This window comes from Calidithermus chliarophilus DSM 9957, from assembly GCF_000430045.1.
Taxonomy (GTDB): domain Bacteria; phylum Deinococcota; class Deinococci; order Deinococcales; family Thermaceae; genus Calidithermus; species Calidithermus chliarophilus.
This window is the reverse complement of sequence record NZ_KE387027.1, coordinates 622,526-666,949: the sequence shown is the minus strand read 5'-3', so window position 1 is coordinate 666,949 and position 44,424 is coordinate 622,526. Positions and strand designations below refer to the sequence as shown.

Below are 44,424 nucleotides of genomic sequence, written 5' to 3'. Positions count from 1 at the left end.
GATAGTCGATGGTCGATAGCCCATAGCTGATAGCCGATAGCTGAACGCCCTATTGGGATAAATCATCCACTGGGGTTGTGCCCGGCCTGTAAGCCAACTACAGCCCCACTTCCCCGTGGACGGGCGCTCGGTGGTCGCTGCCGTGCCCCAGTCGTGACTATGCGGCTCACGGGGGAGGGGGTGGGCGGGGTGGCGCAGACGGGCAGGCCGCCGGGTCAAGGTGCGGCCCGCACCCCCGCACACGCGGGCACTGAGGCCCGGCGGCACGTCCGCGAGGGGGTGGCCGTAGGCCCTACCGGCTCTGCCGGTAACCTGGAGTCCCTCGGAGGGTGCGAGGGGGAGCAGGTTTCCGGCGTATGCCGGGTCGCGTACCGCGATGCCCTCGCCACGTGGAATGGCCTCCCCCTCGCTCCCCTGACGGCGGAGCGGGGGTCGCCAAACCAAAGCACCACACCATCACCCGCTTTCCCGCCCACAGACAACGTCATCAGCCGATCAAAGCACTGTTCCAGCCGAAAATCCGGCGCCTTTCCCGCGAATACCCGCTCTTTCCCCAGTTCGGGCCCGATCTCAGCCTAGGTTCACAAAAACATGAGAGGGGTTGATAGCATAGAACCCTGATGTCGCCGAAGTCGCCTATCAAGGCCCAACTCCAACAAAGCGTCGCCCAGGCCCTAGATGCCCTGGGCGTTAGCGAAGCCCCCGAGATCGTCATCCAGGAAACCCCCAGCGGCAAGGAGGGCGATTACGGCACGCCCGTGGCCTTCAGCCTGGCTCGAGCGCTGCGCAAGGCCCCGGCCCAGATCGCCGCCGACATCGCCGAAAAGTTGCAGCAGCCCCCGTTCGTGCGGCGCGTGTTCGCGGTGGGCGGCTACCTCAACTTCGAGCTCGAGCCCGGCCACGTGGTGCACTCGGCGCTCGAGCCCGTGCGCCCCTTCCCCAAGCAGCCCGGCAAGGTGCTCGTCGAGCACACGGCGGTCAACCCGAACAAGGAACTGCACGTCGGGCACCTGCGCAACGTGTGCCTGGGCGACTCCGTAGCCCGCATCCTCGACTTCGCGGGCCGTGAGGTGGAGGTGCTCAACTACATCGACGACACCGGCCGCCAGGCCGCCGACTCGCTGTTCGCGCTGCGCCACTTCGGCCTGCAGTACGACGGCAGCCGGAAGTACGACCACTGGGTGGGCGAGGCCTACGTGCGGCTGCACAAGGAGCTCGCCGACGAGGCCAGGAAGGCCGAGCTCGAGCCCCAGATCGCCGAGGTGCTGCACCGGCTCGAGGAGGGCAAGCTGCGCGAGGAGGTGGACAAGATCCTGCGCAGCCAGCTCCAGACCATGCACCGGCTGGGCGCCCGCTACGACGTGCTGGTGTGGGAGTCGGACATCGTGCACGAGGGGCTTTTGAAGAAGGCGCTCGAGATCCTGGAGAAAAGCCCCTACGTCTTTAGGCCCGCCGAGGGCAAGTACGCCGGGGCGCTGGTGATCGACGCCTCGCAGATCATCCCGGGGCTCGAGGACCCCTACTTCGTGCTGGTGCGCTCCAACGGGGCCAGCACCTATTACGCCAAGGACATCGCCTTCCAGATGTGGAAGATGGGCCTGTTGCAGGGGCTGAAGTTCGACCCCTACCCCGGCGACTACCCCGCCTTCACGCCCGGCCGCCCGATGTACACCAGCACGCCCGCAGGGTCGGTGCCCGAGCACGTGGGGGCCACGGAGACCATCAACGTCATCGACGCCCGGCAGTCGCACCCGCAGATGATCGTGCGGGCCGGGCTCGAGGTGGCCGGGCGGCACGACCTGGCCGAGGGGGCCTATCACCTGGCCTACGAGACGGTGCTCCTGGAGGGCCAGCAGATGTCCGGGCGCAAGGGCATCACCGTGAGCGTGGACGAGGTGCTCGACGAGGCGGTGAGGCGGGCGCGGGCGGTGATCGCACAGAAGAACCCCGAGCACCCCGAGCCCGAGGCCGCCGCCGAGGCCATCGGGGTGGGGGCGGTGCGCTTCGCCATGATCAAGACCGAGGCCAAGAAGCAGATCGACTTCCGCTACGACCAGGCCCTGGCCTTCGAGGGCGACACCGGCCCCTACCTGCAGTACGCGCACGCGCGGGCCGCCTCCATCCTGCGCAAGGCCGAGGAACAGGGGCTCGCCGGCGAGGCCCCCGACTTCGGCCAGGTCACGCCCTACGAGCTCGAGCTCGCCAAGGCCCTGCTGCGCTTCGCCGAGACCGTCGCGGAAGCCGCCAAGAACAAGGCCCCCAACCTGCTCGCGCAGTACCTGCTCGACCTGGGCGCGGCCTGGAACGGCTACTACAACGCCAAGACCCCCGACGGCAAGTCGGCGACCGCGGTGCTCACGGCGCCACAGGGCCTGCGGGGGGTGCGGCTCGAGCTCGTGCGCAGCGTCAAGCGCACCCTGGCGCAGGGGTTGGGGCTGTTGGGACTCCAGGCCCCCGAAGTAATGTAGCTATGATGCGATCGGTCGTCGGACTGGCACTCATCCTGCTGCTGGCGCTGGCGCTGGCCCAGGCACCTCGGCTCACCACCCCCGAGGAGGTGGCCCGGAGCACCGTGATCCAGCGCTCCCTGCCCGCGGTGGTCAAGGTCGAGGGCATCCCGGAGGAGAGCTTCGGCCCCGGGGGCAGCGAGCCCGTGGGCGGCTCGGGCTTCTTCTACAGCCCCACCCGCATCGTCACCAACTACCACGTCGTGCAGGGCCTCAAAGACCTGCGGGTGATCCTCCACGACGGCCAGCCCTACCCCGCGCAGGTCTTCGCGGTGGACCGCGGCATCGACATCGCCATCCTCACCGTGCAGGGGGTGCGGGCCCCGGCCACGCTCAGCTTCGGCAGCTCGCAGAACCTGCCCATCGGCATGGGCGTGGTGGTCATCGGCAGCCCCTTCCTCCAGCGCCACGTCGTCACCTACGGCATTCTCTCCAAGGTGGGCCCGGTCGAGCTCGTGCAGGACGTGCCCCAGACCGACATCGGCACCGAGGTGGGTGAGGTGCTCTTCACCGACGCCCGCACCGAGGAGGGCAACTCCGGCGGGCCGATGATCAACCTCCAGGGCCAGGTGATCGGGGTGATGAGCATGGTGGTGGGCCCGCCCAGCGGGCTTGCCGGGCTCGGGCTCGCCATCCCCGGCGACCTCGTGCGGCAAAGCGTGCAGGACCTCGAGCGCTTCGGCCGCGTGCAGCGCGGCTGGCTGGGCGCCACCCTCGTCGACCTCACCGACCTCGACCCCATCCTGCTGCGCAGCGTGGGCCTCATCAGCAGCCAGGGCGCCATGATCGACCAGATCGAGCCCAGCTCCCCCGCCCGTAGCGCCGGCCTGCGCGGCGCAGGGCGCAACCCCAACGGCAAGCTCACCAGCCTCGGCGACGTGATCCTCGCCGTCAACGGCAAAGCCGTCAAGAACCGCGCCGAGGTCATCCAACAGATCGCCCGCTTCCGCGTAGGCGACAAGGTCCGCCTCACGCTGTGGCGCCAGGGGCGGCGCGTCGAGGTGACGCTGACGATGGTGGCAAGGTCGTGAGCGGTGAGCCGGCAGCGGTCAGCAAAAGGCTCGTAGCGTGTGGTCAACCCCGTCCTAACCTTCCCGGCCGGCAGGGAGGGTTTATCCCCCCCGGCCCCCCTTGTTAAGGGGGTGAAGAAAGGGGATTTGGCGTTGGGCTATGGGCTATCAGCTATCGGCTATGGGCTATCGACCACCGGCGTCCAGCTATCGGCCACCGCCCACCCCTGTCAAGTCTTGACCCTTCCCCCCAATCCGGGTAGCCTCACTCCGTCATGTACGTCGCTATCGAGGGGGTCATCGGGGTGGGCAAGACGACCCTCACCCGTCTATTGGCCGAGCGCCTGGGGGTGCAGCCGCTGCTCGAGGTCGTGGAGGAGAACCCCTTCCTCCCCGTCTTCTACGAGGACCCGGTGCGCTACGGCTTCAAGGTGCAGGTCTTCTTCCTGCTCTCGCGCTACAAGCAATTGCTGCCCCTGGCCCAGCCCGACCTGTTCAGCCGGGGCGTGGTGGCCGACTACCTCTTCGATAAGGACGCGATCTTCGCCGCCATGAACCTCTCGGGCGACGAGTGGGCGCTGTACTCCGACCTCTACAGCCACCTCTCCCCGCGCATCCCGGCCCCCGACCTCACCATCTACCTGCGGGCGCCGCTGGGCGTGATCCTGGAGCGCATCCGGCAGCGGGGCCGCAGCTTCGAGGCCAACATCGACCCGGGCTACCTCGAGCGCCTGGGCCAGGCCTACGACCACCACTTCGCCACCTACGCCAGCCCGCTGTGGGTCGTCGAGGCCGACCAGCTCGACTACGCCAACGACCCCGCCGACCAGGACTGGATCACCCAGGAGGTGCAGAAGCGCCTGGGGCTGGTCGCGGCGGAGCAAAGCCGCCACTGAGCCGCTGAGCGTTACGCGCACCGGGAATTGCCCGCTGGATCACGCCTATGTACGTCGCCATCGCCGGAAACATCGGGGCAGGAAAGTCCACGCTGACCACCCTGCTCGCCAACCGCTACGGGCTGCGCCCCGTCTACGAGGCCGTGGACGAGAACCCCTACCTGGCCGACTTCTACCAGGACATGGGGAGCTGGGCCTTCCACTCGCAGGTCTTCTTCCTCGCCAAGCGGCTCAAGCAGCACCTGGCCGAGATCAACGGCGCGACCTACGTGGTGCAGGACCGCACCGTCTTCGAGGACGCGCACATCTTCGCGCAGAACCTCTACCTCGAGGGCCACCTCTCCGAGCGCGACTGGCAGACCTACATGGCCCTCTACCACGGCATCGCCCCGGCTCTGCGCAAGCCCGACCTCCTGATCTACCTCGAGGCCGACCTCCCCACCCTCCAGGCCCACATCGCCCGCCGGGGCCGCGCCTACGAGCAGTCCATCCCCGCGAGCTACCTCGAGGCCCTCAACCGCCTCTACGCCGCCTGGATCGCCACCTACGACCTCTCCCCCGTCCTCGTCCTCCCCACCCAGCGCCTCAACTTCGCCGACGACCCCGCCGCCCAGCAGGAAGTCTTCACCCTGCTCGACAGCTACGGCCTGGCACTGCCGTTCATTTGAACGCTGGCTCGCGGCCAGTGGTTTGTCGAGAGTCAAGGGTCTAGGGCCGAGGGCCAAGGCGTCTCGCATCTCGCGTTGGGCGTTCGACGTTAGGCGTATTGCGTACGACGTACGACGTACGACGTACGACCTAAAACGTACGACCCGCACCCGGCATTCAGCGTACCCCCTTATGCTTTCTCACCCAATACCCATTAGGCTTTGAGGGATGAAAACGACACCTCTGAAGCTAGCGTTTACCGGCCTACTGCTCGTGCTCACCGCCTGCCCGGGTCCGGCGGCGGGCTTCACCGGCGAGAAGGGGGCTGTGCGGATGCAGAATTGGCCCGGCGGCACCGCTGCTGCCGTGAGCTTCGTCAACCTCAACAACCTCGAGGCCGTCGCCAACGTCGAGGTTTCGAACCGGGGCGAGTTCGATTACCGCCTGCCCACCCCCGACGCCTCCGACCTCGTCCCGGTCGGCGACCTGCTGTACAGCGGCTGCAGCGCCAACCCCGCCACGGCCAACCTGGCCCCGGTGACTGCCATCGGGCAGACGGAGGACAAGCAGTCCTTCTACCCCTTCGCCATCGACTTCCCCTTCGAAGCACCCAGCCTGCGCGAGGGGGACCGGCTCTTCAACTACCTCGACGGCTTCGACGTCGGCTGGTACTACAGCGACCGCGACGTGGAGATCACCTGCAGCGGCTCGAGCGACAAGCTCAAGTTCCGCAAGGGCTGGAACCTCTCGGTCGTCGAGATCACCGAGGTCCAGGACGGGACCATCACCGACGCGCGGCAGATCAGCCCCGACTCGCTCGACAGCAGCTTCGTCTTCTACCCCGAGTTCGGCGCCGCCCGCTCGCTGAGGCTCGAGGCCGAAGGCTTCACGGGCATCCTGAACCCGGAGTACCGGGCCCGGGCGGCGCGGCTGCTCGAGCGCTAGGCATCTTCCGAACCTGCGGAGCCGCCTTCCGGGCGGCTCCTTTTCGCGCGCCGGAGGGCTTTGACCAGCTCGATGGCGACCCTGCGCCGCAGCTCAGGGGGCTCGAGCACCTCCACCCGGTCGCCCAGGCTCAGCGCCCAGGCCACGGCGTCCTCCTCGACCTCGAAGCGGACGCGGGCCCGGAGCCAGCCCTCCCCGTCGGGCTCGGCGTGCTCGAGCCGGGCCCAGCGGCCCACGAGCCCGAAGCGCTCGAAGGCGTGCTGCTCGAGGCGGGCCAGCACGGGGTAGACCGGGAGGTTGGCCTGGAATTCGCTGCGGGCCTGGCGCCAGTAGCGCTCGAGGTCGAAGCCGGGCGGGCGGGTGAAGCGCTCGGGGAGCAGCTCGGCGTGGACGACGCGGGAGACCCGGTAGGTGCGCAGCTCGCCCGCGCGCCGCGCGACCAGATACCACGCCTGCCCCCGCACCACCAGCCCGAGCGCGTCCACCACCCGCTCCCCGGGCGGGCCGCCGCCGCTGGGGTAGTGCAGGCGCACCCGGCGGTCCTCCCACACCGCGGCCTGGAGCAGCGGGAGCCAGGGCACGGGCTCGTCGCGCCTCGAGCCGTCGACGAGCAGGCGCTGGCGGGCGTGCTCGGCCTCCCTGCGGCGCGGGGCGGGCAGGGCGGCCAGCAGCTTGAGCAGGGCGTTCTCGGCGGCGCGGCCCAGGCCGAGGTCGGCCAGCAGTTGCGGGGGCTTGAGCGCGAAGAGCGCCAGGACCTCGTCCTCGTTGAGCCCGGTGAGCTGGGTGCGGTACTCCTCGAGCAGCCGCCAACCCCCGGCCGGGCCCCGCTCGGCGTACACCGGCACCCCGGCGGCGGTGAGGGCCTCCATGTCGCGGTGGACGGTGCGCTCGGAGACCTCGAGCCGCCGTGCTAGCTCGCGGCTGGTGGCCCGCCCCTGCGTCTGCAGGATCAGGAGGATGGACAGCAGCCGGGCGGCCCGCATGAGCCCATTGTGCCCCCGAATCATGACAGGAGGTGTCATATATGGCGGCTAGGCTCGAGGAGGAGGTAAACATGAGTCTCGAAGGCAAGGTAGCGGTGGTGGCCGGGGCGACCCGGGGGTGCGGGCGCGGGATCGCGGTGGAGCTGGGCGCGGCCGGGGCGACGGTGTACTGCACCGGGCGCAGCACCCGGGGCAACCCCTCCGACCTCAACCGTCCGGAAACCATCGAGGAGACCGCCGAGCGGGTGACGCAGGCGGGCGGGGTGGGGATCGCGGTGCGGGTGGACCACACCCGGGAGGAGGAGGTGAAGGCGCTGTTCGAGCGCGTCCGGGCCGAGCAGAACGGGCGGCTCGACGTCCTCGTCAACGACGTGTGGGGCGGGGATTCGATGATCGAGTGGGGGAAGCCCTTCTGGGAGATGGACGCGGCGCAGGGGTGGAGGCTGCTCGAGCGCTCCGTCTACAGCCACCTCCTCACCAGCCGCTACGCGGTGCCGCTGATGCTGGGGCGCAACTCGGGCCTCATCGTCGAGGTCACCGACGGCGACAGCCTCAGCTACCGGGGGAATTTCTTCTATGACCTCGTCAAGACCACCGTGATCCGGCTGGCCTACGCCATGGCCGAAGAATTCAAGTCCAACCGCTACGTCGGCGAGGGCGGCGCGAAGTCGGCGGAGGCGCCCAAGGGCATTACCGCCGTCGCCCTCACGCCGGGCTTCCTGCGCTCGGAGGCGATGTTGGATCACTTCGGCGTGACCGAGGCCAACTGGCGCGACGCCATCGCCAAGGACCCCTACTACGCCGAGTCGGAGACCCCGCACTACATCGGGCGGGCGGTGGTGGCCCTGGCCTCCGACCCCAACGTGCACCAGAAGGCGGGCAAAGCCCTGGCAACCTGGCACCTCTCCCGCGAGTACGGCTTCACCGACGTCGACGGCCGGGCGCCGCACTGGCAGGAGTTCTTCGACCGGATGCAGGCGCGGAAGGGGTTGGATAGTGTCGATGGTCGATAGCCGATAGCTGATAGCTGATAGCCGGGCGCGGGTCGCGGGTCGTACGTCCTGCGCCCGGCGTCGTACGTCCTACGTCGTACGCCAAACGCCAAACGCAAGACGCAAGACGCAAAACGCCCCTTTTTACCCCCCTTAGCAAGGGGGGCTGGGGGGATACCCCCTCCCCGCACGCGGGGAGGGAAGGGGTGGGGTAAGCACGAGCCACGGGCCCCCGCCTCCCGCTGACGGCTGACTACTGTCCCCTCGAGCCCCCACGAACACGGGCCATGCGGCTATGAGCAACGCCGGGCATGGCTTAGAATCCCCGTAGTGCAGGGGGCCACATGGTGCGCTATCTGTTGCTCGCAGTGAACTTCGTCGTCGTGTTGCTCATGGCGCTAGCGCCATGGGCCGTGCTCAAGCGCGAGTTCGGCGGGGTCGGGGTGCTGCTCACGCCCTTCGACCTCGTGAACCCGCAAAACCTCCAGCTTCCCGCCATGAACACCGGCTGGGCGGCGCCGTTCTTCTGGGTGTGGGTGTTGCTGGTGCTCGTCGCCAGCGCGGCGCTGTTCCTGCCCGACGCCCGCACCCGCGCGCGGCTGCTGTACGGGGTCGGGGCGGTGGGGCTGCTGCTGTTCGTGGCCGAAGCCGTGGTGTTCTACCAGACCGTCAACGCCATCAACGGGCCCGCGCTCGAGGCCGGCACCTCCCCGCGCCGGCTGCCCTTGCGGCGCTTCAGCCTGTCGCTAGGGGCCTACATGGGCGTGTTCTTCAGCCTGGGCATGCTGATCCTGGCGCGGCTGCAACTGGCCGGCGGCAAGGCCTTCCTGGTGCGCTACCGGGGCGTGGTGGTGCCTTTGGTCTCGCTGCTGCTGGCCTCGCTGATCGGCGCGCTGGTGGTGGGCTTCATCCGGCCCGGCCTGGGCGCCGAGGGCAAGGTGCTGCCGCTGCTGGACGCCATCGCCACCAAACTCGACCTGGTGACCTACACCTTCCAGTTGCTCTTCAGCCCCGTCATCAGCGTGACCGGCTGGTTCCAGAGCCTGCTGCTGGCCACGCCCCTCATCTTCACCGGGCTGGCGGTGGCCTTCGGCTTCCGCTCGGGCCTGTTCAACATCGGGGCACCGGGGCAGCTCACGGTGGGGGCCATCGCCGCGATGCTGGTGGGGGTGTACCTGCCCGGGCCCGGCTGGGTCACGCTGCCCCTCTCCATCGCCGCGGCAGCGGCGGGCGGCGCCCTGTGGGGGGCCATCCCGGGCTGGCTCAAGGCTCGCTTCGGGGCGCACGAGGTCATCAACACCATCATGCTCAACTACGTCGCCGCCTCGCTCTTCCTCTTCCTCATCGCCGCCAACGAGTACAAGTTCTTCGGGACCACCGTGCGGCTGCCCTTCAAGGCTGAAGGCTTCGAGGCCCGCAGCAACGAGGTGCAGGAGGGCTCGCGCATCCCGCTCATGCTCGACCTGCTGGTGCGCGACGGCCACCTCTCGTGGGCCATCCCGCTCGCGCTGGTGCTGGGGCTGGTGGCCTACTACACCCAGCGCCGCATGGACCTCGGCCGCCGCCTGCTGATCTCAGGGGGGGCGGTGCTGGCGGGGTACGTGGTGGGCGGCTTCCTGCCGGGGCCGTCGGTCGAGCTCACGAGCGCCCTCACCTCCTCGCGCTTCAACGGGGCCTTCCTGCTGGCGGTGCTGGCGCTGCTGTTCTACAACTTCTACCTCTTCCGCACGCCCGGCGGCTATGAGCTGCGGGCGGTGGGGCTAGCACCCAAGGCGGCCGAGTACGGCGGGGTCAACCTGCGCTCCAAGACGGTCCTGGCCATGGCCATCTCCGGCGCGCTGGCCGGGCTGGCGGCCACCCACTACGTCCTGGGCGGGGGCATCGACGAGTACCGCCTCAAGCAGTCGCTGCCCACCAGCGTCGGCTTCGACGGGATCGCGGTGGCTTTGATGGGGCAGAACACCCCCATCGGCATCAGCCTCTCGGCCTTGCTGTTCGGCGTGCTGCTGACGGGCGGGCTCGACCTCAACCAGCAGCTCGCGGTGAGCCGCGAGCTGGTGACGGTGCTGCAGGCCCTGATCGTGCTGTTCATCGCCGCGGGCGGCTTCTTGCCGCGCTACTTCATCGACCCGCTGCAGGCCGCGCAGGTCGAGACCGAGGCCCGTGCCGAGCTCGAGGCCCGTGAAAAAGCGTTGGTCGGGAGGGCTTGATGAAACGCTTGTCGCCATTCATGATCGGATTCCTCGTGGTCGCGGCGATCGCCGTGGTGTTTCTGGGGATGCGGGTCGAGTCGGCCATCCTGATCGCGCTGTTCTTCTCGACCCTGCGCCAAACCACCCCTTTGCTGTTCACCGCCTTGGGGGGCATGTTCTCCGAGCGCTCGGGGGTGACCAACATCGCCCTCGAGGGCATGATCCTCTTCGGCGCGGCCGCGGCCGCCATCACGGTGGAGCGGCTCGAGGCCCCCATGCTCGCCGCCGACCCCCTGTCCCGGGCGGCCTGGATCCCCTGGGCGGGCGTGGTGGCCGGGGTGCTGATGGGCGGCCTGGTGGCCACCGTCTACGCCATCGCCGTCATCCGCTACAAGGCCGAGCAGATCGTGACCGGCACCGCCATCAACCTGCTGGCCGCCGGGGCCCCGCCGGTGCTGATGCAGGCCTTGTACAACACCACCACCAACTCCAAGGAGGTCGAGAACCGCCTCCCGGTGATCGGGGTGGCCGGGGAGAGCCTCTCCCCGCTGGTGTTCCTGGCCTTCTTGCTGGTTCCCCTGTGCTGGTGGGTGATGTTCAAAACCCCCTGGGGCCTGCGCCTGCGCGCGGTGGGCGAGCAGCCTGAGGCCGCCGACACCATGGGGGTCAACGTCTACCGCCTGCGCTACACTGCGGTGATCCTCTCGGGCCTGCTGGCCGGGCTGGCCGGGGCCTACCTCTCCATCGGCTTCCTCAACCAGTTCGTCAAGAACATGTCGGCCGGGCAGGGCTTCATCGCCCTGGCCGCCCTGATCTTCGGCAAGTGGCACCCGCTGGGCGTGCTGGGCGCGACGCTGCTGTTCGGCTTCTTCCGGGCGCTGGCGATCCAGCTCGGCGGCGGCGAGGTGATGCCCTCGGTGGTGGTGGAGGCGCTGCCCTACGTCCTGACCATCCTGGTGCTGGCTGGGTTCATCGGGCGCAGCCGGCCGCCGGCGGCGATCGGTAAGCCGTATGAGAAGTAGTCGATAGCCGATAGCCGGGCGCGGGTCGTACGTCGTACGACGTACGACGTACGCAAAACGCCAAACGCAAGACGCAAGACGCCCTTTCTTGGCCCCCCTTAACAAGGGGGGCTAGGGGGGATATCCCCTCCCCGCTGGCGGGGAGGGTTGGGGAGGGGTCCACCACGGGCCACCAGCCTCCCGCTGACGGCTGAAAGCTGACCGCTGACGGCCCCCCTACCCTCACCCGCCGCGCGTTTTGCCGGGGCAGGCCCTCAGGCCTGTGGCTCCGGGTTGAGCTGGGCGTAGGCCACTACCCCGATCAGGCCGCTGAGGCCTACCAGCAGCACGAGTACGAACAGGTCGAGCACGGGGACGGAGGACCCGGTGGGGACGTAGTTGATGAGCTGGATCAGCAGCACCAGCAGCACGTGGCGCGGCACCCCGGCCCGCAGGATGAGGTGCCAGCCCTCCCGCACGGCCTCGGTCCAGGGCATGTGGCGCTCGGCGAGGTACTGGAAGGGGTAGAACCACAAGAGCGCCAACACCGCGTTGGCCGCGAAGCCCAGCAGCACAGCCACCGCCGGGGAGAAGCGCTCGAGCGGCAGCGGCACCACCAGCCCCACCAGCAGCAACGCCAGGTACACCCACCCCGCGAGGAAAGCCTCGCGGCGGAACTGCTGCCACAGCAGTTCAGGAGCCCACTCGCCGCGGCGTAGGTAGCGCAGCATCACCGCGTTGAAGCCCACCTGCATGGGCCCGATCAGGATCCCGAAGCTTACGAAGCTGAAGAGCAGGGCCACGAAGGTGACCCACAGCACCCCCAGCGGGTGGTGGGCGAAGATCCCCAAGGTCACCGAGAGCACGCGGGCGAGGCTGAGCATCAGGCCCATTGTATAGAGCGGTTTGCGGAATGACTGAGCCAAAGCTGGAAGCTGGATCGGCGGCTCGATAGCCGGTTTTGCCGCTCCTCCCAGCGGCAAAATGCCCGCAAACCGCGATAAACCCCTTGATACCAGATTCGGTCAGTTCGTCCCCATTCGGGGACGGACTGACCCGACCGAAGGGATACGCTTTCTTCGCCGACCGTCAGGGAGGGGTGTGCTCTAGGATTCAAAAAGATAGCCTCTGAAGGTCTTTGGTTTGGGTGATTATCTTTTTGAATCCGGTATGAAAGGGTTCCATTCGCATGACTTGACACGTATATATGTGGCTCATAACATATATACGTGAAAGCTACTAGAGAGGATGTCATATGACCGGAGCTACTACGCTCGACCGCGAGAGCTTTTATCAAACCCTGACGAACTGGAAGGAGGACGGCCCTATCTCGGTGGCGGTGGCCGACATCGACGAGTTCATGCCGGTCAACCAGAACTACGGGCGCGAGGTGGGCGACGCGGTGATCGCGCTGGTGATGAAGGCGCTGGCCGGGAGCCTCCCCCCCGGCAGCCTGCTCACCCGCATTGGCGGGGACGAGTTCGCCTGCGCCCTGCCGGGGGCCAGCCCCGAGGAGGCGCTGATCCAGCTCGAGGAGATCCGGCAGTACCTCGCGGGTCGCAAGCACAACGTGGGGGAGGTCTCGCTGGCGGTGCGGCTGTCCATCGGCATCGCCAGCTTCCCCCGCCACGTCTCCGACCCCCAGCAACTGCTCCAGGCCGCCGACGAGGCGCTGTTGCGGGCCAAGCGCGAGGGGCGCAGCCGGGTGGCGATCTACGTGGAGGACAAGATGGTGCTGAAGTCGAACTACTACCCCAAGAACCAGCTCGCCCGCCTCGCCACGCTGTCCGAGCGCCTGGGCCGCACCGAGGCCGCCCTGCTGCGCGAGGCCCTCGCCGACCTGCTCGACAAGTACCGGGAGTTCCTGTGATCGAGCGGCGCTGGATGGAGCGGGCCGTGGAGCTCGCCCTGCGGAGCCTCGAGGAAGGCACTTACCCCATCGGGGCGGTGCTCACCGACGCGGAGGGCCGCCCGGTCGCGGAGGGGCGCAACCGGGTGCTGCCCACCGGCGACCCCACGGCCCACGCCGAGGTCGAGGCGTTGCGCAACGCGGCGGCGTGGTTCAGGGCCCAGGGCGACGACCGGCGCAGGCGGCCGGGCGAGGCCCTGACCCTCTACACCACGCTCGAGCCCTGCCTGATGTGCGGCAGGGCCATCCTCTTCGCGCAGGTGGGGGCGGTGGCCTGGGGCGCCAACGACCCCTACGGCGGGGGCCACCGCATCCTGCAGGCCCAGTCGCACTACGACGGGCACCGGGGCCGCTGGAGCCGCCTGCGCACCTGGGCCGAGCCCTTCCCCGACCTCGCCCGCGAGATCCGCGCCCTGATGCGGCGCTGGGAGGGGCTGCGGGGGCGCCTGGGGGAGTTCCCCTGGCCCGAGCCCGAGGAGGCCCGGTGACCAACCTCTCCCCCAGCCTGGGGCGCGCGGGCCGGGTCTGCCCGCAAGAGCTAGCTTCCCAACCCCTGGAGTAACGCCATGCCCTGGAACCCCGAACAGTACGAGAAATTCAAAGCCGAGCGCACCGCCCCCTTCGACGACCTGCTCGCGCTGGTCAAGGTCAGGCCCGGCCTGCGGGCCGTGGACCTGGGCTGCGGGACCGGCGAGCTCACCCGCCGCCTGGCCGACCGCCTGCCCGGCAGCACCGTAACCGGGCTCGACAGCTCCCCCGAGATGCTCGCCAGGAGCCAGAACTTCGCCCGCGAGGGGCTCAGCTTTGTACAGGGCGACTTCCGGGAGCTCGAGGGGCAGTACGACCTGATCTTCTCCAACGCCGCGCTGCAGTGGGCCGACGACCACCCCACCCTTTTCGCCCGGCTCTGGGGCTGCCTGAACCCCGGCGGGCAGATGGTGGTGCAGATGCCCGCCAACGGCGACCACCCCTCCCACCGCCTGGCCCGCGAGGTCACCGAGGAGCCGGAGTTCAGGGCGTACTTCCCCAACAGCGGCCGCCGCCACCCGGTCCTGCCGGTCGAGGACTACGCCCAGTTGTTCTTCGACCTCGGCGGGCAGGACATCACCGCCGTGCTCAAGGTGTACCCCCACGTCCTCCCCGACGCCGACGCGATCGTGGAGTGGGTGAAGGGGACGCTGCTCACCGCCTACCTGGGCGTGCTGCCGGAGGAGTTGCAGGGGGCTTTCCTCGAGCGCTACCGCTCGAGGCTGAACGAATTGATGCCGCAGAAGCCGGTGTTCTACGGCTTCAAACGGGTGCTGCTGGCGGCGAGCAAGCCCGCCGTGTAACGCCCGATACGCAATCCAGGGCGGGAGCGGGCCGCGTAGGGCTTGGGAGGAGGTTCGGAGATGGAGTGGGTGGGAGGTTTGTTGCTGGGCGCATTGATCGCTAGCGCCGGGTGGAGGGTGGCGTACCTGCGGGTGCTGGAACAGTCCTGCACCGACTCCCTCACCGGCCTCCCCAACCGGCGGGGCCTCGAGCGGGCGCTCGCGCGCGAACTCGCCCTGGCCGAGCGCTCCGGCGAGCCCCTGTGCCTCGTCCTCTTTGACCTCGACGCCTTCAAACGGGTCAACGACACCTTCGGGCACGCGGCAGGCGACAAGGCCCTGCGCCTGGTGGCGCGCGTGGCACGGGAGAAGCTCCGGCACTCCGACTGGGTGGGGCGCTGGGGCGGGGAGGAGTTCGTGGCGGTGCTGCCGAACACCTCCCTCATGGCCGCCGAGGCCATCGCCCAGCGGCTGCGCAAGGGGGTGAGCGCCCTCGAGCCCGTCCCCGGCTGCCGCCTGAGCATCAGCCTGGGGGTGGCGGCGTACCGCCCGGGCGAGGGCGCGGCGGAACTGCTCGAGCGCGCCGACGCCCTGCACTACCAGGCCAAGCGGGCCGGGGGCGACCGGGCCTGCGCCGAGGGGTCAGAGCTCGAGCTCGACCACGTGGCGCGGGTGATCGGGTAGCCGCGTGAGGCCCTCGCGCAGGAAACGGGGCTGCACCGGCAGGCGCGGCATCTGGTCCTGGGGGAACCAGCGATACAGCAACTGGGTGTGCCCCTCGCTCCCGCGCCGCTCCCCCTCCCAGAAGTCCGGCAGGCTCATCGCGAAGTAGAGCCCCACCTCGTGATGGGCGCGTCCCTGATGGCCGAACAGGTTCTCGACCACGAAGAGCAGCGGGCCGGTCTGGGCCTCGAGCCCCAACTCCTCGCGCATCTCGCGCCGCAGGGCCTGCTGGGCGGTCTCGAGGGCCTCCACCCGCCCGCCGGGCAGTGCCCAGAAGTCGTCCTCCAACCCCCGGTGCAGCAAAATTTGGCCGTGCTGGAGGGCGATCCCGGCCACCCGGTAGATGAAGCGCACCCCCTGCGCGGCGAAGTGGGTAGGGGCTACCCCCTGCTCGGGAATCTCGGCCATAGGCCCTAAAGCCTACGCCAGCCCGGCGGCTCGGGCAAGGCTCAGCCCACCGACAGCGCCAACAGGTACTGGCCCACGTAGTACAGCGGCAGCCCCAGCAGCGGGTTGAGCACCTCCGAGCGCACGAAGCGCTCGCGGGCCACGAAGAGGTCGGAGAGGTAGAACAGCAGCGCCCCCAGCCGGGCCTCCGGGCGGCCTGTCGCCAGGGCGAAGAGCAGCATCAGGCTGATGACGGCGGCGTAGGCCAGCACCGGGACGCGCCAGCCCTCGAGGTGCGGCCACAGCCAGCGGACGACCCCCAGCCCCACGCCCAGCACCAGCGCGAAGGCCCACGGGCCGGGGCTTCCCTCGGCGGCGAAGGCCCCCACGTAGGCCAGGTGCGCCAGCAAAAAGGCGACCAGCCCCGCTAGGAAGGCCCGCCCCGAGGGGAAAATCAGGAAGACGTCGCCCAAAGCCGAGAGCACCAGCCCGGCGAACACCCACTGGGCGAAGCGGCCCTCGAGGCCCTGCGCCAGGGCCAGCAACAAAAAGCCCAGCGAGCAGGCCACCTTGAAGGCCGCCCGCGCCAGGGGCCGCCGGCGCACCTCCGCCGCCAGCAGGCCCAGCAGGGACAAGCCCCCCAGCCCGATCCAGAGCCACGACGCCGCCGGCACCCGCCCACACCCGCTTCAGCGCCGCAGCTCGTCCTTGTGGGCCGTGACCATGCTGCCCTCCTCGGTGATCATGTCCACGGTCTGGGCCAGCGGGTTGAGCTTGACCACCTTGCCGCACACGTCGTGGATGGTGCACACCTTGGCGTTCTTCTTGGGCAGGCCCGCCAGGAGCTCCTGGTAGAGCTCGTGCTCGTACTGCAAGCAGCACAGCAAGCGCCCGCAGGGGCCGGAGATCTTCTCGGGCGACAGCGGGAGCTGCTGGTCCCTGGCCATCTTGATGGAGACCTGGGCGAAGTCTTGCAGGTGGGTCGAGCAGCACGACTCCATGCCGCAGGCCCCCAGCGTGCCCAGGTAGGCGGTCTGGTCGCGCGGGCCCAGCGCCAGGAACTCCACGCGGGCGCCCGCCAGCCGGGAGATCTCCCCCACCCAGCGGCGCAGGTCCACGCGCTCCTCGGCGGAGTAGTGCACCGAGAGGTGGTTGCCGTCGAGGGTGAACTCGCAGCCCAGCAGCTTGGCCGGGACGCTCTCCCGGCGGAACTTGGCCTTGAGCCACCACTTGAGGTCCTCGGCGCGCTCGCGCAGCTTGCTGGCGGCCTCGAGGTCCTGGGGGGTGGCCTGCCGCACCACCTCGCCCTGGGGCCGCCCCGCCCGGGGCGCGGTGCGCACCTTGCCGAGCTCGAGGCCCCTGGGGGTGCTGACCACCACCCAGCTCTCGAGCGCGGGGGGCTCCCCGCTGAAGCTGTAGTCGTAGAGTTTGGGGCCGTGATTGAAACGGACGCCTACGCAGTCCATCGATCCTCCTCGCTTTAGACCCCGGGGCCGAGCCAGCGGCCCCCGGCGGGTTCACAGACCGGAGTCTGATGCCCCCACTCTACAATTTCAGTGACCTGATAGGGTTTCGCGCCCCTGCGCCGCCGCCCACAGCCGCAGGCCCAGCCAGTTGAGCACCAGGTCCTCGCTCACGTAGGCGCTCAGGGCCTCCTGGGCCTGGTGGAGGCTCAGCAGGGCCTCGGCGCGGCGCGGGTCCTCGGGGGGGAGGGACTGCCCGAGCTTGCGGGCCAGGTAGCTCAGGCCGCCTTCGGTCTCGAGCAGCGGTCCCAGGGCCTCGAGGGTCTGGGCGGGGCCTTTCCCCAGGCTCTGGAGCACCCCCTGCACCCGCCCCACGAGCTGGTTGAAGAGGGCGGGGTTGTCGAGCGCCCAGCGCACCCGTCCCACGCTGCCCTCGGCGTAGGCCAGGACCTCGGGGTCGCGGGTGAGGCCGTGCAGCGTCTCCTCGGGCAGGGGGCCGAAGGCGAGCTCGAGCGAGCGCGAGGCCAGGGTGGGCAGCACCATCTCGCGGCTGGGCGCGACGAGGATGAGCCGGGCGTAGGCCGGGGGCTCCTCGAGCACCTTCAGCAGCGCGTTGGCGGCGGGCTCGTTGAGCAGGTGGGCCCCGTCGATCACCGCCACCTTGGCCCGGAAGCGCGGGTAGGTCGAGAGCCAGTCCAGGAGGTTCTCCCCGCCGTCCTCGCGGGGGGCGATCTGCTCGAGCCGGATCTGCAGGTTGCGGGCCTTGCGCCCGGTCTTGGTCTCGGCCTCGGGCACGATCTCGAGGTAGTCGGTGGGCTCCTCGAGGCGGCACGAAGGGCACTGCCCGCAGCCCGGGAAGCCGTGGGCGCAGTTGAGGCCGTAGGCGTACCAGCGCGCCACCGCCCGCCGCCCCACCCCCTCGGGCCCGGTGAAGAGCAGGCTCTGGCTGCTCAGGCTCGGCAGCAGCTTCAGGATGCGCTCGTGTCCCAGGATCGAAGGTTTCAACCGTATTCTCCGTAAAGTGCCCGCAACTTGCCCTGAACCATCGCGCCTAAGGTAGCTACCGGCTATTGGCTATCAGCTATCGACGACCTCCGAAGGAGGTCTATTTCCCATGCAGCAGGCGCTCGTAGAGCCAGTTGGGGAAGCCCGCCTCCTCGATGCGCCGCAGAACCTGCTTGAGGTCGTAGCTGGCGCGGTGGAACTCGACCAGGTCCTCGCCGCTGTCCCAGATGGCGTAGGCGGCCCCCGGCGTGCCGTCGCGGGGCTGCCCCACCGAGCCGGGGTTGACGATGGCCCGCACCTTGGGCGCCAGGATCAGCTCGCCGCCGTTGGTGTAGCGCTGGTAGCGCACCCACTGGCCGTTGGGGCCGTCGAGGGAGAGGTAGGCCCCGGCCAGGTGGGTGTGGCCGTGGAAGATCCAGCGTGCCGCGGTGCAGTCGAAGCCCTGTCGGGCGAGCTCGAGGTCGTCGAGGTACTGCATGGGGTCGCAGGGGCTGCCGTGCACCACCAAGGCCCCCTCGACGGTGACGGCCATGGGCAGCTTGGAGAGGTAGGCGTGGCTGGCCGCGCTCATGCGCTCGGCCTGCCAGGCGATGATCTCGAGGATCGGCCCCTCCACGTCCAAGGAGCCCAGCGAGAGCATCCAGGCGTCGTGGTTGCCCAACACCCCGACCGCGTCGTGCGAAGCCAGCCAGGACACCACCCGCTCGGCGTCGGGGTAGTACCCTACCGCGTCCCCTAGAAACAAGACCCGCTCCCAGTCCCTGGCCTCGCGCAATATCGCCTCGAGGGCATTCCAGTTACCGTGCAGGTCGGAGAGGATCAGGTAACGCACAGTGACACATCATACGGCACGTGACCCGGGGACCAAGGGCCCCTTCAAGCCCACCTAAAGGGGGAGGCAGGGAGCTCGTGGCGCGTGATCTGTGGCTCGTGGTTTACCCCTCCCCGCCAGCGTCGAGGGTCAAGGGCGTTTGACGTTCGGCGTTCGGCGTTTGGCGTTCGGCGTTTGACGTTCGGCGTTTGGCGTTTGGCGTTCGGCTGTCGGCGTTTGGCGTTTGGCGTTCGGCTGTCGGCTATGGGCTATCGGCGTTCAGCGTCCGGCCACCCACCCCTCCCAAGCCCTTATGTCCCCCTCACCTTTGTTATGCTGTACCTGTGCTCGAGGCCGACCCCCGCGACCCGGCCGCGACGGAGACCGACGTGGTGAAAGAACCCCTGCCTTCCGACGAATCCCCCGGCACCGACGGCTCGGCGTGGCTGGAGGAGGTTTTGGCGCGGCACGTCCGCACCGGATGTGACGAATTCGGCAGCTTTTACGCCTGGCTCGAGGGCCATTACGGCGGGGAAACCGTGCTGCTGTGGGCCCCGCGGAGTGGAGGCGAGGCGGTGATCCGCGCGCTGCGCGACCTGGGGTGCGGCTACAAGGGCCGCATCGTGCTGGGGCTCGACGCCTCGCCCGGGCACGGCACGCCCTTTCTGCGGGCGCTCGAGTGGGTCCGCCCGCGCCGCGCGCTCGTCCTGACCGAGGGGGAGGGGGTGGGCGTGAGCTTTACCCCCCAGGCGGCCGAAGCCCCGGACGCCGAGGCGCTCGAGGCCGTCGCGCCCACCGGCCTGGCCTACCGGGAAACGCCCGTCCTGCGGGCCTGGGAGGGCGAGCTCGAGGCCGACCTCCCCCAGATCCCCGGCCCGGCCGTCGGCGTCTATGGTTGGGAGCGGGGAATACCCACCTACGGGGTCGGCCTGGTAGGATTGGAAAAGACCCTCCAGGCCCTGCTGCGGGCCTGGCGTTTGAACGTCGAGGAGGCTTGATGCTTGGCGCGGTTTTCACCCTGATCTTCGTCATCGGTTCGATTTTGGTCACCAGCTTGATCTACCTGGCCCTCAACCCCAAGAGCGTTAACGTCGAGGGTGAAGGCGCCGACCTGCGCTACATCGGCTACGCCCTGGTCCTGATCATCCTCTCCGCCGCCACCATCGGGGCCATGCTGCTGCTGGGCAAGGCCCATAACGCCATCGGCTAGGATCTAGCGCCGGGAAACCGCCCCGCTACGGCGGGGTTTTTTGCTTGCTCGAGGCGGGACGTAACGTAATTAACGCCGTTATGTGGACGTTTCGCCAGACCTTCTCCGACTCACACCGCTAAATCACCGAGCACGGATGCCGTTCCTAAGGCTCATCCCAGGGTTACTGCCCCTTCACGCCCCGGCCGCTAGCCTCTAACTCACGGAGGCTTCTGGATGAACGTTCAAAGGCATCACTTTGGATTCTTGGTACTGCTCCTTCTCATCTTAGCAGCTTGCACTCCCGCCCCGGGCAGCCTCAAGGTAACCATCGCAGGCCTGCCCTCGGGCGCCGACGCCAGGGTGACCGTCAGCAAGCAGGGCGGAGGATTCAGCAAGGAAGTCAAAAAGAGCGAGACCCTCAGCAACCTTGCCAGCGGCACCTACCAGATCAGCGTGTCGGCGGTAACCGCCGGGGGCTACACCTACTCCGGCTCCCCCAGCAGCACCTCCGTAAAGGTCGAGGGGGGCAAGCAGGCCGAGGTCACGGTGACCTACCAGGCCAGCACCGGCGGCCTGAGCGTGAGCGTCGCCGGCCTGCCCGACGGCGCCAGCCCCGAGATCACGGTGACCGGCCCCAGCGGGTTCAGCCAGAAGGTCGCCACCAGCACGACGCTCACCGGGCTGGTCCCCGGCCAGTACAGCATCAGCGCTGCCGACGTGAGCGTGGGCGGCTACACCTACGTGGCCTCGGTCGATCCCGCAACAGTCACGGTGACCGCGGGGGTCACGGCGACCAGCCAGGTCACCTACGGGGCCGGTGACGGCAAGCTCACCGTCCGCGTGAGCGGCATCCCCGGCGGGGCCAGTGCCACCGTAGCCGTGTCCAAGGTGGGGGGCGGCTTCAGCCAGAACCTCACCTTCAGCGGCAACGGCAGCCAGAGCCTCGTGGTCCCCGTCGGGCAGTACAACATCGCCGCCAACCCCTTCACCGTGGGCGCAGACACCTACGCGGGCACGGTGAGCGAGTCGCCGGTGACGGTGACGGGCGCGAGCACCAAGGAAGTCACCGTGAGCTACGGGACCAACAGCGGGAGCCTGCAGGTCAACATCAGCGGGCTGCCCTCCGGTTCGGGCGAGCCGGTCACCGTGAGCGGCCCTAGCGGCACCTTCACCCTGGGCTCGAGCCAGACCCTCACCGGCCTGGCCGTGGGCAGCTACACGGTCACCGCCGCCAACGTCTCCAAGGACGGCAGCACCTACGCCGGCACGGTCACGACCTCGCCGGTCACGGTTTCCGCGGGGGCCACGGCGTCGGTGAGCATCAGCTACGCCGCCATCTCCGGGCGCCTCGTCGTGACCATCGCCGGCCTGCCCGGCGGGGCCAACGCGAACGTCACGGTGACCGGCCCCGGCGGCTTCAGCCAAACCCTCACCGCCAGCGCCACCCTCGACAACCTCCAGCCCGGCACCTACACCATCACCCCGGCCAACGTCTCGTTCGACGGCTTCACCTACCAGGCTTCGGGAAGCTCGGCCACCGTGGCCTCCGGGGCCACCGCTAACGCCCAGGTCAACTACGCTGCCGTAGACGGCAAGCTCACCGTTACCATCAGCGGCCTGCCCGCGGGCACCAACGCCAACGTCACCGTGAGCGGCCCGGGAGGCTTCAGCCAGAACCTCACGGCCAGCACCACCCTCACCAACCTGACGCCGGGCACCTACACCATCACCGCCGGCGGCGTAGTGGTCACCAAGACCACCGTGGACGAGCACTACCAGGCCAGCGGCGGCAGCGCGAGCGTGAGCGCCGGGGCCACCGCCAGCGCCAGCGTGACCTACAGCAAGCACGGCTCGGGCAAGCTCTGGGTCATCGAGTACGGCGACGACAACGGCACCCCGGCCGACCTCAGCGACGACCGCCCCAGCCGCCTCCTGGGCTACGACCAGGCCGCCGGAACGGCCGTCGCGGTGGACCTGGGCTTGCAGAACGCGACGAGGAAGGCGCGCGGCCTGGCGCTCGACAAGGCGGGCAACGTCTGGGTGGGCATCGGGACCGAGGTCTCCAGCAGCTCCGGCGAAATCCGGATGTACCGCGCGGCCGACCTCGCCAGCCCCTCGCCCAGCCCGGCGGTGACCATCACCGGCCCCGACCTGGGGACGCCCCGGTCGCTGGCCTTCGACGCCAGCGGCAACCTGTGGGTCGCCGACCAGTTCAACCACACCATCCTGCGCTTCGACGCCTCGAGGCTGGGCGCCAACTACACCGGCGCCGCCGACTACAAGATCGAGGGCTTCGGGGGCCACATGACCACCCCCACCGGCCTGGCCTTCGACGCCGACGGCAACTTGTGGGTGGTGTCCTTCCACGGCACCAACGCCTCCGACGCCCCCTCCGACTCCCCCGGCCAGATCCTCAAGTTCAAGGCGAGCCAGCTCAGCGGCAGCGGCGGGTACAACGGCCGTGCGGCCATGATCATCTACGACAACAGCGCCAACGCCAACGACAAGAACTCGCTCTACGGGCCCATCAGCCTGGCCTTCGACGCCAGCGGGCGCCTGTGGGTCAGCAGCAAGCTCGGCGACTTCATCGCGCGCTTCGACGTGAACTCCCCCAGCTTCCCCGCCGACTGCGACTACCCCGGCGGCGTGATCACCACCTGCAGCCCCGGCACCGGCGAGTACAGCGGCGCCCCCGCCGTGAAGATCACCGCCAACGGCACCTGGAAGCAGCCCATCAGCCTGGCTTTCGACAACGTGGGCAACCTCTGGGTGAGCGACGACCTGCCGCCCGCCGGCACCAGCCCGCAAACCCTGCGGCAGTGGAACCCGCGGATGCCCTACTTCTCCTCGGGCGACGCCACCGGGCAGATCATCCGCTTCAACGCCGCCGACCTGGGGGCCTCGGGCTCGCCAGCTCCTGCCGCCGGCGCGACGCTCGGGGGGCTGCGCGGGCCGCTGGACATGCTCTTCAACCTCCCCGCCTCGAACCTGCCCATCTCCGGGCGCCCCTGACGGTTCCGAAGCCTCGAGTTCCCGACCCCCGCCACCTGGCGGGGGTTCAAACATGTACCCGAACCACAGCTACCGCCGTCAGCTTCCGGCGAGGGGCTTATACCAGATTCGGTCAGTTCGTCCCCGAATGGGGACGAACTGACCCGACCGAAGGGTGTGCTCTAGGATTCAAAAAGATAGCCTCTGAAGGTCTTTGGTTTGGGTGATTATCTTTTTGAAGCCGGTATTATTGTAAGCTATTCGTATGTTTGAACCTGGTTTACTTCAAGACAAGGTCGTGCTGGTCACGGGGGGCGGCACCGGGCTCGGGCGCTCGATGAGCACCCGCTTTCTCGAGCTGGGGGCCAAGGTGGCCATCGCCGGGCGGCGGCAGGAGGTGCTCGAGCAGGCCGCGAAGGAGATGGGCGAGCAGACGGGGGGCGAGGTACTCCCCGTGCCCTGCGACGTGCGCGACCCCGAGGCGGTGAAGGTCATGATCGACGCCGTCGAGGGGCACTTCGGCCGCGTGGACGTGCTGCTCAACAACGCCGCCGGCAACTTCATCTCCCCCACCGAACGCCTCTCCCACCGCGCGGTGGACGCGGTGCTGGGGATCGTGCTGCACGGGACGTTTTACTGCACCCTCGAGCTCGGCAAGCGCTGGATCGCCCGCGGCCACAAGGGGACCGTGCTCAACATCGCCACCACCTACGCCGAGGGCGGCTCGGGCTACGTGGTGCCTTCGGCGGTCGCCAAGGCCGGGGTGGTGGCCCTGACCCGCTCGCTGGCCGCCGAGTGGGGCAAGTACGGCATCCGGCTCAACGCCATCGCCCCCGGCCCCTTCCCCACCGAGGGCGCCTGGAGCCGCCTGATGCCCACCCCCGAGATCGAGAAGCTGTTCATGGACCGCATCCCCCTGCGCCGCCTGGGCGACCACAAGGAACTCGCCAACCTCGCCGCCTACCTCATCTCCGACCACGCCGGCTTCATCACCGGCGACCTCGTCTACATCGACGGCGGCGAAAAAGCGTGGGGCTCCGGCGAGTTCAACGTGCTCGACGCAGTGACCAAGGAGCAGTGGGACGCCCTCGAGGCGATGCGGAAAAAGCAAAGGGAATAGAGAGCCGTCAGCTATCCGCCGTCAGCCGTCAGCAAATGGCGCGTGGTCCGTGGTTCGTGGCGTGTGGTTACCCCTCCCCACTGGTGTCAAGGTCGAGGGCCAGGGCGTCTGGCGTTTAGCGTTCAGCGTTTAGCGTTCAGCGTTTAGCGTTTGGCGTTTAGCGTCTGGCGTTTAGCGTTTGGCGTCTGGCGTTTGGCGTTTGGCGTACGACGTAGGACGTACGACGCACGACCCGCCCCCGGCATCCGGCGTTTAGCGTTCGGCTATCAGCTATGGGCTATCGGCTAGCGGTGTTCCCTCCTAAAAATCAATCCCCAACTTGTACCGCCCGCTGCGCCCCTCCTGGTCGAGCTCGAGCTTGAAGCTCGTGTTGTTGCGCTGGTAGCGGGCCTCGAGCTTGGTGGCCGCGCCCTTGCGCTCGAGGGTCCAGCGGCTCCAGCCGGCTTTGGAGAGGTAGTCGTGGAAGTGGGCGTAGACCCGGTCGAGGTCGGCGCTGGTCTCGAACTGCACCTCGCTCGAGCCGTCGCCCTTCTCTTCGCGCTTGAGGATGCGGCTGCCGGGATAGGCCGGCAGGCCCAGGCGGCTGTTGACGAGGGCCGGGGTGGAGGGGGCGACAGGTTCGGCCGGCGGCAAGGGCTGTACCGTCAATACGCACGAGGAAAGCAGGGCCGTCAAGGCCACGAACAGGATTCTCACAAATTTGAGTTTATCCAGCGAAGATAAACGCTAGCTGAGTCGGAGGCGGGGAATGCGCGTCCCCATCGGCCGGGGGAGCGTTTTCCGGGCGGGGGCGCGGTCCGCCGTTCTCGAGCGCGCTTCGCCGCGAAGCACGTTAGACTTGGGGGCATGGATTTGGCGATGATCGGCCTGGGGCGGATGGGCGGCAACATGGCCCGCCGCCTGCTGCGTGCCGGGTTCGGCGTGGTGGGCTACGACCACTCCCCCGAGGCGGTGCGGGCCCTGGCGGCTGAGGGGCTGGCTCCCGCCCCCTCCCTGGAGGCTCTGCGCGGCCTGCTCCCCGCGCCGCGCACGGTGTGGGTGATGCTCCCGGCGGGGGACGTCACCGAGGCGACGCTGGAGGAGCTGGCGGGGGTGCTCGAGCCCAGGGATCTGGTGATCGACGGCGGCAACGCCTACTACAAGGACTCGCAGCGGCGCGCGGCCTGGCTGGGCGAGCGGGGCCTCCTCTTCGCCGACGTGGGGGTCTCGGGCGGGGTGTGGGGCCTGGAGAACGGCTACGGGCTGATGTTCGGCGGCTCGCCGGAGGTGGCGGCGCGGCTGGAGCCCGTGCTCCGGGCGCTGGCCCCCTCCCCCGGCCTCGGCTGGGTCCACGCCGGGCCGGTGGGGGCGGGGCACTTCGCCAAGATGGTCCACAACGGCATCGAGTACGGCATGATGCAGGCGCTGGCCGAGGGGCTCAACCTGCTGCGCAAGAAGCGGGAGTTCGGCTTCGACCTCGCCCGCCTCACCGAGGCCTGGCGGCACGGGACGGTGATAAGGAGCTGGCTCCTCGACCTCACCGCGCAGTACCTCGCCAGCGACCAGGACCTGGGGGATATCGCCCCGGTGGTGGCCGACTCGGGCGAGGGGCGCTGGACGGTGCTCGAGGCCGTCGAGCTCGGGGTGCCCATCCCGGTGATCACCCAGTCGCTCTACACCCGCTTCGAGAGCCAGGACGAGGAAGACTACGACGAGCGCCTGCTGGCGGTGATGCGCAAGATGTTCGGCGGGCACGGGGTGAAAAAGGCCCGAGACTGAAGGGGAGCACGGACAATGGTGAGACTTATGGCGTTTGACGTTCGGCGTTCGGCGTTCGGCGCGCCCGGGAGGCGCCCATGATCGACCTGGTGATCTTCGGCGCGACCGGCGACCTGGCCGCGCGCAAGCTGTTCCCGGCTATCTACGAGCTCGAGGCCGGGGGCTACCTGCCCGACGAGTTGCGCATCGTGGGGGTGGGCCGCAAGCCCTGGAGCGAGCAGGACTTCGACAAGAACGTGCGGGCCGCGCTCGAGGAGTTCCAGGGCAACCTCGACGGCACGGTGGTGGAGCGCCTCCTCAAGCGGGCCACCTACCGCCAGATGGACTTCTCGCCCGAGAGCTTCGAGGCCCTCGCCAAGGACAGCGCCCCCTCGAGCATCTTCTACCTCTCCCTCCCCCCCGACGCCTTCCCGGTGGTGGGCACCGGGCTGGGCGAGGCCGGGCTGGCCCGCGAGAGGGGCAACCACTTCCGCCGCCTGGTCATCGAGAAGCCCTTCGGCCACGACCTCCAGAGCGCCCTGGGGCTCCAGGCCACCCTCACCAAGTACTGGGACGAGAGCCAGATCCTGCGCATCGACCACTTCCTGGGCAAGGAGACGGTGCAGAACATCCTGGTCTTCCGCTTCGCCAACTCCTGGCTCGAGCCCTTGTGGAACGCCCAGCACATCGCGCAGGTGCAGATCACGGCCGCCGAGGGCATCGGCATCGAGGGGCGCGGGGCCTTCTACGACAAGGTGGGGGCGGTGCGCGACATGATGCAAAACCACATGATGCAGCTGCTCACCCTCTCCGCCCTCGAGCCCCCGCCCCGCCTCGAGGCCGACCTGCTGCGCAACGAGAAGAACAAGGTGCTGCGCTCGGCGCGGCCGCTCTCCTCCGGCGATGTCGTGCGCGGGCAGTACGCGGGCTACCTCGAGGAGGCCGAGGTCGAGAGCTCCAACACCGAGACCTTCGCGGCGCTGCGGCTGTACCTCGACAACTGGCGCTGGAAGGGGGTGCCCTTCTACCTGCGCACCGGCAAGGCCCTCAGCAAGAAGCGCACCACCATCGCCGTGCAGTTCCGCGAGCCGCCCGCGCAGCTCTTCACCGACACCCACTGCGACCCCGGCTCGAGCTGGGTGGTGCTGGAGCTGCAGCCCAACGAGTCGCTGCACCTGGAGATGCAGGTCAAGACCCCCGGCCTGCAGTTCGGCTCGAGGCCCGTGGTGCTCTCGACCCCCTACAACAACGGCGACGCCCACGAGCTCTCGGCCTACGCCACGCTGATCCTGGACGCGCTCGAGGGCGACGCGAGCCTGTTCATCCGCTTCGACGAGGTGGAGTGGGCCTGGCGCCTCATCGAGCCGGTGCTCGAGGCCAACCACCCCGCCGAGCTCTACGCCGTGGGCTCCGACGGCCCCGCCGGGCAGCACTACCTGATGGAAGACCCGCACCGCTGGCGCAGCCTTTAATACCGGATTCAAAAAGATAATCGCCCAAACCAAAGACTCCCGGAGGCTATCTTTTTGAATCCTAGAGCACACCCCTCCCTGACGGCCGGCGAAGAAAGCGCATCCCTTCGGTCGGGTCAGTTCGTCCCCATTCGGGAACGAACTGACCGAATCGGGTATAAGGTGGGGTTGCTACAATACGGGCGATGAAATACACGGTTGTTTTGCACCCTTCCGAGGAGGGCTACGCGGTCTCGGTCCCAGGATTGCCGGGCTGCTGGAGCCAGGGACGCGACGAAGCCGAAGCCCTCGAGAACATCCGAGAGGCCATCCACGAGTACCTCGAGGCAATCGCCGAGTTGACCCAGGACGCGATGACCCGTGAGGTCGAGGTCGCGGCTTAATGCCGAAACTGCCGGGCATCAATCACCTCGAGGCCATCCGGGCTTTTGAGAAAGCGGGCTTCAGGATCATCCGCCAGGGCAAACATACCGTCATGAGCGATGGCGTACGGGTCTTGACCATTCCCCGCCACAACCCGATCAACGCCATCACCATGGGTGGGTTGGTCCGGGATGCCGGCTTGAGCATCGAGGAATTCAAGAACCTCTTATGAGCTACCAGATTCAGCGTTTTTCCACCCCCCAGGCCGCCTCCGAAGCGCTCGCCCGCCTGCTGGCCGAGCGCCTGTCGGCCGGGGGCCGCGCGGTGCTGGGCGGGGGCAACACCCCGCTGGCCGCCTACCAGGCCTTCGGCCGGGCCGACATCCTGTGGAACCGCGTGCAGCTCATCGCCTCCGACGAGCGCTGCCTGAGCGCGGGCCACCTCGAGCGCAACGACGTGCAGATCGCGAAGGCCATCGGCACGACCGTACTGCCCTACACGCTGCACTCCTTCCAGGCCGAGCTCGGGCCCGAGCGCTCCGCCGAGGTGAGCGAGGGGCTGGTGCAATCCCTGCTGCCCTTCGACGTGGTGACGCTGGGGCTGGGCGAGGACGCCCACACCGCCAGCCTCTGGCCGCACGTGGACCTGGGCAGCGAGCGCCTGGTGCTGCCGGTCCACGGCGCCCCCAAGCCCCCGCCCGAGCGGGTCTCGCTGAGCCCCAAGGCGCTTTCGCAGACGCAACTGGTGGTGTACCTGGTGACCGGGGCGAGCAAGCGCGAGGCCCTGGCCCGCTTCCTGCGCGGCGAGGAGGTGCCCCCGAGCCGGATCCGAGCGCCCGAAGTGCTGGTCTTCGCCGACGAGGCCGCGTATCCTGGCAGGGTATGAACCTGGTGGTGCTGTGTACCGTCCCCGACGAGGACTCCGCCCGGCGCATCGCGCAGGTGCTGGTGGCGGAGGGGCTCGCGGCCTGCGTGAACGTGCTGCCCCGCCTGACCTCGGTCTACCGCTGGGAGGGCGAGGTGACGAGCGGCGAGGAGCTGCTGCTGATCATCAAGACCCGCGAGGAGCGCTACGCCGCCCTCGAGGCCCGGGTCAAGGAGCTCCACCCCTACGCCGTGCCCGAGGTCATCGCCCTGCCCATCCGGCACGGCTCCAAGGATTACCTCGACTGGCTGGCCGAGAGCACCCGGTGAGCGCCCGCCGGCGGGTATGCTGCCCTCGCGCCCTGCGACTGACCGAGAGATGATCCGCGCCAAGCAGCTCACCGACGGCATGACCTCCGGGCCCCTGCAGGCGCGGGTGTGGGTGGACGTCGAGACCCCCACGCCCGAGGAGGTCGCGCTGCTCAAGAGCCAGTACCCCATCAACCCCCTCGCCCTCGAGGACGCCCAGGAGATCGGGCACTGGAGCCGCTTCGAGCAGTACCCCAACCACCTCTTCCTCATCTTCCGCACCCTCGAGACCCCCCACACCCACAGGAGCCGCACCGAGCGGGTGAGCTACTTCTACTTCCCGCAGAGCCAGGTGCTCCTGACCTACCGCAACGAGCCCGTCGAGTACGTCGAGAAAGCGTGGGAGGGCTTCCGGGGCGGGAGCTGCATCTGGCTGTGGCAGCAGCTCGTCGACCGGGGGGTGGAGACCTTCTTCGAGTACGTCGAAACCCTCACCGACCGGCTCGAAGACCTCGAGGAGCTCGCCCTCGACGGCGACGACACCAACCAGGTCCCCCGCCAGGTGTTCGCCCAGCGGCGCGAAGTGCTGCGCATCCGGCGGCTCGTCTCGCAGGCCCGCGAGGCCCTGCTGCACCTCGAGCGCCTGCCCGAGCTCGGCAGCGACGCCTACATGTTCCGCGACCTCACCGACCGCATGGGCCGGGTCTACGAGGGCCTCGACGCGGCGCGCGACGAGCTCTCCAACGTGCTCGAGGTCTACCTCTCCGCCCAGAGCAACCGCCTGAACAAGGTGGTGCAGGCGCTCACGGTGATCTCGGTGCTCTTCCTGCCCATGACGCTGTGGGCCGGGATCTACGGCACCAACTTCGACAGCTTCAGCGAGTACCGCTGGCCCTACGGCCGGCTGTTCTTCTGGGGCGGGCTGGTGGTGATCGCGGGCCTGCTGGCCTGGTGGATGAAGCGCCGGGGCTGGTGGTAAGGGAAGCGCTCATCCCGCAGCCCTCCCATGCCCCGGCTCGCCATAAACCGGAATTTATTCAATAATTCAATCCTGTTCATCCCGCCCAGTTCAGCCGGCACGGCCAGGGGCGCGGTCAGGACTGGGATCGTTACATCCAGCTTATAGTATAGAACGAAATATAGGCGCAATGACCATCGGCCGCGGGTCGTGGGCCAAAGTTGTGCAAAACCCGCGACATTTGTACGGGGCGGGGGTCATAATCTAGTCAGGTATGGTCGGCCTAGAGGGGTTTCTGGATTCACCCCAGATTATCGTATGGCTGAACTCTCAAGGCCGTATCGGCTGGGCCAACCGGCTGGCCCAGGAAGGGGCGTCGCGGCTGGGGATCGAGGAGCGCCACATCCCTTCCCTGCTGGCCCGCCGGGAGAGCCCGTTGCGGCTGGTGGGGGCGGAGCCGCCCGTCACCCGCCTGCCTTACCAGGGCTACTGCACGCTGCTCATCGAGGGCAAGCCCCGCCGCTGGCACCGCTTCTTCTGCCAGCCCTACGCGGACGGGACGCTGTGCTTCGGGATGGACGTCAGCGACCTCTACAGCAAGGCCCTGGCCTACCAAACCACCCTCGAGGTGCTCTCGAGCCTCTTCACCCGGGAGGCCCGCTTCGAGGACCTGCTGCAGCACGTGCTGGAGACCGCCGTAGAGGTGGTGCCGGGGGCTCAGGCGGGGAGCATCTGGTACTACACCGGCGAGCAATTCCGCCTGGCGGCGCAGGTGGGCTTCAGCCCGGAGTTGCTGGGCATCTCCATCTCTTACGAGGAGGAGCTGAAGTGGTACGGGGCGGGGGTGGAGGCCTGGCGGCAGGGCCAGCCGCGGCTGCTACGGGGCACCGAGGCCATCCTGCGCTCGGTACAGGCGCTGCGCGAGGAGCACAACCTCGAGGTCGGGCGCATCCGCGAGCTGAAAGTCACCCTCTGCGTGCCGGTGGTGATGGGCGGGGAGGCCCTAGCTACGCTCAACCTCGACAACCTCGAGCAGCCCGACGCCTTCACCCCGGAGGCCGTCGCCATCGCCTCGCACTTCGGCCTCCAGACCGCGGTGCTGCTGTACGGCGTGCTCAACCGGCGCAGCCTCGCCGAGCTCGCCCACACCGACCCCCTCACCGGGCTGGGCAACCGCCGCGCCCTGAGCGAGGGCTTTGCCCGGATGCGGGCCCAGGCCCAGCGCCTCGACAAGCCCGTGACCGTGATCTTCTGGGACCTCGACGGGCTCAAGCGGGTCAACGACCAGCACGGCCACGCCGCCGGGGACCAGGTGCTGCGCGAGGTGGCTTCGGCGCTGCAGACGCTGCTGCGGCACGGCGACCGGGCCTACCGCATCGGCGGCGACGAGTTCGTGAGCCTGCACCTCGACCTCGAGGGCGAGGAACACCCCCTCATCGAGCGGGTGCGGGCGGCGCTGCCGCTGCGGATCAGCGCGGGCGCGACCCGGGTCTTCGCGCCGATGAGCCTCGAGGAGGTGCTCGACCAGGCCGACGCCCAGATGTACCGCGACAAGCCGCCGAAGCGGTAGCCGGAGGCAGGGTTTTACCCCGACCCCACCCCAAGACGTGAGGGGCGGCCGTGGGAACCGCTCTCAGGGCCGGCGCAGGGAGCGGGTGGCAGGGGAGCGGGCGTCGGGGCGGTCCGCAGCCAGCTCCTCCGGCAGCGCGCCGGGGCGGTAGAAGACCAGGTTGACGGGCAGGAAGGAACCCGAGGCGGGGACGAACTCGAGCTCGAGGGTCTGGCTCAGGCCGGGCCCGTCGAGGTTGCGGTAGAAGATCAGGGGCAGGTCGTTGCGCAGCAGCACCCCGCTCTGCGGGAGTTGCACGTAGCGCCCGCCCACCGCGATCACCCCGCTGTAGGGGCCACCCCGCGGGGAGAAAGCCCCCACCGTGCCCGCGGCGTTGTCGAGGGTGATGCGGTAGGTAAGGCCGTAGTTGCCCGCCAGCCGCACCGCCACCCGGCTCATCGCGTCGAAGCCCTCGGCGCTGGGGTCGAGGCGCCCGTCGCCGATGACGAGCCGCAGGGCCCCGCCGGGCTCGAGGCCGCCCAAGTCGAGGCGCAGGCGGCGCAGGGCGCTGGGGAAGGTGCCCCGCACGTGGTTGCTGTCGGGCTCGAGGGCGGGCAGCGAGCGCAGCAGCCCCAGGAAGTCGGGGGAGGCGAAGTCGGGGGCGTCGCCCATCAGGCGGGTCTCGAGCAGGTACACGCTCAGCAGCACGGGCTCGGGGGCGCGGCCCAGCGGGGCCACGATCTCCAGGTCGGCCTTGAGCGAGACGCCCTCCCCGGGCGCCAGCGGCGGCGAGAGGTAGAGCGGCAGGGCCTGGCGGGGCTCGAGGGCCAGGCTCTGCGGGACGCGGGAGGCGAGGAACTCGAGCAGGCTGACCTGCCCCAGCACCGACTCGATGCGGGTGTTGGCCACGCTGCCCAGGCGCTGCACGCGCAGGGTCTGGGGTTCGCCGGAGAGGCTGCTCGCGAGCACCAGCACCCGCGCGGGGCCCGGCGTGCCGTTGACGTGGTAGAGCAGCAGGCGCCCGGCGCCCTGGACCGAGTCCTCGTAGAGCAGGCCCGAGGAGGGCACTTTCTCGGGCGAGTCGCTGAAGAGCAGGGTGTAGGGCTCGTCCCGGCGCTCGGGGGCGGCGACGGGGTAGGAAAGGATCTGCCCGTCGGGGAAGGTGCGGCCCACGCCCAGGTAGCGCAGGGCGTAGTCCTTGGGGCTGAGGTAGGGCTGGTCGAGCACCCGGATCTGCACGGTGTAGGGCTCGCTGACCCGGCCGAGCGCGTTGGTGGCGGTGAGGCCGATGGTGTAGACCCCCGGCGCGAAGTAGGCCTCCTCCCGCCCGGTCCACTTCAGCGCCAGGGGCAGGCCGTCGGGGTCGTAGGAGAACTCGCTGACGAGCACCGGCTCGCCCAGGCGGTACTCGAGCTTGTCGGTGGTGAAGCGCGCGACCGGCAGGCGCGAACCGCCGGGCACGACGGGCGCCAGCCGCATCAGCACCACGCGCTGGGCGGGGTCGTAGCTCACCTGGGCGCCGAGGCTGCCGCCCAAAGCCCGGGCCGCCACGTAGAGCGTGCCGTCCAGCACGCACCCGACCTCCTTCAGGGAGACCTGCCGGCCGTCGAGGCGCGCCAGCCGCAGGCCGGGGTACACCTCGAGCCCCCCCAGCCGCAGGCCGTCGGGCGTGCCCGGGACGGGCTCGAGGCCCACCCCCAACAGGCGCGCCGTCTCGCGCAAGGGCAGCATGGCCCGCCCCTCCACCAGCCGGGCAGGCGCGGCGAGCTCCACCGCCACCCCGTTGAGGAAGGCCCTGGTGGACTCCACCGGCCACACCACCTGCCGCGCGGCCAGTTGCGATTGCCCCAGCGCCACCCCCCAAAACAGCAGCAAGCCCAGCAAGAACGGCAGCCCACGCACGAATCCAGAGGATAGCAGATGACCCGCCGTCCCCCAAGCGAATTTGAGCACCGGCGCCCGGCGAAAACCCCCGCGCGTTCGTCACCCGCGCCCCTAGGAGGCGCGAGAGCAGGGCACCCGCATCAGGGACGGGCCGGTAGCCGGGCCGTCAGGCCGTGCGCCCCACGCTCTCGGTGGCCGCGGTCTTGACGTTGGCGAAGGTCTGGCTGATGAGCTTCTGGGCCTGCACGTCGAGCACCCGCCCGCCCACGGCCGCCACCGGGCCGCGCATCACGGCCTCGCCCTTCCAGTCGAGGCGGGTCTGGCCGCCCTCTTCCGCGAGGTCGGCGCTGGCCAGGAGGTCGACCACGCTGCCGAGGCCGCCCCCGCTGATCTTGACCCCCATGCGGCGGTTGGCCGCGTCGGGCTGGAGCTCGATCTTGAACTTGAAGTTGCCCCGCACGGGCCCCACCCCCACCCGCACCGTGACCTCGAGGTGCGTGTCGTCGTGCACCTCGAAGCTCTGCACGTCGGGGAGGCAGGTGGCGATCTTGCGCGGGTCGGTGATGAAGGCCCAGACCTGGTCGTAGGGAACGGGGATGTTTTCCTGTCCGCTGTATTGGAGTTTCACGATCGACCTCGCTGTGTACCTCCTAACGATATACCACGGGCTCTCCCCGCATTCCCTCGCCCGGCACCCGGCCGCCCTTGGCAAACCCGGCCGTGAGCGGTTAGGTTGGGCCTCGTGAGCGGGCCGACCTCGAAGGTCATCGCCGTGGTGCTGGCCGCGGGGGCCAGCAGCCGCATGGGGGCGAACAAGATGCTGCTGCGCCTGGGCCCCGAGAGCCTGGTGCGGCGCGTGACCCGCACCGTCCTGGAGGCAGGCTTCGACGAGGTGTGGGTGGTGGTGGGCCGGGACAGCGCCCAGGTCGCCGCCGAGGTGGCCGGCCTGGGGGTGCGGGTCGTGGAAAACCCGCGCTACCTCGAGGGCATGGGGACCTCCTTCCGCGCCGCCGCCGAAGCCTTCCCGCCCGGCCTCGAGGCCGCCCTCTTCGCCCTGGGCGACCAACCCTTCGTGCAGGCCGAACACTACCGGGCCGTGCTCGAGGCCTACCGCGCCCACCGCCCCCCGCTCGTGCTCTCCCGCTTCGGCCCCGTCCACGCCCCCCCGCACCTCTTCCGCCACGACCTCTTCCCCGGTCTCCTCGAGCTCCACGACGAAGGCGCCCGGAGCATAGTCGCCCGCCACAAGGCCGAAGCCGTGACGGTAGACCTCCCGGAGGACGCGCTATTCGACGTAGACACACCGGAGGAGTACCGGAGGGCGCTCGAGCGGGTAGCGGGTAGCGGTGAGTGATGAGCCGTCAGCGGTCAGCTCTCAGCTTTCAGCCGTTAGCTATCAGCTCATGCCTTGTGGTGAACCCCTCCCCGTCCCTCCCCGCACGCGGGGAGGGGGTATCCCCCCCGGCCCCCCTTGCTAAGGGGGGAACAAGGCGTCTGGCGTCTGGCGTCTGGCGTTTGGCGTTCAGCTATCGGCGTCCTGCGCTCAGCCATCAACCCCCACATCACACCACCGGCGCCTCCGTGGGGTCGTGGATGCGCCCCTCGAGGCCGTTGAGGAAGCCGGCAGGGTAGCCCCGCTGCAGGGCCATGATCTCGGCGAGGATGCTCAGCGCGACCTCCTCGGGGGTCTCGGCGCCGATGGCGAGGCCTACCGGGCTGCGGACCCGCCGCAGTTGCTCGGGGGTGAGGGGGGTGCCCTCCCGGGCGAGGCCCTCCACGATCTTTAGAAAGCGCGAGCGGGGGCCCAGCAGGCCGACGTAGGGGGCCGGGGTCTGGAGCACGAAGGCCAGGGTGCTCTGGTCGACGAGGAGGTTGTGGTTCATCACCAGCACGAAGGTGCGGGGGCCGACCTCGAGCGCCTGCGCGAAGTGCTCGGGGCGCAACAGCCGGACCCGGGCCCCGGGGAAGCGCGAGGGGAGGGCGAATTTGTCGCGCATGTCCACCACCTGCACCCGGAGGCCCAATTGCGCCGCCAGCCGCGAGAGCGGGATGGCGTCGTGGCCCGCGCCGAAGATCACGAGCTCGGCAGGCGGCAGGCTCACGTCGAAAAACACCGGGACCGTTCGCCCGTCGGAGGCCCGCAGGGCGTGGGTGGCGGCGCGCGGCTGCAGGGCCTTCAGGAGCTGATGGGCCCAGGCACGGGCCAGGGCCTCGAGCCCCGCGTCGGCCAGGGCGCCCGCCGAGGCGGTTTCGCCCACGAACAAGCGGCCCAGGCCGGGCTCGAGGGGCGTCGCCAGCACCGCGAGCTCGCCGCGTTCGAGGGCCTCGAGCCAGCGGTTGGTGACGGGCTCGTCCTGCACGGGCTCGATGTAGACGTCCACCGCCCCGCCGCAGCCGATGCCCAGCCCCCACATCACCTCCTCGTCGAGGTTGTACTCCGTGCGCACGGGCTGCCCGTCCCGCATGACCTGCTGGGCCACCTCCACGATCTCGGGCTCGAGGCAACCGCCGCTGAGCATGCAGGTGTAGCTGCCGTCCTGCCGCACCAGCATCCGGGTCCCCTCGCGCCGGTAGGCCGAGCCCGTCACCCCCACGATGGTCGCCAACGCGACGGGCTCCCCTGCAGCACGGGCCTCGCGGATGCCTTGAAGCATCGCCTGGACTTCGGATTGTTCCACGAGGCCAATTCTATCGGGGCGAGCCTGAGGTGCATTGGGGAGAAAGCTACGTTGGTCGATGGTCGATGGTCGATAGCTGATAGCCGATAGCCGGGCGCGGGTTGTGCGTCGTACGCCAAACGCCAAACGCAAAACGCCAAACGCAAGACGCCCCTTCTTCACCCCCCTTAGCAAGGGGGGCTGGGGGGATACCCCCTCCCCGCACGCGGGGAGGGTTAGGGCGGGGTAAACCACGAGCCACGAGCCTCCTGCTGATGGCTGACGGCTGAAAGCTGACAGCTCATCGCTTCTCGCTTTAGGATGAAGCATGAACCCCTACCTTGCCCGGATCATCGCCCTGTTGGGGAAGGACGACCCCCTGGCCTCGCTGGCGGCCATGCCGCGGCGGCTCGAGGAGCTTTTGCCGCGGCTCGAGCCGGAGAAGCCCTATGCGCCGGGCAAGTGGAGCGCCCGCGAGATCCTTTGTCACCTGGCCGACACCGAGATCGCGCTGGGCTTCCGCTTCCGCCAGATCCTCGCGCAGGACAACCCCACCGTGCAGCCTTTCGACCAGGACGCCTGGGCCGCGCGCTACGGCGGGCTGCCGATGGAGCTGGCCTACGACGCCTTCAAGGCTGTGCGGGCGTGGAACCTGGCGCTGCTGCGCGGCCTGAGCGAGGAGGACCTGGCCCGCAGCTACTACCACCCCGAGCGCGAGGAGTGGGAAAGCCTGCACCTGCTGGTGCGCTTCCTGGCCGGGCACGACCTCAACCACCTGGGGCAGCTCGAGGTCATCGCCTCGCAAAGCGCGCAAGGCTGAAGGGCTCGAGGCTCGTCGCGCTCCGGCGCGGCCCCTACGACGGCGGGGCGGTCATGCGCTGTACTCTGCCAGGAAGCCCTCGAGCCGCGCCTTCACCCCGGGCCACTCCTCGAGCAACACGCTGTACACGGCGCTGTCGCGAACCCCGCCGTCGGCGGCGGGCAGGTGGGCCCGCAGGACCCCGTCGAGCCTGGCCCCCAGGCGCTCGATGGCCCGGCGCGAGCGCTGGTTGCGGGCGTCGGTCTTGAGGGTCACGCGGCGCACCCCCCAGACCTCGAAGGCGTGGGCGAGCTGCAGCAGCTTGGCCTCGGTGTTGACGCCGCTGCGCTGGGCCTGGGGCGCCAGCCAGGTCCAGCCGATCTCCACCGCGTCGGGGAGGCCCCCTCGAGCCAGCGGGCTCCCGGCCGGCCACTTCCAGTGCTCGAAGTTGGCGAAGCGGGTGCTGCCCACGGCCCGGCCGGAGCGCTTGTCCACGGTGAGGAAGGGCACCGCGTTGCCCCGGGCCTGTTCGTCGAGGGCGGTCTGGACGTACACGCGCATGCCCTCGGCGCTGCGGGGGACGGTGGTGAGGGGGTAGGCCTCGGCCTGGGCGAGCTCGAGCAGCACCGGCAGGTGCTCCAGGGTGAGGGGCTCCAGGCGCACCAGCCGCCCCTCCAGGGTGACGGGGCGGGTGACCTCGGGGTTCACGGCGCCCTCCAGAGCATCTCGTTGCTGGGGCTGAAGCCCAGCCCCTCGTAGACCCGGCGCCCGGCCTCCGAGGCGTGCAGCGCCACGGTGCGCACGCCGCGCTCCCGGCAGTGCTCGAGGGCCTGCCCCACCAGCGCCCTCGCCAGCCCCCGCCCCCGGTGCTCGGGCTCGGTGTAGACGTTGAGCACGTAGCCGCGCAGGGTTTGGAGGCTGTCGGCGCGGGGGGGCCACTCCAGGAGCATCAGGCCGGCCCCGGCGACCACGGTTTCCCCGGCGGAGGCCAGGAAGCCCGCGTAGTACCCGCTCTCGAGCGAGCGCCGCACCCAGGGGACGAAGGCCCGGATGGCCTCCTCCATGCCGGCGTCGTCGGGGTGGCCCATGTCCACGAACATGCGGCGGCGCTGGTGGGCGATGCGCTCGGCGTCGGCGGGGGTGGCCCGGCGGAAGGCGTACATCAGCGCTCCTCCAGGCGCTCCGCCATGCGCCGGGCGATGGCCCGCCCGGCGGGGTCGGGGCTGTGGCCCAGCGCTTCGGCCACGCGGCGCCGGTCGGCGGCCGAGCGGTTCTGCGAGAGCTTGAACTTGCCCTCCAGCCGCGTGATCTCGACCTCGAAGGCCACCACGCCCTTGACCATGCCCTCGAGGTAGCTCGCGGGCAGCGCGTCCATGTCCCAGGCCGGCTCGTGCTGGCGCACCAGGCCCCGCAGCATGGCCTTGACGGCCTCGGGCTCCTCCACCAGCCGCGCCTTGCCGTAGGCGTGCACGGTGACGTAGTTCCAGGTGGGCACGCTGGGGTGCTTCTCGTACCAGGACGGGGAGACGTAGCTGTGGTCGCCCTGGAAGATCACCAGCACCTCGGGGTTGGCCTCGAGGGTGGTCCACTGGGGGTTGGCGCGGGCCATGTGGGCCTCGAGGCGGTTACGCTCCGCGTCGATCACGAAGGGCAGCGGGGTGGCGAAGGGCAGCCCCTCGTGGACGCTGACCAGCGTAGCGAAGCTGAAGTGGCGCATGAGCTCGTGCAACGGGGCGGGGTCTTCCACGCGGAAATGGCCGGGCAGGTACATGCTTCCGAGGGTACGCCCGGATTGGACCGTTCGAAAGAGCCAATGCCAGGTGCTACACTGGAGCCAATGCTGAGCCTGCCCGGCTTCCAACCCCGGGGCGAAAGCCCGCTGTACCGCCAGCTCTACGACTACCTGCGCGAGGGCATCCTCAAGGGGCAGCTCGCGCCCGGCACCCGGCTGCCCCCCACCCGCGACCTCTCCCGCGAGCTCGGGCTCTCGCGCAACACCGTGGTCACGGCCTTCGAGCAACTGCTGGCCGAGGGCTACCTCGAGGCCCGCGTGGGCGACGGCACCTACGTGGCGCGCACCCTCCCGGGGCAGTGGGAGTCGCGGCCCCTGGCGCAGGGGCTGGCCGGCAACGGGCGTCGGCTCTCCCGGCGCGGCGAGGAGCTCGCCCGCACCCCGGTCACCCTGCGGCGCAAGCGCGGCAGCGGGGTCTTCCGCGCGGGCCTGCCCGACTTCCGGGCCTTCCCCATGAAGCTGTGGGCCAAGCTCGAGGCCCGCCACTGGAAGCTCGCCCCCGACGAACTGCTCAACTACAGCGACCCGGCCGGCCACCACCCCCTGCGCGAGTCCATCGCCGCCTACCTCCAGGCCTCGCGCGGGGTGGCCTGCACGCCCGAGCAGGTCATCATCACCACCGGCTCGCAGCAGGGGCTCGACCTCGCCGCCCGCCTCCTCCTCGACCCCAGCGACGCGGTGTGGGTGGAAGACCCCGGCTACCTGGGCGCGCGCGGGGCCTTCCTGGCGGCCGGGGCGCGGGTGGTGGGGGTGCCCGTGGACCCCGAGGGCCTCGACGTGGCCGCGGGCCGGCGGCTCGAGCCCGCCGCCCGGCTGGCCTACGTGACCCCCTCGCACCAGTACCCCCTGGGCGTGACCCTTAGCCTCACCCGGCGGCTGGCGCTGCTCGAGTGGGCCTCCGAGCACTCAGCCTGGATCGTCGAGGACGACTACGACAGCGAGTACCGCTACCGGGGCCGCCCCCTGGCCGCCCTGCAGGGCCTCGACCGCGAGGGGCGGGTGATCTACGTGGGCACCTTCTCCAAGGTGATGATGCCGGGGCTGCGCCTGGGCTACCTCGTCGTCCCCCCCGACCTCGTCGAGGCCTTCGTCGCCGGGCGGGCCCTGATGGACCGCCACCCGCCGGGGCCGGTGCAGGCGGTGCTGGCCGAGTTCATCCGCGAGGGGCACTTCGTGCGCCACATCAAGCGCACCCGGCTGCTCTACGCCGAGCGGCAGCAGGCCCTGATCGAGGCCCTGGAGCGCCGCTTCGGGGACTGGCTCGAGGTGCACCGGGCCGAGGCCGGGCTGCACCTGGCCGCCTGGCTACCTCCGGGCGTCGACGACCAGGAGGCCTCGCGCCGCGCGGCCGCGCAGGGCATCGAGGCGCTGCCGCTGTCGGCGTACAGCCTGGCGAAACTGCCCCGCGGCGGCCTGATGCTCGGCTACGCGGCCTTCACGCCAGCCGAGCTCGAGGAGGGCGTGAGCGCGCTGCGCGAGGCGCTGGGCCCGCTCATGAAGTGAACCTTTAGCCGGTTTCTCATCGCCGAATTGGCCTTGCCCTGGGGCTATGGGCAACGCCGGGACCTTTTCATAAATTGGAAGCAAATGAGAGAACTCTAAGACATCTTGGCAACTTCTCATGAGAAATGCGCCTACCTTGCAGCCATGGAGCACATGGATCAACCCCTCATCCTGATTATCGAAGACGAGAAGGATATCGCTCGCTTCATCGAGCTCGAGCTCCAGGCCGAGGGCTACCGCACCGAGGTGGCCTACGACGGGGTGACCGGGCTCTCCCGCTTCCGCGAGGTCAACCCCAACCTCGTCATCCTCGACCTGATGCTTCCGGTGGTGGACGGGCTCGAGGTGGCCCGCCGCATCCGCAAGACCTCCAACATCCCCATCCTCATCCTCACCGCCAAGGACCGCGTGGAGGACAAGGTCGAAGGCCTCGACGCCGGGGCCGACGACTACCTCGCCAAGCCCTTCTCCATCGAGGAATTGCTCGCGCGCATCCGCGCCCACCTGCGCCGCGTCACCCCCGCCATCACCGGCGAGATCCGCGTGGCCGACCTCATCATCAACCTTGAGGGCCGCGAGGTCTTCCGCGCCGGCCGCCGCATCGAGTTCTCCAACAAGGAGTTCGAGCTGCTCGAGCTTTTGGCCAAGAGCCCCGGCAAGGTCTTCAGCCGCTTCGAGATCGAGGAGAAGGTCTGGCCCGGCTACCAGGGCGGGAGCAACGTGGTGGACGTGTACATCGGCTACCTGCGCAAGAAGCTCGAGGGCCCCAACGAGCGCCGGCTGATCCACACCGTGCGCGGGGTGGGGTACGTGTTGCGGGAAGATTGATGTCGGTGGTCGATGGTCGATAGCTGATAGCCGATAGCTAAACGCAAGACGCAAAATGCAAGACGCCCTTTCTTCACCCCCCTTAACAAGGGGGGCCAGGGGGGATAAACCCTCCCCGTGCGTGGGGAGGGGCGAACCACAGGCAACACGCCACGGGCTTACCGTTGACGGCTGAAAGCTGACCGCTTATTGCTCTTAACGTCGAACGCCTCACCAATCTTCAGGCATTTAACGTTTAGCGTGAGGCCCTAGGCATCCCTATGACCCTGCGTAACCGCATTACCCTGCTCACCCTGGCGCTGTTGGTGTCTTCGCTGCTGGTGCTGGGGGCCGTCGTGTACGCGACGCTGCGGAGTTATCTGTTTTCGGGCATTCGCCCGGAGCTCGAGGCCGCGCTTTCCCAGATCGAGTCAGCTATCGACGACCCCAACGTGCTCAGCCGCCTCGACGCGCTGTCGCGCATCTCGCCCAACCTCTACGCCCAGCTCGTGCGGGCGTTCGGGGACCTTCACTCCCTGGGGCCTACCAGCCGGGAATTCTTCACCGTTCGCATCCTCACCAGCCCCAACCTGGGCAGCTCGAACTTCTCGGTGTCCCTGCGCGACCTCGAGCGCGTGTGGCGGGGTGAGCTCATCTACACCCGGGCCTCGATCCAGCGCGACAACCTGCCCTCCCTCAACGTTCAGGTCATCGCCAAACGCCTCAAGGCCGACCCCTTCGGGCAGGGGGAGCTGCAGGACTTCATCCTGGTCGTGGGCCGCCCGCTCGACTCGGTGAGCCTGGTGCTCTCGCGCTGGCTGCAGGTCTACAGCGCGGTGGCGGTGGTGGTGCTGCTGCTGGCCGCGCTGCTGGCCCAGCGGCTGGTGCGGCGCACCCTCGAGCCCTTGGAGTGGGTGGCCCGTAAGGCCGAGGCGGTGAGCCAGAAGCCCGAGGCCCTGCCCGAGCCCCAGGGCAAGGACGAGGTGGCGGCGCTGATCCGCTCGCTCAACCGCATGATGGCCCGCCTCGAGAGCACCTGGCAGGCCCAGACCCAGTTCGTCGCCGACGCCTCGCACGAGCTGCGCACCCCCATCACCGCCATCCTGGGGCACGTGAGCTTCCTGCTGCGCCGCACCCCGCTCACCGAACAGCAGCGCGAGAGCCTCGAGGTGGTGGTGCGCGAGAGCGAGCGCATGAAGAAGCTCGTCACCGACCTTTTGGAGCTCTCCAAGAGCGGCAATTGGAAGCTGCACATGGGCGCGGTGCACGTGCCCACGCTGCTCGAGCAGATCCAGGAGGAGTACGCCCGAAGCTTCGAGGGCCGCATCGAGCTCGAGGTGCCCGAAAACCTCTGGGTGCAGGGCGACCCCGAGCGGCTGCACCAGGTCTTCGCCAACCTGGTCTCCAACGCCATCAAGGCACGGGCCACCCGGGTGCGCCTGGTGGCCCGCGACGTCTCGGCGGGGGCGGTGGTCCGGGTGGAGGACGACGGCGAGGGCATCCCCGCCGAGCACCTGCCCCGCCTCTTCGAGCGCTTCTACCGCGTGGACAAGGCCCGCGACCGCGAGCGCGGCGGGACCGGGCTGGGGCTGGCGATCGTGAAGACCATCGTCGAGGCCCACGGCGGGCGGGTGTGGGTGGAGAGCACCGTGGGCAAGGGCACTACCTTCAGCGTTTCCTTAATGCGCGCAACCGCTCCGCAGCCTCAGTTGCGCTGATCTCGCCCTTCTCCAGCAGCCCCAGGATCTCCTGCTTCTCCTCGGGGCTGGGGCCGGGCGGGGGCACCTCCTCGTACTCGTAGCCCAGGGTCTTGAGCAGGTTCTCGAAGCGGGCCCGCACCGTGGGGTACGACAGGCCCAGGATGCGCTCGACCTCCTTGAGGTTGCCGCGCACCTTGACGAACAGCCGCAAAAACTCGAGCTGCTCAGCAGGAAGCTGGGCGAACTCGTTGGGCTGGAACTCCCCCTTGACCTCGGCGCGGCACTGGGGGTTGGAGCAGACCAGGCCCGACACCCGCAAGGGGCTCTGGCAGGCGGGGCACTGCGTGGGGACGGGGTAGATTCTCATGGGTTCACCTTCTCTGAGCCTCTGGAGGGCGGAGGGCCGGATACCGCTCACCGCTTCACCACTGCCCGACCTTGACCCGCACCGGGCCACGCAGGCCGCCCAGGGGCGCCCCGCCGGCCTGGAAGCGGCCGACGTCCTGCAGCTCGACGTCGACCACCGTGAAGGGCCCCTGGTGGCGGATCAGGCGCAGGCCGGTGCGGGCTTGCTCGAGGTAGTACGCCGCGTCCTGGCTCCAGCGCCCGGCGAGGGCCTCGGCCAGGTAGACCAGGCCCTCGAGCACCAGCGTGGGGATGAAGAGCACGACGGGAATGGGGAGCACGGGCACCCGGACGTAGACGTAGAGGAAGCGCGGCAGGAGTCGCTGAAGGGTCAGCACGGCCTCATTTTGCCTTCTCCCGGCGGTCAGGATCTGCACGGCCATGAAACCCTCCAGCGTCCGTCAGGCGTCCGGCGCTTGTTCACACCACCTCGATGACCACGTGCATGGTGCCCTTGAGCGGGCTGCGCTGGCCTTCGTCGCCGGTGAACTGGGCCATGTCCTGGATCTCCACGTCCACCAACCGGCCCTCCGGCAGGTCGCCCTTGAGCATGTCCAGGATGCCCGCCAGGTCGATGCCCTGGGCGCTCATGGCCTGCTTGGCGTCCGGGGGGATGAAGTTGGAGGCGAACTTGGCGAGCGAGACCGGCAGGTTGACGTTGACCTTGATGCCCTCGCCGTTGACCGAGATGCGCAGCATCCGGGCGATGCCCCGGGCGGGGGGCGCGGGCGGCGCGGGGGGCGCCATCACCGCCACCCCGGCGGGGGCGCGGGGGCCGGTGGCCGGGGGTTCGATGGCCTCGAGCAGCCGCACGGCTTCCTCGACCGAGATCTTGCCTTCCTTGACCATGTCCATGATTCGGCGCTTGTCTTCCATAAGGTGTCTCCCTTGACGCTCAGGTCAGCAGGTTGAGGCTGCCCATCTTGACCTGGAGTTCGAGCTTGGCCTTGCCCTGGCCCTCGAGGATGTTGAAGCTCTGGCGCATGCCGGGGAAGCCCCGCTCGTTCTCGAGGTGGTGCTTGCCGGTGCTGGTGAAGTTCCCCATGATCACCTCGCCCTGGGCCTCGTAGTCCGAGCCGGGCAGCAGCTTCAGCACGGCGCTGCCGGCCTTGACCTGCACCCGGTGCTGCCCCTGGTCGAGGTACAGCTCGGCGTTGAGGGTGCCGGCCTTCACGTTGGCGTCGATCCCGCCGAGGTTGCGGGCGATCAGGTTGCCCGCCCCGACGGAGGCTCGTAGGTAGGGCAGGTCGTCGGCGATCACCGTACCGGCCGAAAGGTCGACGTCGAGCCCCACCCCGCCGGGCAGGGTGACGGTGACGGGGCGCTCGTGGGCGTGCCATTCGCCCCCGTGCCAGCCTTTGGGGCCTTTGTAGCGGGCGTCGAGGTAGTAGTCGGTGCCCTTGGCGCGGAATTCGGCTTCGCCCTCGACCTTCGGCTCGCTGAGGGTGGGGTCGACCCGCACCTCGAGGGTCCGCACGCTCACCCGGGCCCGCAGCCAGCGCGTGGGCTGGCCGAGGGAGGGGCGGGGCGGCGGGGGCGGG

Annotated in this window: 47 protein-coding genes; 29 read left to right on the top strand and 18 right to left on the bottom strand. The window is 69.4% G+C overall.

Translation table 11 applies throughout. The annotated features are described in order from the left end of the window. Positions 1–620 precede the first annotated feature (620 nt). The 5 genes from MEICH_RS0120270 (at position 621) to MEICH_RS0120250 (ending at position 6,006) form a co-directional block, all read left to right on the top strand. Entirely contained in the window at positions 621–2,468 is a 1,848-nt protein-coding gene (locus MEICH_RS0120270) for an arginine--tRNA ligase (protein ID WP_036219775.1), read from the top strand. Positions 2,469–2,470: 2 nt separating this feature from the next. After that, positions 2,471–3,538, top strand: a complete 1,068-nt coding sequence (locus MEICH_RS0120265) for a S1C family serine protease (protein ID WP_157202934.1) — start codon at positions 2,471–2,473, stop codon at positions 3,536–3,538. 254 nt (positions 3,539–3,792) lie between these two features. Continuing rightward, positions 3,793–4,413 carry a deoxynucleoside kinase gene (locus MEICH_RS0120260; protein ID WP_027894112.1) on the top strand — a complete coding sequence of 207 codons (621 nt, stop codon included), beginning with the start codon at positions 3,793–3,795 and terminating at the stop codon, positions 4,411–4,413. Positions 4,414–4,460: 47 nt separating this feature from the next. Continuing rightward, a complete protein-coding gene (locus tag MEICH_RS0120255; protein ID WP_027894111.1) occupies positions 4,461–5,081 on the top strand; it encodes a deoxynucleoside kinase in 621 nt (206 codons plus the stop codon). A 208-nt stretch (positions 5,082–5,289) separates the two neighbouring features. Beyond that, positions 5,290–6,006, top strand: coding sequence for a hypothetical protein (locus MEICH_RS0120250; protein WP_157202933.1), 717 nt, complete (start codon positions 5,290–5,292; stop codon positions 6,004–6,006). On the opposite strand, the gene MEICH_RS0120245 is transcribed toward MEICH_RS0120250, so the two are convergent. Then, positions 6,003–6,989, bottom strand: a complete 987-nt coding sequence (locus MEICH_RS0120245; protein ID WP_027894109.1) for a helix-turn-helix transcriptional regulator — start codon at positions 6,987–6,989, stop codon at positions 6,003–6,005. The genes MEICH_RS0120250 and MEICH_RS0120245 overlap by 4 nt on opposite strands. A 71-nt stretch (positions 6,990–7,060) precedes the next feature. On the opposite strand from MEICH_RS0120245, the gene MEICH_RS0120240 reads away from it, so the two are divergent. The 3 genes from MEICH_RS0120240 to MEICH_RS0120230 all read left to right on the top strand — a co-directional run bounded on the left by MEICH_RS0120240 (position 7,061) and on the right by MEICH_RS0120230 (position 11,195). Further along, entirely contained in the window at positions 7,061–8,002 is a 942-nt protein-coding gene (locus MEICH_RS0120240) for an SDR family oxidoreductase (RefSeq protein WP_027894108.1), read from the top strand. Positions 8,003–8,325: 323 nt separating this feature from the next. Next, positions 8,326–10,191 (top strand): ABC transporter permease, encoded by a 1,866-nt coding sequence (locus MEICH_RS0120235; protein WP_027894107.1) that lies wholly within the window; start codon positions 8,326–8,328, stop codon positions 10,189–10,191. A gap of 68 nt (positions 10,192–10,259) precedes the next feature. Further along, positions 10,260–11,195: an ABC transporter permease gene (locus MEICH_RS0120230; protein WP_027894106.1), complete on the top strand. Its 936-nt coding sequence runs from the start codon at positions 10,260–10,262 to the stop codon at positions 11,193–11,195. A 254-nt stretch (positions 11,196–11,449) separates the two neighbouring features. On the opposite strand, the gene MEICH_RS0120225 is transcribed toward MEICH_RS0120230, so the two are convergent. Continuing rightward, positions 11,450–12,058 (bottom strand): hypothetical protein, encoded by a 609-nt coding sequence (locus MEICH_RS0120225; protein ID WP_027894105.1) that lies wholly within the window; start codon positions 12,056–12,058, stop codon positions 11,450–11,452. Positions 12,059–12,429: 371 nt separating this feature from the next. On the opposite strand from MEICH_RS0120225, the gene MEICH_RS0120220 reads away from it, so the two are divergent. The 4 genes from MEICH_RS0120220 (at position 12,430) to MEICH_RS26275 (ending at position 15,077) form a co-directional block, all read left to right on the top strand. Next, positions 12,430–13,044 carry a diguanylate cyclase gene (locus MEICH_RS0120220; protein ID WP_027894104.1) on the top strand — a complete coding sequence of 205 codons (615 nt, stop codon included), beginning with the start codon at positions 12,430–12,432 and terminating at the stop codon, positions 13,042–13,044. Next, positions 13,041–13,571, top strand: coding sequence for a nucleoside deaminase (locus MEICH_RS26280; RefSeq protein WP_051304384.1), 531 nt, complete (start codon positions 13,041–13,043; stop codon positions 13,569–13,571). Before MEICH_RS0120220 ends, MEICH_RS26280 begins: the two co-directional genes overlap by 4 nt. A 78-nt stretch (positions 13,572–13,649) precedes the next feature. After that, complete coding sequence (locus MEICH_RS0120210; protein ID WP_027894103.1) at positions 13,650–14,414, top strand: methyltransferase domain-containing protein; 765 nt, start codon at positions 13,650–13,652, stop codon at positions 14,412–14,414. Between the two features lie 60 nt (positions 14,415–14,474). Continuing rightward, entirely contained in the window at positions 14,475–15,077 is a 603-nt protein-coding gene (locus MEICH_RS26275) for a GGDEF domain-containing protein (RefSeq protein WP_084542446.1), read from the top strand. On the opposite strand, the gene MEICH_RS0120200 is transcribed toward MEICH_RS26275, so the two are convergent. The 5 genes from MEICH_RS0120200 to MEICH_RS0120180 all read right to left on the bottom strand — a co-directional run bounded on the left by MEICH_RS0120200 (position 15,036) and on the right by MEICH_RS0120180 (position 18,803). Then, positions 15,036–15,524: an NUDIX hydrolase gene (locus MEICH_RS0120200; RefSeq protein WP_051304382.1), complete on the bottom strand. Its 489-nt coding sequence runs from the start codon at positions 15,522–15,524 to the stop codon at positions 15,036–15,038. The two genes, MEICH_RS26275 and MEICH_RS0120200, sit on opposite strands and share 42 nt — an antisense overlap. 41 nt (positions 15,525–15,565) lie before the next feature. Next, positions 15,566–16,138, bottom strand: coding sequence for a lysoplasmalogenase (locus MEICH_RS0120195; RefSeq protein WP_169730713.1), 573 nt, complete (start codon positions 16,136–16,138; stop codon positions 15,566–15,568). Between the two features lie 54 nt (positions 16,139–16,192). Continuing rightward, on the bottom strand, positions 16,193–16,969 hold the full coding sequence (locus tag MEICH_RS0120190) for a PSP1 domain-containing protein (protein ID WP_027894100.1): 777 nt from the start codon (positions 16,967–16,969) through the stop codon (positions 16,193–16,195). Positions 16,970–17,056: 87 nt separating this feature from the next. Then, a complete protein-coding gene (locus MEICH_RS26270) occupies positions 17,057–17,971 on the bottom strand; it encodes a hypothetical protein (RefSeq protein ID WP_051304380.1) in 915 nt (304 codons plus the stop codon). 100 nt (positions 17,972–18,071) lie between these two features. Then, a complete protein-coding gene (locus MEICH_RS0120180) occupies positions 18,072–18,803 on the bottom strand; it encodes a metallophosphoesterase family protein (protein WP_027894099.1) in 732 nt (243 codons plus the stop codon). 323 nt (positions 18,804–19,126) lie between these two features. Between MEICH_RS0120180 and MEICH_RS0120175 the strand changes: the two genes are divergently transcribed. From MEICH_RS0120175 to MEICH_RS0120160, 4 genes are all read left to right on the top strand, one after another. Beyond that, a complete protein-coding gene (locus tag MEICH_RS0120175) occupies positions 19,127–19,780 on the top strand; it encodes a hypothetical protein (protein WP_245587720.1) in 654 nt (217 codons plus the stop codon). Then, entirely contained in the window at positions 19,780–19,992 is a 213-nt protein-coding gene (locus MEICH_RS0120170) for a hypothetical protein (RefSeq protein WP_027894097.1), read from the top strand. The genes MEICH_RS0120175 and MEICH_RS0120170 overlap by 1 nt, the downstream gene beginning before the upstream one ends. A 246-nt stretch (positions 19,993–20,238) precedes the next feature. After that, a complete protein-coding gene (locus tag MEICH_RS0120165; protein WP_157202932.1) occupies positions 20,239–22,986 on the top strand; it encodes a hypothetical protein in 2,748 nt (915 codons plus the stop codon). Positions 22,987–23,230: 244 nt separating this feature from the next. Further along, entirely contained in the window at positions 23,231–24,085 is an 855-nt protein-coding gene (locus MEICH_RS0120160; RefSeq protein WP_027894095.1) for an SDR family oxidoreductase, read from the top strand. A 300-nt stretch (positions 24,086–24,385) separates the two neighbouring features. Here the strand turns inward: MEICH_RS0120160 and MEICH_RS0120155 are convergent, their stop codons facing one another. Further along, positions 24,386–24,781 (bottom strand): hypothetical protein, encoded by a 396-nt coding sequence (locus MEICH_RS0120155; RefSeq protein ID WP_027894094.1) that lies wholly within the window; start codon positions 24,779–24,781, stop codon positions 24,386–24,388. A gap of 150 nt (positions 24,782–24,931) precedes the next feature. Between MEICH_RS0120155 and gnd the strand changes: the two genes are divergently transcribed. From gnd to MEICH_RS27470, 8 genes are all read left to right on the top strand, one after another. Then, complete coding sequence (gnd, locus tag MEICH_RS0120150; RefSeq protein WP_027894093.1) at positions 24,932–25,843, top strand: phosphogluconate dehydrogenase (NAD(+)-dependent, decarboxylating); 912 nt, start codon at positions 24,932–24,934, stop codon at positions 25,841–25,843. A 77-nt stretch (positions 25,844–25,920) separates the two neighbouring features. Further along, positions 25,921–27,294, top strand: a complete 1,374-nt coding sequence (gene zwf, locus MEICH_RS0120145) for a glucose-6-phosphate dehydrogenase (RefSeq protein ID WP_027894092.1) — start codon at positions 25,921–25,923, stop codon at positions 27,292–27,294. A 185-nt stretch (positions 27,295–27,479) separates the two neighbouring features. After that, positions 27,480–27,677 carry a type II toxin-antitoxin system HicB family antitoxin gene (locus MEICH_RS0120140; protein ID WP_027894091.1) on the top strand — a complete coding sequence of 66 codons (198 nt, stop codon included), beginning with the start codon at positions 27,480–27,482 and terminating at the stop codon, positions 27,675–27,677. Next, positions 27,677–27,889, top strand: coding sequence for a type II toxin-antitoxin system HicA family toxin (locus MEICH_RS0120135; protein ID WP_027894090.1), 213 nt, complete (start codon positions 27,677–27,679; stop codon positions 27,887–27,889). Before MEICH_RS0120140 ends, MEICH_RS0120135 begins: the two co-directional genes overlap by 1 nt. After that, the gene (locus MEICH_RS0120130; RefSeq protein ID WP_027894089.1) at positions 27,886–28,542 is read left to right on the top strand and encodes a 6-phosphogluconolactonase; all 657 of its coding nucleotides are present in this window, start codon (positions 27,886–27,888) and stop codon (positions 28,540–28,542) included. Before MEICH_RS0120135 ends, MEICH_RS0120130 begins: the two co-directional genes overlap by 4 nt. After that, positions 28,539–28,850 carry a divalent-cation tolerance protein CutA gene (gene cutA / locus MEICH_RS0120125; protein ID WP_027894088.1) on the top strand — a complete coding sequence of 104 codons (312 nt, stop codon included), beginning with the start codon at positions 28,539–28,541 and terminating at the stop codon, positions 28,848–28,850. The genes MEICH_RS0120130 and cutA overlap by 4 nt, the downstream gene beginning before the upstream one ends. Positions 28,851–28,899: 49 nt before the next feature. Further along, positions 28,900–29,808, top strand: a complete 909-nt coding sequence (locus tag MEICH_RS0120120; RefSeq protein ID WP_027894087.1) for a magnesium transporter CorA family protein — start codon at positions 28,900–28,902, stop codon at positions 29,806–29,808. 253 nt (positions 29,809–30,061) lie between these two features. Continuing rightward, positions 30,062–31,357, top strand: coding sequence for a GGDEF domain-containing protein (locus tag MEICH_RS27470; RefSeq protein WP_051304379.1), 1,296 nt, complete (start codon positions 30,062–30,064; stop codon positions 31,355–31,357). Positions 31,358–31,420: 63 nt separating this feature from the next. On the opposite strand, the gene MEICH_RS26260 is transcribed toward MEICH_RS27470, so the two are convergent. Continuing rightward, the gene (locus MEICH_RS26260; RefSeq protein ID WP_157202931.1) at positions 31,421–33,238 is read right to left on the bottom strand and encodes a copper amine oxidase N-terminal domain-containing protein; all 1,818 of its coding nucleotides are present in this window, start codon (positions 33,236–33,238) and stop codon (positions 31,421–31,423) included. A 148-nt stretch (positions 33,239–33,386) separates the two neighbouring features. Further along, entirely contained in the window at positions 33,387–33,848 is a 462-nt protein-coding gene (locus tag MEICH_RS0120105; protein ID WP_027894086.1) for an SRPBCC family protein, read from the bottom strand. 114 nt (positions 33,849–33,962) lie between these two features. Between MEICH_RS0120105 and MEICH_RS0120100 the strand changes: the two genes are divergently transcribed. Continuing rightward, a complete protein-coding gene (locus MEICH_RS0120100) occupies positions 33,963–34,574 on the top strand; it encodes a nucleotidyltransferase family protein (protein ID WP_027894085.1) in 612 nt (203 codons plus the stop codon). Between the two features lie 208 nt (positions 34,575–34,782). On the opposite strand, the gene MEICH_RS0120095 is transcribed toward MEICH_RS0120100, so the two are convergent. Then, on the bottom strand, positions 34,783–35,898 hold the full coding sequence (locus MEICH_RS0120095; protein ID WP_027894084.1) for an XdhC family protein: 1,116 nt from the start codon (positions 35,896–35,898) through the stop codon (positions 34,783–34,785). Between the two features lie 307 nt (positions 35,899–36,205). Between MEICH_RS0120095 and MEICH_RS0120090 the strand changes: the two genes are divergently transcribed. Further along, a complete protein-coding gene (locus tag MEICH_RS0120090; RefSeq protein WP_027894083.1) occupies positions 36,206–36,697 on the top strand; it encodes a DinB family protein in 492 nt (163 codons plus the stop codon). A gap of 51 nt (positions 36,698–36,748) precedes the next feature. Here the strand turns inward: MEICH_RS0120090 and MEICH_RS0120085 are convergent, their stop codons facing one another. From MEICH_RS0120085 to MEICH_RS0120075, 3 genes are read right to left on the bottom strand one after another with little or no spacing between them, the layout of a single operon-like run. Beyond that, positions 36,749–37,384, bottom strand: coding sequence for a GNAT family N-acetyltransferase (locus MEICH_RS0120085; RefSeq protein ID WP_027894082.1), 636 nt, complete (start codon positions 37,382–37,384; stop codon positions 36,749–36,751). Beyond that, on the bottom strand, positions 37,381–37,839 hold the full coding sequence (locus MEICH_RS0120080; protein ID WP_027894081.1) for a GNAT family N-acetyltransferase: 459 nt from the start codon (positions 37,837–37,839) through the stop codon (positions 37,381–37,383). Before MEICH_RS0120080 ends, MEICH_RS0120085 begins: the two co-directional genes overlap by 4 nt. Continuing rightward, positions 37,839–38,447, bottom strand: a complete 609-nt coding sequence (locus tag MEICH_RS0120075) for an FMN-binding negative transcriptional regulator (RefSeq protein ID WP_027894080.1) — start codon at positions 38,445–38,447, stop codon at positions 37,839–37,841. The genes MEICH_RS0120080 and MEICH_RS0120075 overlap by 1 nt, the downstream gene beginning before the upstream one ends. A gap of 66 nt (positions 38,448–38,513) precedes the next feature. On the opposite strand from MEICH_RS0120075, the gene pdxR reads away from it, so the two are divergent. From pdxR to MEICH_RS0120060, 3 genes are all read left to right on the top strand, one after another. After that, a complete protein-coding gene (gene pdxR, locus MEICH_RS0120070) occupies positions 38,514–39,971 on the top strand; it encodes a MocR-like pyridoxine biosynthesis transcription factor PdxR (protein WP_051304377.1) in 1,458 nt (485 codons plus the stop codon). A gap of 153 nt (positions 39,972–40,124) precedes the next feature. Beyond that, positions 40,125–40,799 carry a response regulator transcription factor gene (locus MEICH_RS0120065; protein WP_018465226.1) on the top strand — a complete coding sequence of 225 codons (675 nt, stop codon included), beginning with the start codon at positions 40,125–40,127 and terminating at the stop codon, positions 40,797–40,799. A 260-nt stretch (positions 40,800–41,059) separates the two neighbouring features. Continuing rightward, positions 41,060–42,496: a sensor histidine kinase gene (locus MEICH_RS0120060; protein ID WP_027894078.1), complete on the top strand. Its 1,437-nt coding sequence runs from the start codon at positions 41,060–41,062 to the stop codon at positions 42,494–42,496. Here MEICH_RS0120060 and MEICH_RS0120055 read toward each other — a convergent pair. From MEICH_RS0120055 to MEICH_RS0120040, 4 genes are all read right to left on the bottom strand, one after another. Beyond that, positions 42,447–42,845 carry a DUF2089 domain-containing protein gene (locus MEICH_RS0120055; RefSeq protein ID WP_027894077.1) on the bottom strand — a complete coding sequence of 133 codons (399 nt, stop codon included), beginning with the start codon at positions 42,843–42,845 and terminating at the stop codon, positions 42,447–42,449. The genes MEICH_RS0120060 and MEICH_RS0120055 overlap by 50 nt on opposite strands. A gap of 55 nt (positions 42,846–42,900) precedes the next feature. Then, positions 42,901–43,266, bottom strand: coding sequence for a hypothetical protein (locus MEICH_RS0120050; RefSeq protein WP_157202930.1), 366 nt, complete (start codon positions 43,264–43,266; stop codon positions 42,901–42,903). A 37-nt stretch (positions 43,267–43,303) separates the two neighbouring features. Further along, positions 43,304–43,759: an SHOCT-like domain-containing protein gene (locus MEICH_RS0120045; RefSeq protein ID WP_027894075.1), complete on the bottom strand. Its 456-nt coding sequence runs from the start codon at positions 43,757–43,759 to the stop codon at positions 43,304–43,306. 19 nt (positions 43,760–43,778) lie between these two features. Then, a partial coding sequence (locus MEICH_RS0120040; protein ID WP_169730712.1) for a hypothetical protein occupies positions 43,779–44,424 on the bottom strand: 646 nt, incomplete at its 5' end.

What these genes read in the sequence shown, in the direction of transcription:
- MEICH_RS0120270 (WP_036219775.1), top strand. Translation starts at nt 621, where the DNA reads ATGTCGCCGAAGTCGCCTATCAAGGCCCAACTCCAACAAAGCGTCGCC.
- MEICH_RS0120265 (WP_157202934.1), top strand. Translation starts at nt 2,471, where the DNA reads ATGATGCGATCGGTCGTCGGACTGGCACTCATCCTGCTGCTGGCGCTG.
- MEICH_RS0120260 (WP_027894112.1), top strand. Translation starts at nt 3,793, where the DNA reads ATGTACGTCGCTATCGAGGGGGTCATCGGGGTGGGCAAGACGACCCTC.
- MEICH_RS0120255 (WP_027894111.1), top strand. Translation starts at nt 4,461, where the DNA reads ATGTACGTCGCCATCGCCGGAAACATCGGGGCAGGAAAGTCCACGCTG.
- MEICH_RS0120250 (WP_157202933.1), top strand. Translation starts at nt 5,290, where the DNA reads ATGAAAACGACACCTCTGAAGCTAGCGTTTACCGGCCTACTGCTCGTG.
- MEICH_RS0120245 (WP_027894109.1), bottom strand. Translation starts at nt 6,989, where the DNA reads ATGCGGGCCGCCCGGCTGCTGTCCATCCTCCTGATCCTGCAGACGCAG.
- MEICH_RS0120240 (WP_027894108.1), top strand. Translation starts at nt 7,061, where the DNA reads ATGAGTCTCGAAGGCAAGGTAGCGGTGGTGGCCGGGGCGACCCGGGGG.
- MEICH_RS0120235 (WP_027894107.1), top strand. Translation starts at nt 8,326, where the DNA reads ATGGTGCGCTATCTGTTGCTCGCAGTGAACTTCGTCGTCGTGTTGCTC.
- MEICH_RS0120230 (WP_027894106.1), top strand. Translation starts at nt 10,260, where the DNA reads ATGCGGGTCGAGTCGGCCATCCTGATCGCGCTGTTCTTCTCGACCCTG.
- MEICH_RS0120225 (WP_027894105.1), bottom strand. Translation starts at nt 12,058, where the DNA reads ATGCTCAGCCTCGCCCGCGTGCTCTCGGTGACCTTGGGGATCTTCGCC.
- MEICH_RS0120220 (WP_027894104.1), top strand. Translation starts at nt 12,430, where the DNA reads ATGACCGGAGCTACTACGCTCGACCGCGAGAGCTTTTATCAAACCCTG.
- MEICH_RS0120210 (WP_027894103.1), top strand. Translation starts at nt 13,650, where the DNA reads ATGCCCTGGAACCCCGAACAGTACGAGAAATTCAAAGCCGAGCGCACC.
- MEICH_RS26275 (WP_084542446.1), top strand. Translation starts at nt 14,475, where the DNA reads ATGGAGTGGGTGGGAGGTTTGTTGCTGGGCGCATTGATCGCTAGCGCC.
- MEICH_RS0120200 (WP_051304382.1), bottom strand. Translation starts at nt 15,524, where the DNA reads ATGGCCGAGATTCCCGAGCAGGGGGTAGCCCCTACCCACTTCGCCGCG.
- MEICH_RS0120190 (WP_027894100.1), bottom strand. Translation starts at nt 16,969, where the DNA reads ATGGACTGCGTAGGCGTCCGTTTCAATCACGGCCCCAAACTCTACGAC.
- MEICH_RS0120170 (WP_027894097.1), top strand. Translation starts at nt 19,780, where the DNA reads ATGCTTGGCGCGGTTTTCACCCTGATCTTCGTCATCGGTTCGATTTTG.
- MEICH_RS0120160 (WP_027894095.1), top strand. Translation starts at nt 23,231, where the DNA reads ATGTTTGAACCTGGTTTACTTCAAGACAAGGTCGTGCTGGTCACGGGG.
- gnd (WP_027894093.1), top strand. Translation starts at nt 24,932, where the DNA reads ATGGATTTGGCGATGATCGGCCTGGGGCGGATGGGCGGCAACATGGCC.
- zwf (WP_027894092.1), top strand. Translation starts at nt 25,921, where the DNA reads ATGATCGACCTGGTGATCTTCGGCGCGACCGGCGACCTGGCCGCGCGC.
- MEICH_RS0120140 (WP_027894091.1), top strand. Translation starts at nt 27,480, where the DNA reads ATGAAATACACGGTTGTTTTGCACCCTTCCGAGGAGGGCTACGCGGTC.
- MEICH_RS0120135 (WP_027894090.1), top strand. Translation starts at nt 27,677, where the DNA reads ATGCCGAAACTGCCGGGCATCAATCACCTCGAGGCCATCCGGGCTTTT.
- MEICH_RS0120130 (WP_027894089.1), top strand. Translation starts at nt 27,886, where the DNA reads ATGAGCTACCAGATTCAGCGTTTTTCCACCCCCCAGGCCGCCTCCGAA.
- cutA (WP_027894088.1), top strand. Translation starts at nt 28,539, where the DNA reads ATGAACCTGGTGGTGCTGTGTACCGTCCCCGACGAGGACTCCGCCCGG.
- MEICH_RS0120120 (WP_027894087.1), top strand. Translation starts at nt 28,900, where the DNA reads ATGATCCGCGCCAAGCAGCTCACCGACGGCATGACCTCCGGGCCCCTG.
- MEICH_RS27470 (WP_051304379.1), top strand. Translation starts at nt 30,062, where the DNA reads ATGGTCGGCCTAGAGGGGTTTCTGGATTCACCCCAGATTATCGTATGG.
- MEICH_RS0120090 (WP_027894083.1), top strand. Translation starts at nt 36,206, where the DNA reads ATGAACCCCTACCTTGCCCGGATCATCGCCCTGTTGGGGAAGGACGAC.
- MEICH_RS0120080 (WP_027894081.1), bottom strand. Translation starts at nt 37,839, where the DNA reads ATGTACGCCTTCCGCCGGGCCACCCCCGCCGACGCCGAGCGCATCGCC.
- MEICH_RS0120075 (WP_027894080.1), bottom strand. Translation starts at nt 38,447, where the DNA reads ATGTACCTGCCCGGCCATTTCCGCGTGGAAGACCCCGCCCCGTTGCAC.
- pdxR (WP_051304377.1), top strand. Translation starts at nt 38,514, where the DNA reads ATGCTGAGCCTGCCCGGCTTCCAACCCCGGGGCGAAAGCCCGCTGTAC.
- MEICH_RS0120065 (WP_018465226.1), top strand. Translation starts at nt 40,125, where the DNA reads ATGGATCAACCCCTCATCCTGATTATCGAAGACGAGAAGGATATCGCT.
- MEICH_RS0120060 (WP_027894078.1), top strand. Translation starts at nt 41,060, where the DNA reads ATGACCCTGCGTAACCGCATTACCCTGCTCACCCTGGCGCTGTTGGTG.
- MEICH_RS0120055 (WP_027894077.1), bottom strand. Translation starts at nt 42,845, where the DNA reads ATGAGAATCTACCCCGTCCCCACGCAGTGCCCCGCCTGCCAGAGCCCC.
- MEICH_RS0120050 (WP_157202930.1), bottom strand. Translation starts at nt 43,266, where the DNA reads ATGGCCGTGCAGATCCTGACCGCCGGGAGAAGGCAAAATGAGGCCGTG.
- MEICH_RS0120045 (WP_027894075.1), bottom strand. Translation starts at nt 43,759, where the DNA reads ATGGAAGACAAGCGCCGAATCATGGACATGGTCAAGGAAGGCAAGATC.